The organism is Halopseudomonas xinjiangensis, from assembly GCF_900104945.1.
Classification (GTDB): Bacteria; Pseudomonadota; Gammaproteobacteria; order Pseudomonadales; family Pseudomonadaceae; genus Halopseudomonas; species Halopseudomonas xinjiangensis.
Genome location: NZ_LT629736.1, coordinates 2175487 through 2230369 on the forward strand (window position 1 = coordinate 2175487; position 54883 = coordinate 2230369).

At 59.7% G+C, this 54883-nt stretch carries 62 protein-coding genes and 2 tRNA genes (1 of these 64 cut by a window edge); 17 read left to right on the plus strand and 47 right to left on the minus strand.

The window, feature by feature from the left end:
• The 3 genes in view from gspE to gspC are tightly spaced (at most 15 nt apart) and all read right to left on the minus strand, a layout consistent with a single transcriptional unit that may run on beyond the window.
• Positions 1–902, minus strand: partial view of a type II secretion system ATPase GspE gene (gspE, locus tag BLT85_RS09975; RefSeq protein WP_093394021.1) — the 5' portion only. 610 nt of this gene lie to the left of the window's left edge; 902 of the gene's 1512 nt are visible here — the first part of the coding sequence; it begins with the start codon at positions 900–902; its stop codon lies beyond the left edge, outside the window.
• A gap of 9 nt (positions 903–911) precedes the next feature.
• Positions 912–2981, minus strand: a complete 2070-nt coding sequence (gene gspD / locus BLT85_RS09980) for a type II secretion system secretin GspD (RefSeq protein ID WP_197673843.1) — start codon at positions 2979–2981, stop codon at positions 912–914.
• A 15-nt stretch (positions 2982–2996) separates the two neighbouring features.
• On the minus strand, positions 2997–3863 hold the full coding sequence (gene gspC / locus BLT85_RS09985) for a type II secretion system protein GspC (protein ID WP_093394024.1): 867 nt from the start codon (positions 3861–3863) through the stop codon (positions 2997–2999).
• Positions 3864–4272: 409 nt separating this feature from the next.
• Between gspC and BLT85_RS09990 the strand changes: the two genes are divergently transcribed.
• A complete protein-coding gene (locus BLT85_RS09990; protein WP_093394026.1) occupies positions 4273–5730 on the plus strand; it encodes an alpha/beta hydrolase family protein in 1458 nt (485 codons plus the stop codon).
• Between the two features lie 21 nt (positions 5731–5751).
• Here the strand turns inward: BLT85_RS09990 and BLT85_RS09995 are convergent, their stop codons facing one another.
• The 13 genes from BLT85_RS09995 to dapA all read right to left on the minus strand — a co-directional run bounded on the left by BLT85_RS09995 (position 5752) and on the right by dapA (position 18218).
• Positions 5752–6027 (minus strand): hypothetical protein, encoded by a 276-nt coding sequence (locus BLT85_RS09995; RefSeq protein WP_093394028.1) that lies wholly within the window; start codon positions 6025–6027, stop codon positions 5752–5754.
• A gap of 15 nt (positions 6028–6042) precedes the next feature.
• The gene (gene tatA / locus BLT85_RS10000) at positions 6043–6267 is read right to left on the minus strand and encodes a twin-arginine translocase TatA/TatE family subunit (protein WP_093397617.1); all 225 of its coding nucleotides are present in this window, start codon (positions 6265–6267) and stop codon (positions 6043–6045) included.
• Positions 6268–6351: 84 nt separating this feature from the next.
• Positions 6352–8430 (minus strand): PhoX family protein, encoded by a 2079-nt coding sequence (locus tag BLT85_RS10005; RefSeq protein ID WP_093394034.1) that lies wholly within the window; start codon positions 8428–8430, stop codon positions 6352–6354.
• A gap of 113 nt (positions 8431–8543) precedes the next feature.
• Positions 8544–8768, minus strand: coding sequence for a KTSC domain-containing protein (locus BLT85_RS10010; RefSeq protein WP_231701460.1), 225 nt, complete (start codon positions 8766–8768; stop codon positions 8544–8546).
• Positions 8765–10555, minus strand: a complete 1791-nt coding sequence (locus BLT85_RS10015) for an ABC transporter ATP-binding protein (protein ID WP_093394037.1) — start codon at positions 10553–10555, stop codon at positions 8765–8767. Before BLT85_RS10015 ends, BLT85_RS10010 begins: the two co-directional genes overlap by 4 nt.
• Positions 10552–11703 carry a glycoside hydrolase family 1 protein gene (locus BLT85_RS10020; RefSeq protein WP_093394040.1) on the minus strand — a complete coding sequence of 384 codons (1152 nt, stop codon included), beginning with the start codon at positions 11701–11703 and terminating at the stop codon, positions 10552–10554. Before BLT85_RS10020 ends, BLT85_RS10015 begins: the two co-directional genes overlap by 4 nt.
• 14 nt (positions 11704–11717) lie before the next feature.
• Positions 11718–12974, minus strand: a complete 1257-nt coding sequence (gene glf / locus BLT85_RS10025) for a UDP-galactopyranose mutase (RefSeq protein ID WP_093394043.1) — start codon at positions 12972–12974, stop codon at positions 11718–11720.
• On the minus strand, positions 12962–14146 hold the full coding sequence (locus tag BLT85_RS10030) for a glycosyltransferase family 1 protein (RefSeq protein WP_093394046.1): 1185 nt from the start codon (positions 14144–14146) through the stop codon (positions 12962–12964). The genes glf and BLT85_RS10030 overlap by 13 nt, the downstream gene beginning before the upstream one ends.
• 371 nt (positions 14147–14517) lie before the next feature.
• A tRNA-Ser gene (locus tag BLT85_RS10035) sits at positions 14518–14607 on the minus strand.
• A 68-nt stretch (positions 14608–14675) separates the two neighbouring features.
• Complete coding sequence (gene purC / locus BLT85_RS10040) at positions 14676–15389, minus strand: phosphoribosylaminoimidazolesuccinocarboxamide synthase (protein WP_093394048.1); 714 nt, start codon at positions 15387–15389, stop codon at positions 14676–14678.
• Positions 15389–16186: an MBL fold metallo-hydrolase gene (locus tag BLT85_RS10045; protein WP_093394051.1), complete on the minus strand. Its 798-nt coding sequence runs from the start codon at positions 16184–16186 to the stop codon at positions 15389–15391. The genes purC and BLT85_RS10045 overlap by 1 nt, the downstream gene beginning before the upstream one ends.
• 17 nt (positions 16187–16203) lie before the next feature.
• The gene (bamC, locus tag BLT85_RS10050; protein WP_157718166.1) at positions 16204–17307 is read right to left on the minus strand and encodes an outer membrane protein assembly factor BamC; all 1104 of its coding nucleotides are present in this window, start codon (positions 17305–17307) and stop codon (positions 16204–16206) included.
• Positions 17308–17342: 35 nt separating this feature from the next.
• Positions 17343–18218 (minus strand): 4-hydroxy-tetrahydrodipicolinate synthase, encoded by an 876-nt coding sequence (gene dapA / locus BLT85_RS10055; protein ID WP_093394057.1) that lies wholly within the window; start codon positions 18216–18218, stop codon positions 17343–17345.
• Positions 18219–18413: 195 nt separating this feature from the next.
• Between dapA and BLT85_RS10060 the strand changes: the two genes are divergently transcribed.
• Positions 18414–18977, plus strand: a complete 564-nt coding sequence (locus BLT85_RS10060) for a glycine cleavage system protein R (protein WP_231701462.1) — start codon at positions 18414–18416, stop codon at positions 18975–18977.
• A 16-nt stretch (positions 18978–18993) separates the two neighbouring features.
• The gene (locus BLT85_RS10065; protein WP_093394062.1) at positions 18994–19461 is read left to right on the plus strand and encodes a peroxiredoxin; all 468 of its coding nucleotides are present in this window, start codon (positions 18994–18996) and stop codon (positions 19459–19461) included.
• Positions 19462–19482: 21 nt separating this feature from the next.
• On the opposite strand, the gene BLT85_RS10070 is transcribed toward BLT85_RS10065, so the two are convergent.
• Together BLT85_RS10070 and BLT85_RS10075 are read right to left on the minus strand one after the other, a co-directional pair.
• Positions 19483–20571 (minus strand): AI-2E family transporter, encoded by a 1089-nt coding sequence (locus tag BLT85_RS10070; protein WP_093394065.1) that lies wholly within the window; start codon positions 20569–20571, stop codon positions 19483–19485.
• Positions 20572–20820, minus strand: coding sequence for a sulfurtransferase TusA family protein (locus BLT85_RS10075; protein WP_093394068.1), 249 nt, complete (start codon positions 20818–20820; stop codon positions 20572–20574). It lies immediately after the preceding gene.
• 79 nt (positions 20821–20899) lie between these two features.
• Here BLT85_RS10075 and BLT85_RS10080 point away from each other — a divergent pair, with 79 nt between their 5' ends.
• Positions 20900–22360 (plus strand): M48 family metalloprotease, encoded by a 1461-nt coding sequence (locus BLT85_RS10080; RefSeq protein WP_093394071.1) that lies wholly within the window; start codon positions 20900–20902, stop codon positions 22358–22360.
• A 17-nt stretch (positions 22361–22377) separates the two neighbouring features.
• Here BLT85_RS10080 and nadA read toward each other — a convergent pair whose 3' ends face one another.
• Complete coding sequence (gene nadA / locus BLT85_RS10085; RefSeq protein WP_093394073.1) at positions 22378–23436, minus strand: quinolinate synthase NadA; 1059 nt, start codon at positions 23434–23436, stop codon at positions 22378–22380.
• Between the two features lie 177 nt (positions 23437–23613).
• On the opposite strand from nadA, the gene BLT85_RS10090 reads away from it, so the two are divergent.
• The gene (locus BLT85_RS10090; protein ID WP_157718167.1) at positions 23614–24249 is read left to right on the plus strand and encodes a Yip1 family protein; all 636 of its coding nucleotides are present in this window, start codon (positions 23614–23616) and stop codon (positions 24247–24249) included.
• A 43-nt stretch (positions 24250–24292) separates the two neighbouring features.
• Here BLT85_RS10090 and BLT85_RS10095 read toward each other — a convergent pair whose 3' ends face one another.
• Positions 24293–24481, minus strand: a complete 189-nt coding sequence (locus BLT85_RS10095) for a con-10 family general stress protein (RefSeq protein ID WP_093394079.1) — start codon at positions 24479–24481, stop codon at positions 24293–24295.
• Positions 24482–24983: 502 nt separating this feature from the next.
• Here BLT85_RS10095 and BLT85_RS10100 point away from each other — a divergent pair.
• Positions 24984–25592 (plus strand): DUF4142 domain-containing protein, encoded by a 609-nt coding sequence (locus BLT85_RS10100; RefSeq protein ID WP_093394082.1) that lies wholly within the window; start codon positions 24984–24986, stop codon positions 25590–25592.
• A gap of 108 nt (positions 25593–25700) precedes the next feature.
• On the opposite strand, the gene BLT85_RS10105 is transcribed toward BLT85_RS10100, so the two are convergent.
• The 4 genes from BLT85_RS10105 to BLT85_RS10120 all read right to left on the minus strand — a co-directional run bounded on the left by BLT85_RS10105 (position 25701) and on the right by BLT85_RS10120 (position 27351).
• Positions 25701–26162 carry a PA2169 family four-helix-bundle protein gene (locus BLT85_RS10105; protein ID WP_093394084.1) on the minus strand — a complete coding sequence of 154 codons (462 nt, stop codon included), beginning with the start codon at positions 26160–26162 and terminating at the stop codon, positions 25701–25703.
• 48 nt (positions 26163–26210) lie between these two features.
• Entirely contained in the window at positions 26211–26462 is a 252-nt protein-coding gene (locus tag BLT85_RS10110) for a YgaP-like transmembrane domain (protein ID WP_093394086.1), read from the minus strand.
• A 98-nt stretch (positions 26463–26560) separates the two neighbouring features.
• The gene (locus BLT85_RS10115; RefSeq protein ID WP_093394089.1) at positions 26561–26836 is read right to left on the minus strand and encodes a DUF2061 domain-containing protein; all 276 of its coding nucleotides are present in this window, start codon (positions 26834–26836) and stop codon (positions 26561–26563) included.
• Positions 26833–27351, minus strand: coding sequence for a ferritin-like domain-containing protein (locus BLT85_RS10120; protein ID WP_093394092.1), 519 nt, complete (start codon positions 27349–27351; stop codon positions 26833–26835). The genes BLT85_RS10115 and BLT85_RS10120 overlap by 4 nt, the downstream gene beginning before the upstream one ends.
• Before the next feature lie 306 nt (positions 27352–27657).
• On the opposite strand from BLT85_RS10120, the gene BLT85_RS10125 reads away from it, so the two are divergent.
• The 3 genes from BLT85_RS10125 to BLT85_RS10135 all read left to right on the plus strand — a co-directional run bounded on the left by BLT85_RS10125 (position 27658) and on the right by BLT85_RS10135 (position 30101).
• A complete protein-coding gene (locus BLT85_RS10125; protein WP_093394094.1) occupies positions 27658–28830 on the plus strand; it encodes a hypothetical protein in 1173 nt (390 codons plus the stop codon).
• A 9-nt stretch (positions 28831–28839) separates the two neighbouring features.
• Positions 28840–29565 carry a DUF892 family protein gene (locus tag BLT85_RS10130; RefSeq protein WP_093394097.1) on the plus strand — a complete coding sequence of 242 codons (726 nt, stop codon included), beginning with the start codon at positions 28840–28842 and terminating at the stop codon, positions 29563–29565.
• 74 nt (positions 29566–29639) lie between these two features.
• Positions 29640–30101, plus strand: coding sequence for a hemerythrin domain-containing protein (locus tag BLT85_RS10135; protein WP_093394099.1), 462 nt, complete (start codon positions 29640–29642; stop codon positions 30099–30101).
• Positions 30102–30176: 75 nt separating this feature from the next.
• Here BLT85_RS10135 and BLT85_RS10140 read toward each other — a convergent pair.
• The 15 genes from BLT85_RS10140 to aspS form a co-directional block, all read right to left on the minus strand.
• Positions 30177–30252 (minus strand) — tRNA-Lys (locus BLT85_RS10140).
• Between the two features lie 53 nt (positions 30253–30305).
• Positions 30306–31010: a 7-cyano-7-deazaguanine synthase QueC gene (gene queC / locus BLT85_RS10145; RefSeq protein ID WP_093394102.1), complete on the minus strand. Its 705-nt coding sequence runs from the start codon at positions 31008–31010 to the stop codon at positions 30306–30308.
• A complete protein-coding gene (queE, locus tag BLT85_RS10150) occupies positions 30991–31650 on the minus strand; it encodes a 7-carboxy-7-deazaguanine synthase QueE (RefSeq protein WP_093394105.1) in 660 nt (219 codons plus the stop codon). Before queE ends, queC begins: the two co-directional genes overlap by 20 nt.
• 146 nt (positions 31651–31796) lie before the next feature.
• Positions 31797–32600: a tol-pal system protein YbgF gene (ybgF, locus tag BLT85_RS10155; RefSeq protein ID WP_093394108.1), complete on the minus strand. Its 804-nt coding sequence runs from the start codon at positions 32598–32600 to the stop codon at positions 31797–31799.
• A 5-nt stretch (positions 32601–32605) separates the two neighbouring features.
• The gene (pal, locus tag BLT85_RS10160; RefSeq protein ID WP_093394111.1) at positions 32606–33109 is read right to left on the minus strand and encodes a peptidoglycan-associated lipoprotein Pal; all 504 of its coding nucleotides are present in this window, start codon (positions 33107–33109) and stop codon (positions 32606–32608) included.
• A gap of 40 nt (positions 33110–33149) precedes the next feature.
• Entirely contained in the window at positions 33150–34460 is a 1311-nt protein-coding gene (gene tolB, locus BLT85_RS10165) for a Tol-Pal system beta propeller repeat protein TolB (protein WP_407920144.1), read from the minus strand.
• Positions 34460–35509, minus strand: coding sequence for a cell envelope integrity protein TolA (tolA, locus tag BLT85_RS10170; protein ID WP_093394113.1), 1050 nt, complete (start codon positions 35507–35509; stop codon positions 34460–34462). Before tolA ends, tolB begins: the two co-directional genes overlap by 1 nt.
• Entirely contained in the window at positions 35506–35952 is a 447-nt protein-coding gene (gene tolR, locus BLT85_RS10175; RefSeq protein WP_093394116.1) for a protein TolR, read from the minus strand. The genes tolA and tolR overlap by 4 nt, the downstream gene beginning before the upstream one ends.
• Before the next feature lie 12 nt (positions 35953–35964).
• Positions 35965–36636, minus strand: a complete 672-nt coding sequence (tolQ, locus tag BLT85_RS10180) for a protein TolQ (RefSeq protein ID WP_093397626.1) — start codon at positions 36634–36636, stop codon at positions 35965–35967.
• A gap of 4 nt (positions 36637–36640) precedes the next feature.
• Entirely contained in the window at positions 36641–37108 is a 468-nt protein-coding gene (ybgC, locus tag BLT85_RS10185; protein ID WP_093394119.1) for a tol-pal system-associated acyl-CoA thioesterase, read from the minus strand.
• A gap of 75 nt (positions 37109–37183) precedes the next feature.
• Positions 37184–38227, minus strand: a complete 1044-nt coding sequence (gene ruvB, locus BLT85_RS10190; RefSeq protein ID WP_093394122.1) for a Holliday junction branch migration DNA helicase RuvB — start codon at positions 38225–38227, stop codon at positions 37184–37186.
• Positions 38228–38258: 31 nt separating this feature from the next.
• Positions 38259–38864 carry a Holliday junction branch migration protein RuvA gene (gene ruvA / locus BLT85_RS10195; RefSeq protein WP_093394125.1) on the minus strand — a complete coding sequence of 202 codons (606 nt, stop codon included), beginning with the start codon at positions 38862–38864 and terminating at the stop codon, positions 38259–38261.
• Positions 38865–38881: 17 nt separating this feature from the next.
• Positions 38882–39409, minus strand: a complete 528-nt coding sequence (gene ruvC, locus BLT85_RS10200) for a crossover junction endodeoxyribonuclease RuvC (RefSeq protein WP_093394130.1) — start codon at positions 39407–39409, stop codon at positions 38882–38884.
• Positions 39410–39513: 104 nt separating this feature from the next.
• The gene (locus BLT85_RS10205; protein ID WP_093394132.1) at positions 39514–40260 is read right to left on the minus strand and encodes a YebC/PmpR family DNA-binding transcriptional regulator; all 747 of its coding nucleotides are present in this window, start codon (positions 40258–40260) and stop codon (positions 39514–39516) included.
• Positions 40261–40385: 125 nt separating this feature from the next.
• The gene (gene aspS / locus BLT85_RS10210; RefSeq protein WP_093394141.1) at positions 40386–42161 is read right to left on the minus strand and encodes an aspartate--tRNA ligase; all 1776 of its coding nucleotides are present in this window, start codon (positions 42159–42161) and stop codon (positions 40386–40388) included.
• Positions 42162–42377: 216 nt separating this feature from the next.
• Here aspS and BLT85_RS10215 point away from each other — a divergent pair, with 216 nt between their 5' ends.
• Positions 42378–42848 carry a Dps family protein gene (locus BLT85_RS10215; protein WP_093394144.1) on the plus strand — a complete coding sequence of 157 codons (471 nt, stop codon included), beginning with the start codon at positions 42378–42380 and terminating at the stop codon, positions 42846–42848.
• A 66-nt stretch (positions 42849–42914) separates the two neighbouring features.
• On the opposite strand, the gene BLT85_RS10220 is transcribed toward BLT85_RS10215, so the two are convergent.
• Positions 42915–43127 carry a SlyX family protein gene (locus BLT85_RS10220; RefSeq protein ID WP_093394147.1) on the minus strand — a complete coding sequence of 71 codons (213 nt, stop codon included), beginning with the start codon at positions 43125–43127 and terminating at the stop codon, positions 42915–42917.
• Positions 43124–43555: an HIT domain-containing protein gene (locus tag BLT85_RS10225; protein WP_093394150.1), complete on the minus strand. Its 432-nt coding sequence runs from the start codon at positions 43553–43555 to the stop codon at positions 43124–43126. Before BLT85_RS10225 ends, BLT85_RS10220 begins: the two co-directional genes overlap by 4 nt.
• 267 nt (positions 43556–43822) lie before the next feature.
• Between BLT85_RS10225 and BLT85_RS10230 the strand changes: the two genes are divergently transcribed.
• The 4 genes from BLT85_RS10230 to BLT85_RS10245 all read left to right on the plus strand — a co-directional run bounded on the left by BLT85_RS10230 (position 43823) and on the right by BLT85_RS10245 (position 48279).
• The gene (locus BLT85_RS10230) at positions 43823–45091 is read left to right on the plus strand and encodes an OprD family outer membrane porin (protein WP_157718168.1); all 1269 of its coding nucleotides are present in this window, start codon (positions 43823–43825) and stop codon (positions 45089–45091) included.
• 158 nt (positions 45092–45249) lie between these two features.
• On the plus strand, positions 45250–46983 hold the full coding sequence (locus tag BLT85_RS10235; RefSeq protein ID WP_093394157.1) for a proline--tRNA ligase: 1734 nt from the start codon (positions 45250–45252) through the stop codon (positions 46981–46983).
• A complete protein-coding gene (locus tag BLT85_RS10240) occupies positions 46980–47681 on the plus strand; it encodes a hypothetical protein (RefSeq protein ID WP_407920145.1) in 702 nt (233 codons plus the stop codon). The genes BLT85_RS10235 and BLT85_RS10240 overlap by 4 nt, the downstream gene beginning before the upstream one ends.
• A gap of 1 nt (position 47682) precedes the next feature.
• Positions 47683–48279, plus strand: coding sequence for a transglycosylase SLT domain-containing protein (locus BLT85_RS10245; protein ID WP_093394160.1), 597 nt, complete (start codon positions 47683–47685; stop codon positions 48277–48279).
• On the opposite strand, the gene BLT85_RS10250 is transcribed toward BLT85_RS10245, so the two are convergent.
• From BLT85_RS10250 to BLT85_RS10260, 3 genes are read right to left on the minus strand one after another with little or no spacing between them, the layout of a single operon-like run.
• On the minus strand, positions 48280–48552 hold the full coding sequence (locus tag BLT85_RS10250) for an acylphosphatase (protein WP_093394163.1): 273 nt from the start codon (positions 48550–48552) through the stop codon (positions 48280–48282).
• On the minus strand, positions 48549–49004 hold the full coding sequence (locus BLT85_RS10255; RefSeq protein WP_093394166.1) for a TlpA family protein disulfide reductase: 456 nt from the start codon (positions 49002–49004) through the stop codon (positions 48549–48551). The genes BLT85_RS10250 and BLT85_RS10255 overlap by 4 nt, the downstream gene beginning before the upstream one ends.
• Entirely contained in the window at positions 49001–50275 is a 1275-nt protein-coding gene (locus BLT85_RS10260) for a YihY family inner membrane protein (protein WP_093394169.1), read from the minus strand. The genes BLT85_RS10255 and BLT85_RS10260 overlap by 4 nt, the downstream gene beginning before the upstream one ends.
• Positions 50276–50374: 99 nt before the next feature.
• Here BLT85_RS10260 and arsC point away from each other — a divergent pair, with 99 nt between their 5' ends.
• Genes arsC through BLT85_RS10275 form a run of 3 tightly spaced genes read left to right on the plus strand, consistent with a single transcriptional unit; the run spans position 50375 to position 51739 of the window.
• Positions 50375–50728, plus strand: coding sequence for an arsenate reductase (glutaredoxin) (arsC, locus tag BLT85_RS10265; protein WP_093394173.1), 354 nt, complete (start codon positions 50375–50377; stop codon positions 50726–50728).
• Positions 50725–51342, plus strand: a complete 618-nt coding sequence (gene wrbA, locus BLT85_RS10270; RefSeq protein ID WP_093394176.1) for an NAD(P)H:quinone oxidoreductase — start codon at positions 50725–50727, stop codon at positions 51340–51342. The genes arsC and wrbA overlap by 4 nt, the downstream gene beginning before the upstream one ends.
• Complete coding sequence (locus BLT85_RS10275) at positions 51329–51739, plus strand: DUF2069 domain-containing protein (RefSeq protein ID WP_093394178.1); 411 nt, start codon at positions 51329–51331, stop codon at positions 51737–51739. The genes wrbA and BLT85_RS10275 overlap by 14 nt, the downstream gene beginning before the upstream one ends.
• On the opposite strand, the gene hda is transcribed toward BLT85_RS10275, so the two are convergent.
• From hda to BLT85_RS10290, 3 genes are read right to left on the minus strand one after another with little or no spacing between them, the layout of a single operon-like run.
• Complete coding sequence (gene hda, locus BLT85_RS10280; RefSeq protein ID WP_093394180.1) at positions 51740–52450, minus strand: DnaA regulatory inactivator Hda; 711 nt, start codon at positions 52448–52450, stop codon at positions 51740–51742.
• Entirely contained in the window at positions 52450–53553 is a 1104-nt protein-coding gene (locus tag BLT85_RS10285; RefSeq protein ID WP_093394183.1) for an AI-2E family transporter, read from the minus strand. Before BLT85_RS10285 ends, hda begins: the two co-directional genes overlap by 1 nt.
• Before the next feature lie 26 nt (positions 53554–53579).
• The gene (locus BLT85_RS10290) at positions 53580–54800 is read right to left on the minus strand and encodes a DUF2066 domain-containing protein (RefSeq protein WP_157718169.1); all 1221 of its coding nucleotides are present in this window, start codon (positions 54798–54800) and stop codon (positions 53580–53582) included.
• Positions 54801–54883: the final 83 nt, after the last annotated feature.

The following is a 54883-nucleotide window of genomic DNA, read 5'->3' on the forward strand; positions in this document are numbered from 1 at the left end:
CCGTCCAGGTAGTACTCGATGGGATCCTCAACGGTGAGGATATTGCGCGTACGATCGTTCAGGCGCATCAACGCCGAGTAGAGCGTAGTGGTCTTGCCCGAGCCGGTCGGACCGGTCACCAGCACAATGCCGTGCGGGCGACTGATCACCCGCTCCATGGCATCGTAGTGCTCCTGGCACATACCCAGCTGTCGCAACTCGAGGCGGCCGGCCTGCTTGTCGAGCAGACGTAGCACTACCCGCTCTCCGTGACCGGACGGCAGTGTCGAAACACGAACGTCGACAGCTCGCCCTACCAGGCGCAGACCAATCCGGCCGTCCTGCGGCAGACGCTTCTCGGCGATGTCCAGCTTGGCCATGACCTTGATGCGCGAGACGATCACCGGCGCCAGCGCCCGCGGCGGTTCGAGTACCTCGCGCAACACGCCGTCGACGCGCAGACGGATCGATAGTCGATTCTCGAACGGCTCGATATGGATATCCGAGGCGTTTTCCTTCACCGCTTCGGACAGCAACGCGTTGATCAGACGAATGATCGGAGCTTCGTCCTGCGATTCGAGCAGATCTTCGGGCTCGGCAAGCGACTGCGCAACCGACATGAGATCGGCGTCGTCCCCCAGGCCTTCGACAAATTGCATGGCATCGTTGGCGGAGCGCTCGTAACGGTCACGCAGGCGCGCGGCAAAAGCATCGTCGTCCAGCAGCATCGGCCGCAGCGGATGCCCGGCAAGACGGCGCAGCTCGAGCAGGGCCTGCGAGTCGCAATCAGCGCGAACATACACATCCAGCTCACCGCCGTGCAGGTCGCCTGGCAACAGACCGAAGCGCCGTGCGAAACGGTAGCCGGTGTCCGCCTGCGGGCCGGCCTCCGGGATGATGGCGCTGATCTCGCTTTCGCTCATTCCAAAACCTCAGTTGACTGTCGGCGGCACCGGAATCGACGGTTCCACCGGAACCATGCCCTGCATGGCATTTTCGAACGGTGCAGGCAGCGACAACAGGTAGTTCCAGTCCGGCAGGACCGGCATGGTGTTGCTCGGCAGCAGACGGTCGTCGCGCTGGCGTTCGCGGACCTGCTGGTCACGTATATAGGAATACTTTGAGTGAGTCAGGCTTTCCGATACCGCCGTATCGCGGACGATGACCGGCCGCAGGAACACCATCAGGTTACGCTTTTGCAACTCAGCCGTGTCATAGCGAAACAGCCGACCGAGCCCGGGAATATCACCGAGCCCAGGCACCTTGTCGCGGGTCTCGACCATCTGATCGTCAATCAAACCGCCCAGAACGATGAGTTCATTATCATCAACCATGACATGCGTATTGAGGCTGCGCTTGTTGGTGATGATGTCCGCTGCCCCACTGGCTCCAGGGGCGATTTGCGACACCTCCTGGGAAATCTCCAGCCGCACCGCGTTGCCTTCGTTTATCTGCGGGCGGATACGCAGCTTAATACCCACGTCCTCACGCTGAATGGTGTCGAACGCCTGGCCTGAATTTTCCACCGAGCGGCCAACGATGAACGGTACGTTCTGACCAACGACAATTTCGGCCTCTTCGTTATCCAGCGTCAGCAAGCTGGGTGTGGACAGAATGTTGCTTGAACTGTCGCCCTGCAGGGCATTGACCAGCAAGGCAATCTGCGTGCTGCCGATGCTGGCGATACCGCCAAAGCTGCCTCCGTCCGGAAACGATGGGGGGGTGGTGATATCGCCGTCGAGATAGCCCCGCACTGCACCGGCCAGATTGACCAGTCCGCGCCCGTTGCGGTTGAAATTGATGACGCCTACCCCGCCGCTTTCATTACCCACACCCCACTGCACGCCGAGCTCCTTGGCGCGGTCGTACGAGACTTCCGCAATGACCGCCTCGACCAGAACCTGTGCACGGCGGATGTCGAGCTGGCGAATGATCGAAGCCATTTCCCGCGACAGCTCCGCCGGACCATGGACAACCACCGAGTTGGTACTTTCGTGGTGCTGGATACGTACCTGCGATTCGGAAGCGCCGCCCATGCTGGACATACCCGCGTTCGGGTCGCCGGTCGTCGCCGTTTCGCCCTGACGGTTACGCCCTTCGGCGATACCGCGCAACACTTCGGCTACCTGTTCAGCCTTGGCATAGCGGAGGTAATGGACCTGAGTGTCCCCACCCTGACCGGGTACATCCATACGCTGGATCATCTTGCGCAGCGTCGCCCGGCTTTCCGGGTCACCGCGGAGAATGACGCTGTTGGTGCGCTCGTCCGCAATCACCTTGGCGCGCTTGGTGAAGTCTTCAGTTTCGCTACCGCTTTCCAGTCCCTGGGCGATACGTACGACTTCCAGCGCCGAAGCATGCTCGAGCGGAACGATTTCCACACCATCCATGGATTCCTGATCGATCCGTTCGATCAGACCCTGAATGCGCCGCACGTTCGCTGCCGTGTCGGCTATGACCAGCGAGTTGGATTCAGCCGCTGCGGCCAGGTGACCACCCTTGGGGACCAGCGGACGCAGGATGCGCACCAGCTGACCGGCGCTGATGTGCCGCACCGGAATGACATGGGTGATCATTTCATCGCCCCGGGTCTCGGCGCTCAGCGACGGGACTTCGTTCTCCTTCGCCTGGACCTCCGGGACGATGCGCACCACGCCACCGCTGCCGGTGACTGCCGCGAAGCCGTACGACTTCAGAACAGCCAGGAACAGGTCATATAGTTCGCCGCGTCGGATCGGCTGACCGGAGACCACGTTCACCTCGCCCCGTACACGTGGGTCGACGATGAAATTTATTCCGGTCTCCTCGCTGACGATTTCGATCAGGCCATTGATGTCAGCCTGGCGCAGGTTCAGCACCAGTTCTTCGTTGGGGTCTCCAGCCGGAACCACCAATGGTTGGGCAGCGTCGCTCTGACCACTGCCCGACTGAGCCATGGCAGACGCGCTCAGCAAGCTCAGACTCAATGCCACTGACAGGGTGAGACGGCGTTTAGCAAACAAGATCGGCATCGTGTCCTAGTCCATCATTATCGTTATGTTCATCGGTTCGCCGTTTCGCTCAAGCGAGACGGACACGGAGCTAGCACTACCCAACTCCTGAAGAATATCGCGGTAGTCATTGATCTCGGATACCGGCGTCCCCTCGACGGCGATGATCACGTCGCCCGGCTGTAGCCCGGCGGCCTCGAACTCGCGTTCGTTGCGCGCGGGATTCACCTCAAGACCGTACATCTGGCCATCCTGCAGGACCGGACTGGCTGTGATGACTTCCATGAAGCGGGCCGGGTCCTGCATCCAGGCGTCACGATCGATACGGGCCAGGCCGCCGTCCGCTGCCAAACTGGCACTGGAGTCGGTTTGCGGGAGACTGGCCGCGGGGCGCTGGCGGCTTCGCGAGCCCCCTTCAGCCTGGGCGCGCTTGAGCCGCAACGTTTCCAGCTTGCCGTCGCGCGCCAGAATGACCCGATCCTGCAGGACCTGATCAAGCCGGACATTACCCGGAAGCGCGGCGCCAACCCGGTAGAGTTTCTCCGCCTGCCCCTGGGGCGCCAGAATCGCCCCGCTACGCGAAGGGTCCGGATTGGTGAACACGCCCTTGAGTTCCCAGCGTAAATTGGTTTCCGGCGCATCGACAACCGCCGGCCCGGCAGTTTGTGCCTCACCCAGGACGGACAGCGCAGCAAGTTCACGGAAACCGCCCGCATCGCGAGCGGTGGACTCTTCGGGGACAGCTATCGCTGCTACATCGCTGGCCGGCAGCAAGCTCGCAGGCTCGACCAGAACCCATACGAGACGGCCGAGCACGACCGCGGCCAAGCCGATCAGTACGAGCGTGATGACGCGCAAAACGGGATCTAGGGGTAAACGGGCAACCAAAGGCATGCGCTCTCCAGGGCAAACCAGCCCGAACAAGCGAGGCCGGAGTCAGGCGACAAAGGCTACTGACCTTTCTTTGCAAAATTATTGTTATACGCCTGAAACAGGCTGCAACGGAACGTGATTGTCACGAATTTGCCATACCCCGACAACCCCCTGAACGGGTTAAACCGGCTCTGCGTAGGGGAAAGGCACGCTACTCGTCGGAACGAGCCCCGCTCAATCACCCGTTTGGGTGGATACGGGGTTACAGCCATAGATCTGAACTATGCCTCACCATCCAGAGTAAAAGCGCTTGTATCTTTCGGCTTTATCAGGGGTTGAATTGTCTCATCATTGAGTCTTTACTCTAGCGCAGCGAAGCCTTGCCCGCGGGTATGCCAACAACAACAACGGCTTCGCACGGAGAACAATAATGAATGCATTGAAGAAGAGCGCCCTGCTCGGTTTGACCATCAGCGCCGTGGCGCTGTCCGGCTGTCTTGGCGGCGATAGCAGCAACGACGTCGATACCCGAACCGACCAGCAGCGGCGTATCGACACTGGCTATTTCGTCGTCGACGAGGAACAACTGGCCTTCACCGCGCTTTCCCCCGACGTACCTGCGTACGCCAACACCAGTCGCTGGACCGGCGTCCTCGACGGAGCCGGCTACCGTGTGGAAGTGCCGGAAAACTGGAACGGCCAACTGGTCATGTGGGCGCACGGCTTTCGCGGCGAAGGTCCGGACCTGACTGTCGACAGCCCACCGATGCGCAAATACCTGCTCGATAATGGCTACGCCTGGGCGGCCTCGACTTACAGCACCAACTACTACGATGTTCGGGCTGGTGTCGAAGATACCAACGCTCTGGCCTTGGCCTTCAATGACATCGCGACTCAAAATGGTCGCAGCCTCGCTGCACCGACCAAGTATTACATAGCCGGCGCCTCCATGGGCGGACATGTCGCCGGTGCCGCAATCGAAGCTGAAACCCAACAGACCGCCAACAACTTCGTGCCCTATGCCGGCGCCAACCCGATGTGCGGTGTGATGGGCGATACGGAGCTGTTCGACTACTTCACAGCCTATAGCCTGTCACTGTTCGAAGTTGCCGGCGTTGGAGCCGATTCGTTCCCTGTTGAAGATTCCGAAGCCCGGCTCGAGGCAGCTCGCGAAGCGCTGTGGGTAGATTATGAGAACAACAAGAATGCTAACGGACTGACGCCTTTGGGTGGGCAGTTCTACGCGATCCTGCAAAACCTCAGTGGCGGACCGCGGCCGATCTATCCGCTGTCCTTTGGCAGCTTCCAGGATCTGCTGCAAGGGTTCGCCGGGTCGGATGGCACCATTACCGGCATTCTGAACGAAAGCGTAGCCGATACCACCAACATCACCTACCGCTTCCAGACGGTCCGGGGCCAACCCTTGACCCCCGCAGAACAGGCCTTCAATAACTCGATCGTCCAGGCGCAACCCACCCCAGGTGCGAATGCGCTACGTGACGATGGCCTGCGCTGGATACCGAAAGTGAACGGCGAGCTCTATGCGGATATCCCGGTTGTTACTGCTCACACACTGGGCGATCTGTTCGTTCCGATCCGCATGCAGCAAGTCTACCGTGAGCGCATGGAGAGCAATGGCTTCGGTGACAATCTGGTACAACGTGCCGTACGCGCGCCAGGCCATTGTGACTTCTCGCTTGCCGAGTGGACTCAAACCTTCGATGCGATGATCCAGTGGGAACAGAATGGTACCAAGCCCGCTGGGGACGATCTGCTCGATCCAGCTGCCATGGCGGATCCAGACTTCGGCTGCGAGTACACCATCGACGGTGTTCCACAGACGACGATGCGCGCTTTCATGCCTGCTTGTAGCATTGCGACGCCGTAAACCACTGCAGGCGAGACCGGTTCAAGTCCCGGTCTCGCTTTGCTTCCCTGTCACGGCGCCCTCCAGGCGCCGTTTTACATTGCTCGGACGCAGCTCGACGATTTTGTCACCGAGCTCGCGCGCCTCCTCCAGAGGCAGATCTTTCTCGATTTCCGCCCTGACACTGGCGAACGTATTGCGTGCCCGCCCCACCACGGCCCCGACAAAACCCATCACCACGATCAGCTTCTTCGGCCCGAGCACAAACAGCATCATCATCACGACGAGTACCCACTCGCCCAGCCCATTCTCGAACATGACCTGACTCCTGCTTCAGGAGTGAGTGTGCTCGCTCGAGCGCCGGCCGGCTTCTGTCGCCGTAACATCTAGCGTCAGCTCGTGACGCGCTTCCTCGCTGTCCTTCACTGCCTTGCGAAAACCACTGAGAGCCCCGCCCAGATCACTACCCACGCTGCGTAACCGTTTGGTTCCAAACAACAACATCACGATCACCAGCACGATCAACAACGAACCGATGCTAACTCCGCCAATACCCATGTTCATCACCTCGAAAAAGGCCGCCATACCTTGACGGCATGGCGGCAATGGGATGGCTCGCCGGTAAGGACGAGCCCAGTTTTTTTAGCTACCTACCACGCCACCGTCGTCCTTCCAAATCACCACGGTCGACGAACGGGGCGGCAACGAGTCATCAAAGTCCGGCCAGCGGCTGACGTAGTTGCCAGCCGCGAACTCGGCCCCCGACGTGCCAGAGCCGGGATGCTGGACGTTGATGAACAAGGTGCGCTGGTCAGGCGTCATGGTGATACCGGTAATCTCGTTCGAGATCGGCCCGACCAGGAAGCGCTTGACGGTTCCGGTGTTCGGATCGGCCACCAGCATCGCGCAGTTGCCAAACGGATCGGTGGCACCGCTGTCCATCTGAATCCAGACGCGGCTGTCTGGGTCGATCCACAGGCCATCCGGCGAGCTCAGGACGTTGTCCGCATCAAGGCGATCGCCTTTCGGATCGTAGCCGATGTTGGTCGCGACACCGCTCTCTCCGCTATCACCGCCTTTGAGGAAGATGTCCCATTCGAACGAGGTGGCTGCATGATTCGCGTCCTGTTCGGCCCAGCGGATGATGTGACCATGCAGGTTCGCTGCGCGCGGGTTGGCGGCGTTAACCTGCTCCTCGGTACGGCGCGAGTTGTTCGTCAGAGTGAAGTACACGTCACCGTTGGCCGGGTCTACCGCGCCCCACTCCGGACGGTCCATCGGCGTAGCGCCAAGGAAGTCTGCAGCGGTGCGGGTGTTGACCAGCACGTCAGCCTGGCTGTAGAAGCCATTGTCCTCGTGCAGCCCGTTCTCACCGTAAACCAGGGGCAACCAGGTACCAGTGCCATCTTCGTTGAAGCGCGCGACGTACAGCGTGCCCTCGTCGAGCAGCGAGCCGTCGGCTGTTGCAGCGTTGTAGGTGCCGGCACTGACGAACTTGTAGATGTACTCGAAGCGCGAGTCGTCGCCTGAGTAGCACACGACCGGCTGGCCTTCGGTCACCGGGGCGAACACCACACCTTCATGGCCAAAACGGCCCAGAGCGGTACGCTTCTTCGGCGTGCTGTCCGGATCGAAAGGATCGATCTCGACCATCCAGCCGAAGCAGTTCGGCTCGTTGCGATAGTCGGTTTCAGCCGATGCGCCGTTCTCGCTCGCATCGAAGCGCACGAAACGATCGGAGCCGTCTGCAGCCAGCTCCCAGCCATACCGGCCATTGGCGCTGGGTACGCCATAGCGGGCGTGCTCGCGTGGAGCGGGGTTTGTCTCGGTAGCGCCATTGCGGAAATAGCCTGCCCAGTTCTCCTCGGCGGCCATGTAGGTGCCCCATGGGGTCGGGCCGCTGCCACAGTTGTTGAGCGTACCGCGCGTTGCAGTACCCTGCGGGCTGTACAGCGTCTTGACGAAGTCGCTGCCGCGAACCGGGCCGGTAAGCTCCATCCGGGTCAGACCGGTGATACGACGGTTGAACGGGCTCTGGACGACTTCCCAGCTGCCATCCTGCGCTTTGGCAATGCGAACGATCGATACGCCGTGTGCATTGATTTCCTTGAGGACTTCATCAACCGGGCGGCCGACCTGAGCGTCGAAAGCCGGAACGCCACCGCTACCCAGCGATTGCCCCGCCGCCGACAAATGCATGAAGCGCGGCTCGATGTACTCGTGGTTCAGCACCAGCAAACCGTCTGTGGAGCTGCCATCAATCGGGTAGAAGTGCATGCCGTCATGATGATTGCCGACCTGGTCGGCCTGGTCTTCACCAGTGCTGGCCAGGCTGAACGCCGGCAAGGCGCCGGAAATGGGCGTGCCCCAGGGAATGATGACTGCGTGGCTGTAGCCTTCCGGCACGACGATCTGGTCAGCCGAGCTGACCGACACCGCCTTGAAACCCAGCAGTTCAGCCGGTGGCTGCTCGACGGGCGGCTGTTCGGTACCTGGGTCAGTCACTGGCTCATCAGAATCGGAGTCGCTCTTGCAACCAGCCAGGCCTACGCCCAGGAAGCCCAGCATAGCGGCGCCCATGCTGCCCTTGAGCACCTGGCGGCGCGCCAGACGGGCTTCGAGTACGCTGGCGAAAATCGGGTTCAGCTGACGCTGACTCAGCGGCTCATCCCCTTCCCCATTGTCGATCATCATCAGGTCTTTGCTGTTATCAACGGACATCCGGACTTTCCTCTGGTGTTTTTTACGGACCAGCACATCTTGGGAATCGCCGATGACAGAAAGAAAACAGCTATGTGAACATTTGATGAGAGCGGAACCGACCGGAGACGCTGTTAGTCGACTCGTTGATAATCGAAACCGAACGCCTTGAACTGTTGATTGAACCAGGCGCCGGCTGATTCAGCCTCGAGCAGTTCGATGACCACCTCCGCCGGGACGTCGAAATAGCGATAGCGACCGTCGCCACGAAACCGCACTTCCAGCACGCAGTCATCAGGATCATAGTCCAGCGATTCGATGCTTTCGGAATCCAGCTCGACGTGATGCACCACGCTCATGGACTCGATTGCAGGCCACCGAAGCCTTCGGACTGCATGCGCCAGAGTGCATTGAACTCCCCGCCCCGCTCGCGCAGCTCCTGGGGTGATCCGTCCTCGATCAGGCAGCCCTGGCGCAACACCAAAATGCGATCGAACGAGGAAAGAGTCGACAGCCTGTGTGCGACCGCAACGACTGTACGGTTCTGCACCAGGTCGTTGAGCGCGACCTGGATCTCTGCCTCTGACTGGGTATCCAGCGCAGAAGTCGCCTCGTCGAGGATCAGGATCGGCGCGTCCTTGAGAAACGCTCTGGCAATGCCCAGCCGCTGTCGCTGTCCGCCCGACAACATGACCCCGCGCTCGCCGACCAGGGTGTCATAGCCCTTGGGCAGGTCCCGGATGAAGGTGTCGCAAAATGCATGGCGTGCAGCCTGAAACACCTCCTCGTCCGAGGCGCCGGGACGGCCGTAGCGAATGTTTTCACGAATGGTGCGGTTGAACAGGGCCGTTTCCTGCGGCACCACGGCGATCTTGTCGCGCAAGCTATCCTGGCTGACGGTGCGAATGTCCTGCCCATCGATTCGGATGGCCCCTTCCTGAACGTCGTCCAGTCGTTGTATCAGACTGATCAACGTGGATTTGCCCGCCCCGGAGGCGCCGACGATGCCCACCTTCTGCCCGGCCGGAATATGCAAATTGAAATCATCGAACACCTTTTCGCGCGAAGGATAGCCGAAGCCGACATGTTCGAAGGTGATGTCGCCCTGAGCCAAAGCAAGATGGTTCTTTGGGTCAGCCAGGCCATGCGGTTGAACGATGATGCGAAGCGTATCGTCCATGGCCCCGATCTGCTGGGTGGCGTCGACCAGAGCGAGCGCCAGATCCCGGGATCCGTGCAAGATGCGGAAGGTCAGCGCACTGACCAGTACCACGTCCCCAGCCGTGACCGTGCCGGCCACCCAGAGATTGATGGCCCATATCAGCATCCCGCCCGCCATCAGCGACAGGCAGATATCGTGGATGACTCGTGCCTTTTCCAGATACATCCAGCTGCGCCGCTGCGCCTTTGCTTCGTAACCGATTTCGTCTGCAAGGCGCTGACTTTCCCGGTCTCGCGCGGCGAACGCCTTAATTGTCCAGACGTTCGAGACGGCATCAACCAGTTCCCCGCCAACACGGGCCGCCTGCGCGGCGAACCGCTGATGCTTTCGGCGTCCGCGCACCCCAAAGCCGGTAATCAATACCGCGACTATCGCCACGAACACGATCAGTGCGCCCGACATGGCCCAATGCACCGTGGTCAGCACCACCACCGCACCAATGAAATCGACGATTGGCGGCATGATTTTCCAGGCCAGCCCGCCGTAGATGCCGCCGGCTGCGGCGCCGAGGGCAGAGATACGGTTGCCCAGCGACCCGGCGAAATGCTCGGTGAAGTAGCGCATCGGGTGACCCGTGAGATGCTTGAACAGGTCCACGCGGATATCCACGACGCTCGCCACGACAGTGCGACATCCCAGCCAGCCGCCCAGCCGCCACAGCACGTTCTCGATGACGATCAGGCTGAGAAACAGGCCCAGTGGAAACCAGACTGCGGCGCGTTGGCGATCATCGGCGGCCATTGCGTCCACCAATAGCTTCATACCGTACTGCACAGCTACCGCGCAGGCCGCGGCGCCAACGATAAGCGCCAGCAGCCCACCGAAGTGCCAGGGCCGCAGACAGATGTAACGCCAGAGAAAGGCTATCGGCCGGTTGGGCAGCGGCACGTCATGCTCTGGCGAAACAGGAGCAGGCGCGTTCACTGGGCTAGATCGACCGATTCCGGCTCGAATGCACTGCGGTCGAAGCGGACTCGCTGCAAGTGCAGTTCTTCTGCCAGCCCGCTGTGCACCGGACGGTGGCCGTTATCGTCGGCGAATCCCAGCAAACCCACCGGACAATGCCGTTCGTCTGCCCAGCCCGGGTAGTCCACAATCGGATACAGGCAGATGCCCTCGACCGGCACGCCACGCTGCATGGCGAGTCCGACCTGCTCGCTGACATAGCGCAGCCACTCGCCACGCTGATCGCCCTCGGCGCCGGTTTCGGCAATCAGCATGGGCCGTTCGTAGCGGTGTTGAATCTCGCTGAGAATCCCTTTGAACGGCCGATAATCGGCATGCCCCAGTTCGATCACGCCACCGTTGAGGTACCACTGGTTGTCCGAGTAATAATTGATACCGATGATGTCCAGGTACTCCGGCGCTCCACCCAGCCCGGGCCACAGGTCGCCCTTGAGCATGTCCCAGACCTGGAATTGGGAGAGGCGAAAGTCTTCGGCGGCCTTGCGCGGCCCCGGACGATCGTTGCTGGCAATGACGTGAATGGCTGGCTCTACCTGGACAAAACGTGCCCGCGGCTCGACCGCACGAATCGCATCTATAGCTGCGATGGTGGCACGAATAAGCTGATGCTTGAGTTCGAACCCGCGGCCGCGCGCCATGGGATTGAAATAGGCTTCGTCGCCCCCTGCCCATGACCAGAAGGAGATTTCGTTGAGCGGGGCGAAAAACGGGACGCGACCGGTATTGTCGCGAATCACCTGAGCCGCTGCCGCAGCGTAGCGGGCGAAACGCTCGACGAATTGCGGTCGCCAGATATCGATGTCATCCGGCCAGCCGTAGTGGCAGAGGTCCCAGATAACCTGTATCCCCTGCTGTTCTGCCGCCTGCAGCATCGGCAGAAAGCTCGACCAGTCGTACTGGCCGGGTGCTCGCTCGATAAGATGCCAGCGCAACCCATCCCTTACCGTGGTCACACCGTGCCGCTTCAGCGCCGCATAATCGTGAGCGACCCAGCGATCATGGCCGGTAGCGGCCAGAAGATCGAGCCTCCGGCCATCGCTACGTCGATGATTCGAACACTCGAAGCCGCCCAAAAAGAAGCTGTCGAACAGATTCGGCGTGTACATGCCCTCTCCCCCGGTTACTGTGCCTGCCGCGCAACCTGGCGAGCCTCTTCCGCCCCGGCCCGCTCGCCCTGCGTGTGTGCAGCCCCCTCGATGCGCTTGTAGAGCGCTAACGCCTGGCCTACGACCTGATCCATGTTGTAGTACTTATAGGTCCCGAGCCGACCGAGAAAAGTGACGCCCGGCGTCTCGTCTGCGAGCTTCTGGTAGCGCTTGTATAGTTCAGCGTTTTCCGGCCGTGGGATCGGGTAATAGGGATCCCCCTCGGCAGACGGATATTCGTAGGTGATGCTGGTTCTGGAATGTACCTGACCAGTCAAATGCTTGTATTCGCTGATACGCGTGTAGGGCACATCCTCGGCTGGATAGTTCACTACTGCCACCGGTTGAAAATGCTCCTGCTCCAGGCTCTCGTGCTTGAACTGAAGCGAACGATAGGGCAATTTCCCGAAGCGGTAGTCGAAATATTCGTCGATCGGGCCGGTGAACACCAACTCGCCGAAGTTCACTTCGTTGCGGATCTCGCGGTAGTCGGTATCGGTCAGCACTTTGATATTGGGATGATCCAGCATCCGCTCGAACATCTTGGTATAGCCTTCCCTGGGCATCTGCTGGAAGGTATCGCCGAAGTATCGATCGTCGGTATTGGTGCGTGTAGGAACGCGTGCTGTGACCATCTTGTCGAGCTGTGAAGGATCAAGCCCCCACTGCTTGCGCGTGTAACCCCGGAAGAACTTCTCGTACAGCTCCCGGCCGATCTGGTTGATCACCACATCTTCACTGGTCTGGATGTCATCGACGGGCTCGGCGCGGCTGGCCAGGAAATCGGCTGCCTCCTGCTCGGTCGCCATGTTCAGCCCGTACAGATTGTTCAAGGTGTCACGATTGATGGGGATAGGCAGAAGCTGGCCATCCACCTGAGCCAGCACACGGTGTTCATAGGGCCGCCAATCAGTGAAACGCGACAGGTAATCAACGATTCGCTGCGAATTGGTGTGGAAAATATGCGGGCCGTAGCGGTGAATGAGCACGCCTGCATCGTCGTAGTAATCAAAAGCGTTGCCACCGATATGCGGACGACGGTCGACCACCAGGATAGTCTTGTTCGACCCCGCAGCAAGACGTTCGGCCAGGACACTACCAGCGAACCCAGCGCCAACGATCAGATAATCGAACCGATGGTTGCGCAAGTCCTCGCCCTGCAATGCACTCACCGACGTTCCGCTGCTCCCGGGCGTCCGGTGAGAGTTGGGGCTTCGTGTCACATTGCGCATGAGATCTTCTCCTTCATCAGGGTCCAGGTATGGTCCCAGGACATCTCGCCCAGGATCTGGTCAGCGGTTTCAAGCAGGCGTTCACGGTCAGCTGCATCGTCGAGGGAGGCTTCCACCGCCTCGACGAATGCCTGGGTGGTATCGGCGATACGCACGATGCCGGTGTCGCCATAGGTCCGGACGACATCGCGGATCGGGGTGGAGACCACCGGGCAGCCGCCTGCGAGATATTCGGGTGTCTTGGTCGGGCTGATGAAACGGGTCGACTCGTTCATCGCGAAAGGCATGATCGCCACGTCCCAGCCGCCAAGGTAGGACGGGAGTTCGTCGTACGTCTTGGCGCCGAGGTAATGAATGTTGTTGCGACGCGGAAGGTCGGCAGGATCGATCTTGACCACCGGACCGACCAAAACGAATTGCCAATCCGGCCGCAGCTCCGCCACCGAACCGACCAGTTCGATATCGAACCGCTCATCGATGACGCCGTAGAAGCCCAGGCGCGGACGCCCGATGGCGGCTTGATCTTCAGGATCGGCGCGGCGATCACGTGCCGAGGCAAAATGCTCGACATCTACGCTGCTCGGAAACGGGTGCGCATTGTCGTGCAGCTCCCGCTTGGCTTCCCACAGACTGTATCCCCCGGTAAACACCAGGTCGGCGCGCTCGAGCAACTGCTTTTCGCGCTCGATCAGCTCGGGAGGCGCTCCGCGAAACGCTGACAATTCGTCCATGCAATCGTAGATGACGACCCGGGGCTTGAGATGTTCGGCATAGGACAAGGCCATTGGCGTGTAGAACCACAGCAGCAGGTCCTTCACTTCGAGGCGGTCCAGATAACCGTCAACCAACCCTTTTTGCACGCGTTCTGCCGCTTCGCCGGTACAGCCGTCTGGAAGGCGGGGGATCAGAACCTGCACGTCGTTCTCGGCAGGTCTGACTTCCAGCCAGGGTTGGTCAGCTTCGGTGGCAATGGGCTCTTCCAGGAACAGGACGTTGAAGTCGCGAGCGAAGCGGGTCATCAAATGTTGAGGACGCTGGTAAACAAAGCTCCAGCGCAAATGTGAAAGGCACAGCAGCGTGGGCACCTTCGGGTCGAAGACAACTTCCGCAGGTGTGGCTTCGGCGTCGCGCGACTTGCCGATGTCGTATTGGTAGGGACCAGCCCAGCTCATCAGAGAACCTCGGTGTACGGCTAGTCGTGGCCCGAGGTCCTTTTCAGCACACGCTAGCTAGCGTCAAGCGCAGCCTTGCGCAGCGGTTTAGTGCGGCACACTGGCGCACCCTGCGGAGAATTGACGATGAAGGCATGCCTGAGTTCCCGGCATCCGATGAGCGTCCAGCGCTGCGGTAGGGGCAGAAAGAAGATTTAACCCTCAACGAGCGGTAAGGGGCAGATCGCGCTCATCAAAGTGGATATGGGGTATTTTGCCGCATGAGGTGGAAGGATCGGCGGAGAGCTGAGGGGGAGTCGTCTTTGGAAGTACTGTTTCACACTGTGTCGACGCACAAAAAAGCCCAGCATTCGCTGGGCTTTTTTGTTTATTGGCGGAGAGACAGGGATTCGAACCCTGGGAACAGTTGCCTGTTCAACGGATTTCGAATCCGTCCCGTTCGACCACTCCGGCATCTCTCCAAGTCGGCGCGCATCATAGCAGCAAGCAGGATGCGACGAAAGTGTTTCAGGACTGTTCCGGCCCCCTGCTAAGGCAGCTCGACCCCCAACCGGTGGGCGACTTCTTCGTAGGCTTCGATGACCCCGCCGAGCCCCTGGCGGAACCGGTCCTTGTCCATTTTCTTGCGGGTTTCCTTATCCCACAGACGGCAGCCGTCGGGGCTGAATTCGTCGCCCAGCACAATCTCTCCCTTGAACAGGCCGAACTCGAGCTTGAAGTCCACCAGCAACAGCCCGGCCTGATCGAACAACTCGTTCAGTATGCGGTTGACCTGCAAGGTCAGCTCGCGCATCCGGCCAAGCTGCTCGGCGGTGGCCCAGCCGAAGGTGACTACGTGCGAATCATTGATGAACGGGTCGCCCATCGCGTCATTCTTGAGGAACAGCTCGAACGTCGGCGGATTCAGCGTGCACCCTTCCTCGATACCCAGTCGGCGCACCAGGCTGCCCGCGGCGTAATTGCGCACCACGCATTCGACCGGGATCATCTCCAGCTTCCTGACCAGACACTCGGTGTCCGACAGCAAGGTGTCGAACTGAGTCGGGACGCCAGCGGCCTCGAGCTTCTGCATGATGAAGGCATTGAAGCGGTTGTTCACCATGCCCTTGCGGTCGAGCTGCTCGATCTTCTTGCCGTCGAAGGCGGAAGTATCGTTGCGAAACAGCAGAATCAGGCGGTCCGGGTCGTCGGTGGTATACACCGACTTGGCCTTGCCACGGTACAGTTCTGTGCGTTTTTCCATCATCGGCTCCCGGTGTCCGCGAAATGGTAAGTAGGTAAAGCGCTGATGTCCTGCCAGGGCAGACCCTGGTCCTGCACGGCCAGTAACAACTGGCCGTCCCAATCCTGCAAAGTACTAGCTAGCTCGCCAAGCGCCAGGTCGGGACGATTGTTCTTCTCGCTGATGTGGGCGATGGTCACGTGACGTAGCTTGCTGCGATCGACAGCGGCCAGCATGGCCGCTGCCTGCTGGTTGCTCAAATGCCCGAGCGCCCCGCCAACCCGCGCTTGCAGACGCGGCGGGTACGGACCGTTTGCCAGCATATGCGGATCGTAGTTGGCCTCGAGGAACAATGCGTCCAACTGCCTGTAACGCTGGATGATCCACGGCGTAATGGTGCCCGTATCGGTCAACACGCCCAGCCGACAGTCACCATCATCGAATATGAACTGACACGGCTCGCGCGCGTCATGCGGCACGGCGACCGGGGTCACCTCTATCTCGCCTATGCTGAAACAACGGTCCAGCTCGATGGGCTGGAACGCCAGGTCCGCATTGCGCATGCCGTGAAAGGTGCCGGGGGTCATGAATACGGGCAGCCCGTAGCGGCGCGCGAGCCGTTCGACGCCCTGCACATGGTCGGAATGCTCGTGGGTGACCAGAATCGCTGTCAGCTGCCTGGCACTCAGCCCCAGGGCCGCCAGCCGCTGTTCAGTAGTGCGCAAGCTGAATCCGCAATCGACCAGCAGCCTGGTTCGGCCCGACTCGACGAGCGTGGCGTTGCCGCGGCTTCCGCTTCCCAGAGAACAATAGCGCACCGCCGCGACCGCCCTCCTCAGCTCAGGTTGTCGCGAATGCGCGTCAACAGGTCACGAGACAACTCAGCGTCAGCGGCAGTCTCGATGCCCTGGTCCACGGTGACCTGAATTTCGTCGCCGATTTCGGTCAGGCGCACCTGGATCCGCGGCTCTGACTGCTCATCATCGGTCTGGTCGCGGCGGAACAGCCGTGAGAAGAAACCCCGGCTCTCTCGCTCGCTGACCGTTTGCGACAGATCGACGTAATAGACGCCAGCGCTACGGTTTAGATCGCTGACCACGACTTCGGAGCGCTCAAGCGCGTTACCCACAGCAGCCCAGGCACGGTTGAAGTCGACTGACATGCGCAGCACCGGATTACCGGCGCCGTCGCGTACCAGCTCGCTGCGTTGCGCGATGGGAATGCGCGAAGCGGCCAGCGAGGCGACATCGCTATCACCGCTCTGATTGAGATAGGTCTCCAGTTCCGCAAGCGCTGCGCTTTCCACCTTCGGATCATGCGAGCGTTCCGGCCATTCCGATAAATCGCCCCCTTCGCTCCGCGCCATCTGCAGGACATGCACTTCGCTGGTACCTGAGCGTACGCCAGGTTCAATGCGGATACGCAGCCGCTGCTCCTGACCGTCGGTGCGGCGACCTTCGCTCACAGCGGGAATCAGTCGGCGTACGAGCGGATTGGCATTCTGTCGCTCGAACGAGAGCCACTCGGTCTCGATCTCGCCCAGGTCAGCGGCTTCACGCGCCGGCTCGATCTGGTAGTCGGTGAGAAACTGTTGAGTCAGTGCCCAGGTCTCGGCGGGAGAACGCTGCGCCTGGAGCCAACGGCGTGAGCCATCCTGCTGCACGGAGAAGTCCTGGCCACCCGCGCTTACCTGCATTGGTTGCGGACGAGGCGTTTCAAACTTGCCGGACCGCGCCTCCACTTGCCCCGGTACGGGCAGCAGATCGCCTATCGGTTTGCTATCGACGCCGTCGGGAATATCCATCCGAGGCTCGACCGTTGCCAACTGATAGTCGGAGCCGCGATCACGAAAGTAACCGTCTTCACCAAAAACATAACCGCAGCCACCAAGACTGGCAGCCATTACGCCTATTGCCAGCGGACCCAACACTGCCTTCATCTTGTTTTCCTTGCTCGATACGTGGCGTAGTTCATTCATAGCAGGCCGCATTGACGCAGCGCTTCGCGGACGGGTTCATGGCAGCGCGCGCTCAAGGGAGTGAGTGGCAGGCGCAAGCCCTCCCCGACCAGACCCATTTCGTGCAGGGCCCATTTGACCGGAATCGGGTTCGATTCGATGAACAGCATCTTGTGTAATACCATCAGCTTTTCATTGAGCTGCCGCGCAGTATCGGCGTCGCCGGCCAACGCAGCGGCGCAAAGCTCATGCATTTCCCGCGGCGCCACGTTGGCGGTCACCGAGATGTTGCCCTTGCCGCCCAAAAGGATGAGCTCGGCAGCGGTGGCATCATCACCCGAGTAAACGCTGATGCGGTCGGCCACGCGGTCGATCAGTTCCCGTGCACGCTGAAGGTCTCCGGTCGCTTCCTTGATCCCGACGATGTTCGGGATCCCTGCCAGGCGGTCAACCGTTTCGGGGAGCATGTCGCAAGCGGTACGGCCGGGGACGTTATAAAGGATCTGGGGAATCGCGACGGCTTCGGCTATATACCGATGGTGCTGATACAAACCTTCCTGCGTCGGCTTGTTGTAATACGGGGTGACCAGCAGACAGGCATCGGCCCGCACACTTCGCGCCGCTTCGGTGAGCTCGACCGCCTCACGGGTGGAGTTGGCGCCCGTGCCGGCGATCACCGGGATACGCCCGGCAACCTGCTCGACCACGCGGCGGATCGCTTCCTTGTGCTCGGTCATGTCGAGCGTCGCGGACTCGCCGGTGGTGCCCACCGCAACGATGCCGTCGGTACCTTGTTCAAGATGGAAATCGATCAGGCGCTCGAGCGCTACCCAGTCCAGGCCGCCTCGGGAATCCATGGGTGTAACCAGCGCCACCAGGCTGCCTGAAATCATGCAACTGCTCCACTTGAAACGTTAATCGGCAATGGTACTTTCGCGCCGCCAGCAGCACAAGGAGCGGACCCGGCAAAGCCGGTAAATAGCGGGCTCCGAAGCGGAGGTTGAACCGCCGACCCGTGACGGGGGACAATAGGCGCCAACAGCCGGCGAAGCGACGCTTTCACCGGCATCCGAACGCCATTTCCGAGGATGATCATGTCGCAACCTGCCGGCCAGAAGGACCAATTCCTGGTGATCACCGCCATGGGCCAGGAAACTACGGCGCTTGCCACCCTGCTCACACGGCTGTGCATGGAACAACGTTGCCTGATCGTCAGCAGCCGGATGAGTCGCCATGGCACCTCTACCGCCCTGGTACTGCAAGTCAGTGGCAACTGGGATGCACTGGCCCGGCTGGAGAGCCTGCTGCCTGCGCTGGCACGCCGCGAGCACTTCACGCTGTCGATGAGCCGCAGCCAGAGCCTGGACGAAAGACCTCAGGCGCTGCCGTACAACGTATTCGTGACAGCAGCCCAGAGACCGGAGCTGATTGCCGAGCTATGCCTGTTCTTCCAGCAACTGGGCATCGACATCGAAGAGATGTTCAGCTTCACCTACCAGGCGCAGCACACCGGCACCCCCATGCTCAACCTGACGCTCACCATCGCCATTCCAGGCAAGATGCAGCTGAGCTGGCTGCGCGAGCAGTTCCTGGACTTCTGCGACGAGCTCAACCTGGACGCAGTCATCGAACCCTGGCGCCCCCTCCACTGATCACGAGACGCAAGACATGAGCATCGAACTGGGCAGCACCGTACCGAATTTTACCGCGCAGGCTACCAGCGGGCAGACGATCAACCTTGCCGAGCTGGCCGGGAAGCAGGTCGTCCTGTACTTCTACCCGAAAGACAACACGCCCGGTTGCACCACCGAGGGGCAGGCGTTTCGAGACCTGTACAGGGAGTTCGAGGACGCGGGCGCGCTGGTATTCGGGGTATCAAAGGATAGCCTTCGTACCCATGAGAACTTCAAGCAGAAGCAGGCGTTTCCGTTCGAGCTGATCAGCGATAGCGATGAGAGCCTGTGTCGCCTGTTCGACGTGATTCGACTGAAGCAGATGTACGGGAAGCAATACGAAGGTATCGAGCGCAGCACTTTCGTGATCGACGCTCAGGGCGTGCTGCGGCATGAATGGCGCAAGGTCAAGGTTCCGGGTCATGTCGACCAGGTACTCGAGGCGGTTCGAGCGTTAGCCTGAACCGCCCTGCCCGAGGCGAGATCAGCTGGCTTCGATTTCCTGCGGGATTTCGATGTCAGCCTCCACGCCTCGCGGCCATGCATAGAGCACTGCCTTGAATAGCGTCGCCAGCGGAATAGCGAAAAATACCCCCCAGAAGCCCCACAGGCCACCGAAAATCAGCACAGCGGCAATGATCGCCACAGGATGCAGATTCACAGCTTCCGAGAACAGGATCGGCACCAGCACATTCCCATCCAGAGCCTGAATCACCGCGTACACAATCATCAGCACCATGAACTCGTTGCCCAGCCCCCACTGGAAGATCCCGATGAGCGCGACGGGAATGGTCGCTACGGTCGCGCCGATATAGGGCACCAGTACCGAAATTCCCACGATGACCGCAAGCAGCGCAGCATAGTTGACCTTGAGAACCGCAAAACAGATATAACTCACGGTCCCGACGATGACGATTTCGAGCACCTTCCCGCGTATGTAGTTGGCGATTTGCTGGTTCATCTCGGTGGCGATGTTGTTCATCAGCCGGCGCTCGCGGGGCAGTCTCGCCTTGAGCCATTCGGATATCTGTTGGTTATCCATGAGGAAGAAAAACACCAGGATGGGCACCAGAATCAGGTAAACCAGAATGGTCAGAAGCATCGGAACGCTGGCCAGGCTCTGTGACAGCAACCATTGCCCGAACAGGCCGAGCTCCCCGCTCGCAGTTTGAATCACCCTCTCGACCTGATCCTCGGAAACAAACGTCGGATAGCGCTCGGGCAGGTGCATGAGCAGCGCCCGCCATTCGATGAACATGCGCGGCAGTTCGTTGAACAGCGTGAACATCTGTTTCCAGACCAGTGGAATGATCACTCCGATCAGCGCCCCCAGCGCACCGAGAAACAGCAGGAATACGATCCATACCGACAACTTGTGCGGAACCTGCCACTGCCGAAGCCGGGTGACCAGACCTTGCAGGAGGTAGGCCAGGACAAGGCCGGTCAGGAGCGGTGCGATTCGGTCGCCGAAACTGATGACGATGGCGAAACCGAGCAAAAGCAGGACAGCCAGAACGACTGCTTCTTCGTCAGAGAAATATCGGTGAATCCAGTTCTGAAAAATTCGTAGCATTTAGTTTTTACGCAGCCAGTAATGATATTCACCTGCCGCCTGCTCGGAGCGGAGCAAGGCATGGCCCGACAACTCGGCAAAACGTTGAAAGTCCCGCTCTGACCCCGCATCGGTCGCGCTGACCTTCAACACCTGCCCGGACCGCATCGCATTGAGCGCAAGCTTGGTCTTCAGCAACGGCATCGGGCATGCCAGGCCGCGCGCATCGAGGTACTCGTCGACCTGCGCAATTTCTGTTTCAACTACCATTTGCAGACTCCTGAAAGGTGCCTCAGTATAACCCTGCCGCTCTCGGGGCGGATATCCGTATTGCATAGGTCAAGACCCCATGCTAGGCAAGAAAGCCGTGCTGGCAGCCACGCTCAAGCTGCTTTTGGTACCGGCGCTTTTCACCCTGTCGCCACCCGGGTTCAGCGCCGAATCGGACCTGCCCTCGCTTGGCGACACCAGTTCGTCATTCATGTCGCAGGAACAGGAATATCAGCTCGGCCGGGCCTGGCTGTCGATGCTGCGCGGCGCGGTCAAAACACTGGATGATCCGATTCTCAAGGACTTCGTCGAGCAGCGAGTGCTCAAGCTTGCCGAGACCAGCCAGCTCGCGGATAAACGTCTCACCTTTGTAGCCATCGACAGCCCCCAGCTGAATGCGTTCGCCGCGCCGGGCGGCGTGATCGGCGTCAATGGCGGTCTCTTTCTGCATGCACAGAGCGAGGCAGAGTTCGCTTCGGTAATGGCGCACGAACTTGCGCACTTGTCGCAGCGACACTTCGCCCGGAATCTGGAAGCCCAACAGCGGATGCGCATCCCTGTCATGACCGCTATGCTCGCCAGTGTGATTCTCGCCGCGGCTGGCGGAGGCGACGCGGGCTTCGCCGCGATGGCCTCGACGCAGGCAGCCGCGATCCAGGAACAACGCCGTTTCTCCCGTCAGAACGAACTGGAAGCTGATCGGCTTGGCCTTCTCAATCTTCAGCAGGCAGGTTATGACCCGCAGGCCATGCCTGCCATGTTCGAGCGCCTGGCGCGGCTCAGCCAGTTCGACCGCAACCCGCCGGAGTTTCTGCTCACCCACCCGGTAAGCCAGACGCGGATCGCCGATTCCAAGAACCGCGCCGCGCAAATCAGCGCCGATGGCACGCGCGACAGCGTCAACTACCAGATGATCCGGGCGCGCGTCCAACTGCACTACGAACAGAGTCCCGGGCTCGCGGCGCGCCGTTTCCGGACGTTACTCGACGAACATTCCGGCGATCACGCGGCGGCGCGCTACGGACTCGCCTTGGCATTGACCCGGGGCGGTCAGCTGGACGAAGCTGGCGAGGCACTGCAGCCGCTTCTCGCCGAGCGCAGTAAGAACATCGCGATAAACCTTGCGCAGGTAGAGCTGGACGTGGCTCGCGGACGCTACGCTTCGGCACTCGAGCGCATCGAAGAACTGCTCAGAGTCAACCCGGAGAACTACCCGTTACTCGAAGCCAAGGCAGATACTCTTTTGCGTGCACGGCGGTATGAGGAATCACAAGCCGTTTATGACGCACTGGCTCGCCAGCGGCCGGAGGACGCCGATGTCTGGTACATGGTTGCTGAAGTGCGCGGTCTTGCCGGCGACATTCTCGGCGTACATACCGCACGGGCCGAATACTTCATGCTCGCCGGCGACCTCGATCAGGCCGCTCAACAGCTGGAGCTGGCGGCGAAGCGTGCCGAAGGTAATTTCGTGAAGAGCTCAAGAATCGCCGCGCGCCAGGAAGAGCTGGCGCGCAAGCGGAAGCTGCTGGAAAGCCTGTAACCCGGCCCGCCAGCGCATCAGGCGTTGCCGGCTACCGCCAGATTCGCATTCCGGGTAAACGACAACATACGGTCCAACGGCTTGACAGCGCGTGGGATAAGCTCCGGCGGAACGATGATCTCGTCGGTACCTTGCTCCAGCGCTTGCAGCACCCTCGGCAAGGTATTCATGGCCATCCACGGGCAGTGAGCGCAACTGCGGCATGTTGCGCCGTTGCCAGCGGTAGGCGCTTCGATGAGCCGTCGATCCGGCGCAGCCTGCTGCATCTTGTAGAAAATCCCGCGGTCGGTCGCGACGATGAAGGTTGGATTGGGCAGCGTCTGCGTCGCACGAATGAGCTGGCTGGTCGAGCCGACCACGTCCGCCAGTTCGACAACCGATGCTGGCGATTCCGGATGCACCAGCACCGCGGCATCGGGATACACCTCCTTGAGATCCAGCAGCGATTTGGCCTTGAACTCTTCGTGGACGATGCACGATCCCTGCCATAAGAGCATGTCTGCACCGGTCTGCTTCTGGATATAGCCACCCAGATGCTGATCCGGTGCCCAGATGATCTTTTCGCCGCGGTCCATCAGATGCTCGACGATGCCAAGGGCGCAGCTCGACGTGACGACCCAGTCGGCGCGAGCCTTCACGGCTGCCGACGTATTGGCATAGACGACGACGGTACGGTCAGGGTGCTGATCGCAGAACGCTGAGAATTCGTCGATTGGGCAGCCGATATCCAGCGAGCAGGTCGCTTCCTGGGTTGGCATGAGGATGCGCTTTTCCGGGCTCAGGATCTTCGCAGTTTCGCCCATGAAGCGCACTCCGGCGACGATGAGCGTCGAGGCCGGATGCTCCTTGCCGAAACGCGCCATTTCCAGCGAATCGGACACGCACCCGCCGGTCTCCTCGGCCAGCGCCTGGATCATCGGATCAGTGTAATAGTGAGCGACGAGCGCCGCGTCCCGCTCCTTGAGACTCGCGGCGATGCGGGCGCAATAGTCGGCCTGCTCTGCTTCGCTCAGCACCGGCGGCTGCTTTGCCGCCAGATGGGCCTGTACAAGTACACGCTCGGGAATCTGAGACATTGATCGAACCATAGAGGGGGATGAGCGCGCATTGTATCACGACGCGCAGCGCATCAATCGCCAGCGCCCCTCTCGCGACAACCCGACGCGGATGCCTACATGAACTTACCTTCCGTCGGGCCAGTCAAGAGAGGTATGGCGAACTTCTCATTTCGCAACGGACCCAAGGAGCTTGAGATGCTAAAAGACGTGCCTGGAGTGCTGTTTTCCCCCGCAACTGGATGGAGCCGGCTGCGCGATCATGCTGATGCGCATCCTTGGAGCTTTGTCCCGGTTCTGCTGTTGTTCAGTCTGATTCCTGCCATCTGTATTTACATTGGCACGGCCCATGTGGGCTGGGAGCTGTTCGGAAGCCAGGACACTCATCTGCTGACGAACTCCAGTGCTCTCACGCTAGCTATTCTGGTTTATGTAGGCTTTGTTTTCGGCGTTGGAGTCATGGGACTCATCACCCGGTGGGTGCTATTTCGGACGCCAGGCCGCCCGACGCTTGCCAGAGGGATGGCATTCATTACTTTCGTATCGCTTCCGCTGATGCTCGGGGGAATCGTTGGGGCGTTTCCGTATCGACTGCTGATCGTCGGGGGCGCTTTCGTCACCACCGCGTGGGCCATTGTTCTTTTGTTCAAGGGGTTGCCCGCTTTCATGCACCTCAAGCGCACCGACGAAACTCGCTTCTATGCCGCCTGCATCGTAGCGGTCGGCTTCCTGGTGGTAGTGAGCAACGCGTTCATCTTTCAACATATGTGGAGAGCTGCGCAAACCGATGCAAGCTACATCGGCAGTCAGGAAGCGGAGCAGGGACTGGAGTAAACCGGGAACCTGTAGCGGAAGCGTCCTGCTTCCGCTATTTCATTCACTGACCAGACTGACTACCGCTACGTCCGCTCTGACTGTTTTGACCGCCCTTGCGGCCGGCTTCAGACGCGCGCTCGGGATCATTCTTGAAGTTGCCTCCACTCTGCTGCCCACCTTTGCGCCCCGCCTCTGCCGCACGCTCCCGATCTTCTGCGAAGTTACCTTTACCACCTTGATGTTGAGCCATGTTCAAAATCCTCTGATGTTCAGGTTGTCGAGCGCAACGGAAGCGCTCACATGTTTTGAAGCGTATATGCAGTGAAACGTTCGCGGACGATTTAGAGATATTCCGACTGAAAAAATGCGGCGCAATAACTAACTCTGCGCACTGGCGACAAACAACAATCATTGACGAATCAATATCATATCAACGAGACATTGCAATCGACGTCGTTGCAAGTCCGCCGGTCGGAGAACGATCTTCCAGTCGTGTCCGATTTCGCAATTTCGCATCTCGAACTTTTAACCCCAGGGCCACTCAAAATAACTGAGTGGGTGACTCTGCTCGCACAGCCTGAAGAAGGCGAAGGAACTTCTTTCGCCTATGCCTTACCCAGGCACTCTTCCATGGCTTTGTACTCGTTCAGCACGATTACACCCAAGAGTCGAACAGACAGAGACCACCGAGCGTATCGAAATGGCGCCGACCTCAAGTCTGAAAACGCTCATTACCAGATAAGGAATGAATTATGAAGACAGCACATATGTTCAAAACCGGAGCACTTGCCGTCGCAATGTCTTTCGCCGCCAGCTCGGCCTGGGCAATGGAAGCAGAAGAATTCGTAGACAGCGCTGCTGAAAAGGGCTTCGCTGAAATTGAGACCTCCAAACTGGCGCTTGAGCGGGGTCAGGCTGAAGAAGTGAACCAGTTCGCCCAGAAGATGATTGAAGATCATCGTTCTACCAATGAAGAGCTGAAGGAGATGGCTCAGAAGAAAAACATCGAGTTTCCTGATGACGCCACGCTGATGGATCGCGGCAAGGCGATGATTCTCCAGTTGCGCGAAGGTGAGAATTTCGACCAGGCTTATGCCAATAATCAGGTCGTAGCGCACGAGCAGACCATCGAGATCTACGAACAGGCATCACAGGAGCTGCAAGACGAAGAGCTCAAGAAGTGGGCTTCCGATCAGCTGGGCATGCTGCGAGATCACTACGGCGAAGCCAAGCAGTTGCAGACCCAGACCGGCGCAGAAGACGGGGGCAACAACAACTCCGGAAACGGCGGTAGCGGTTCGAACACTGGCATGAACAACACCAGCGGTGGTTCTGGCCAGGGCAACACCGGCGGCAACTAATCCGCTGTAGAAGAAAAAGGGCGCTTCGGCGCCCTTTTTCATGGCTAATTTTCAGCCAAAGAAAAAGGCAGCCAAGCTGCCCTTTTCTCTCGCGGAACGACTATGCCGTCAGCTCTTGGCACGCTCGGAATCGCGCAACGCCTTGACCTGATCATGGTTACGCAGCACGCCGTCATACTGGCGCTGAACCACAGCACGGATCTCCGGTGGCAAATCCTTTTCAAGCGCTTGCTTGTAGTTCTTCTTGGCCACGTCTTCGCCGCGCTCGCATTCGCTCAACACCGCTTCGTCACTTTTGCCAGTGACGGCTGCCTTGATGTCGACCCAGCGACGATGCATATCGCCACTCATGCTGGTGCTATCTTCCGGATCACCCCCGAGCTGGACAACGATCGCCTGCAACTCTGCAGCGGCCTTCGCACACTCTTGAGCCCGCGAGGTGAAGAGGCTCTTCAGGTCCTGGCGTTGGATGTCTTCGGCGCAATCCTTGAACCCGGCTTCGCCGTCCTTGCTCGTTTCGATGAGATTGTTCAGCGTAGAGATGACGTCTTTAACGTTGTCTGCAGCCATTGGTTATTCTCCTGGTCTGGTGGAAGTCGTACGTCGCGCAGGCGCTGTTCAGGCCTTGCGCTGTTGCAGCTTTTGCTTCATTTCGCAATGGCCGGTCGAACCGCGCATAAGCGCTGCCGCACCCATCGCCATGCTGGCGAGGCCGAAAATCCCACCTCGACGCATACCACGGAAAACCAACAGAGCCCCGCCGGCAAGCGAAGCAGCACGCTCCATTCCCTGCACGTTGTTCGGGCCGTTGACCACGGACTTGATTTTGTCGAGCGGATTGCCGCCCTGGGAAGACTGTACTTGATTCATATGTGTACCTCTTGTTCGTCGGATTGAAAACTCGACGGCTCCTTCGTCTACTCAAGTGACAGGTCACTTAAGTAGAGGTTCAGGAGTCGACAGTTGGATCACCGTTCCTTCTGTTGCAGCAGGTTGCCGTGACCGTAACCTTTAGCTGGAGAGGGACTGGAGCCGAAACGCTGCCAAAGCCGCTCGTGGAAAAAATAGGCGACGGTGTTGCACGCAGGCTCGATCAGCGCAATCAAGCCACCTGTGATGACGCTACCGGTGAGCCAATAAGCCACGGCAAAGGCGACAGTGAAGTGCACGACCGCGAAGCTCAATGTCTTCGCCAGTGTCCTTCGGGTATGACGGGCCAAATGGGCCGTCAGCCATGCTTTCATCGCTTGGCGACCGCGTCCGGGTCTGCGTCCCTGGCAAGGAATGCGTGTACGACTTCAGGCAGATGGTCTCTCAACCATTGCGCCATAGCGACCTCCTGCTCGAGGATCCGTTCGCAAGCTTGCTGGGTTTCGACGTCACCGACGTCCTTGGCTGCCGCGATGAGTACCGTATAGGACGCGATCTCGAGATTCTCGAACACGTAGCCCATGGCTGCACCCTTGACCACTTCGTCGGACATGATGCTGCCGCCAATACCCTGACCGAATGCCATTAGCTTTCCGCCGAGATCCTTGACCGTAGAAGGACTGGCATCGAAGCGTGCAAGGCATTTTTCCAGCAACTGGCGCTGACCCTGCGTTTCGGTAATGTGTTCCTCAATGCGTGCTCGCAACTGCGGATAGTGTTCGAGACGCTCAGACTGCGCTTTCAACATAGTCTCAGCCTGCTGCTCCATCGCGTGAGCGTCACGCAACCAGTCGACAAGGTTCTTCACTTTCGAATCATTGATATTCATTGGCGACTCTCCAGATATCGGGATTCCTCATCCTTATTAGGAAACATTCCATGAAGTTTAGTTCACCGAGTCAGCGATAGTTCGCATTAGTGGTGATTTGATATCAATACAGTATCGTCATGCGCTATTGCCGACCGTTTAGCGGAAGCTATCGAGCTAATTTATTTTATATATAAAAAAACTCTGAACCATCTCTCAACATTACCCTTCTATCTGTGAGTGGATTGCGTGCCGCATTCGGCAGTTGCGCATCGCAGACTTCTACCTAGCTTTGATCATATATTGCCTATGCCTGAGGAGGCATCCATGCACGGATTATCCGGAATTTTAGATAACCAGGGCGTCCCGCTGGAGAAGCAGACGTTCACTTGGAAAGATATCTCCAGCAAACCGATCAGCAAGCTGGACGACGATGCGTTCACCCGAGTACGTGTCATTCTGATGAACGGCATCGAGCAGGATGCGTTGCGACTGAAGCACTTCGGTGCGATGTTCAACAAGGAGCTTCAGCTGCCTTTGGCACAGGTGCGGCGTGTAGAACAGCATCAGATGACCAGTATCAACTGGCTGCTTTCATCTGATCATTCGCCGCTGGAGACCACGGTGGCCTATGAGCAGGTCGCGATCGAAGTGACCGCCGCCGTGGCGCAAACCGAGCCAGATCCTTACCAGGCCCAGACGTATCGATACGGGCTGCTGGAAGATTTTGACCACCTTTATCGTTACTCAGCCATGCTTGACCGGCTCGAAGGCAAGGATGCGAACAACATCCTGCAGGGCTACACCGACATCGTTCCCGGTAGGCCGACTTCTGAGCATCACCGCGCACCCGAGAGCGATCTGAGGGACAACTACCACAAGGAAGAAGCAGCCCTGATCACCAAGATTCACGCAGCGATGATCACCGCCGCCGAATTCCAGACCCACGATTACTACATGAATATCGGCCCGCTATTCGCCGATCCGGTGGCTCGTCAACTGTATGCGGAGATCGCATCGGTCGAAGAGCAGCACGTCACTCAGTACGGCTCGCTCAAAGACCCAAGCGAATCATTCCTCGAAAAATGGATGATTCACGAGGCCATGGAGGTCTACAACTACAAAAGTTGTGCCGAACAGGAAGACAACCCGCGCATCAAGGCCATGTGGGAGCGTTTCCTGGACTACGAGCTCGGCCACTTGAATCTTGTATGCGATCTGTTCAAGCGAATGGAGCGCCGCGACCCAGCGGAAATTCTCGGCGGGACGCTTCCTGACATGGTTCAGTTCAAGAGCCAGCGCGACTTTGTGCGCAAGGTGCTCGCGGAAGAGGTCGATATGCGCGCTTCCGGCACTCAATACGTCGGGAAGATCGATGAAAGCCCGCTGTCTCTGGAATACCGTAACCAGATGAACTCCGAGGGCATCCCCGCCGACATCGCGTCGGCTGGCTATGCCTGGTATCCGGGTACCGAACTCGCACGCAACAAGGCTAAGTAGGAGACCGTCATGACTAACGCTGGATCGAAAATGGGGCACAACCTCACGGGCGCCCAGATGTCACCCAAGGACACCGAACGGCAGCTTGATGCACTGAAGCACTTTCCGCCGGACGTGCCAGGCAACGCTTCCCAGCTCCTGATCGCACGCAAGGAAGTCACTGGCAACGCCGGCCGCATTGGCTCGGTGCCGGTGCCGGGCTCTGCGAAAGGCATGCTCAAGAGCACCTTTGAAAAGCTGATGGGTAAAAACCCTGAAGTACTGATCAACAAGCTTGGTGAGCGATTGGCGTACGAGCGCACCGGGGTGCGGTTGTACGAGGCAACGCTGGCCAAGGTTCAGGGCGCGGAGAAGGTCGACCAAGGCTTGGTGACCACCCTCCAGCAGATTCGCAACGACGAGGAAGAACACTTCCAGTTGCTGGTTTCTGCTCTGGAGAAGCTCGGCGCCGACCCAACTGCAATGACTCCCGACGCTGACGTGTCCGGGGTTATTGCGCTCGGCGTAATGCAGGTCCTGACTGACCCGCGTACCGATATTCCCCAGTCACTGAACGCGTTGCTGACTGTTGAGCTGGCGGATAACGCCGCTTGGGAGCTGTTGATCGAGCTCGCGGAACAGGCTCACCAGAAAGATATAGCCGCAAATTTCAAGAAGGCCTTGGCCCAGGAAGAAAGGCACCTGGCGACGATCAAGGGGCTCTTGCGCGATCACCTAAAAAGCGCCCTGTCCTGATCGATCAACACGGAACCGTGACGATGCCTGCTTTAGCCAGTCTGAAGCAGGTTTACGTGATGAGGAGAAGAAAAATGAACGCGACAGAACTACTTATCCAAGACCACGAAAAACTCAAGAAACTGCTTACCGAGATCACCGACACGACTGACAGGGCAGTGAAGAAGCGGACCGAACTGCTTGCTCAGATCGAAGCGGAGCTGCACGCCCACACGCAGATCGAAGAAGAGGATTTCTATCCGGCCTACAAGGAAGCGGGGGGCAAAGACGAAGCCAAGACCTATCACGAAGCAAAGGAAGAGCACCGTGCGGTAGAAGCACTGGTACTTCCAGACCTCAAGAAAACCGACGTGGGTACTGTTGAGTTTTCCGGGCGGATCAAGGTTTTGAAGGAGCTGCTGGAACACCACATCGAGGAAGAGGAAAGCGACATGTTCCCCGAAGCGGAGAAGATTCTGAGCAAAGAGCAGCTGGCCGAGCTCGGCGAACGCATGGAAAAGAAAAAGAAGCAGCTACTAGCAGCGACCAAGCACTGACCGCCGCTTGATTGATATGGAGGGGTGGCGCCTGCTGCCCCTTCGTCGCGAAAGGCTAACGCGTCGAAGGGAAGATGGTGGGTCGTGTAGGATTCGAACCTACGACCAATTGGTTAAAAGCCAACTGCTCTACCAACTGAGCTAACGACCCGGAACGCGCGCTATAGTACTGATTTTGCGGAGGAATTCAACAACTTTTTTCCGCTACGCGTATCGCGTAGGGTCGACCACCCCAGCTGCCGCAAATCCCGCCGAGCGCAGGCGGCAGCTATCGCAGCGACCGCAGGCGCGACCCTGGTCGTCAGCTTGGTAGCAGGAAACCGTGAGGCTGTAATCGACCCCCCGAGCGAGCCCGGCCTGGATAATCTCGCCCTTGCTCATTTGCTGCAGAGGCGCACGGATCGTAAAACCCTCTCCTTCGACGCCTTCGCGCGTGGCCAGATTGGCGACCCGCTCGAACGCCTCGATGAATTCCGGGCGACAATCCGGGTAACCAGAGTAATCCACCGCGTTGACCCCGATGAAGATGTCCGCCGCTCCAAGCACCTCCGCCCAACCCAACGCCAGCGACAGAAACACGGTGTTGCGGGCCGGCACGTAAGTCACCGGAATACCGGCTTGTTCGGATTCAGGCACTGCAATGCCTGGATCGGTCAGCGCCGATCCTCCCATGCCATCGAGATTCAGGCCGATGACCTTATGATCCGCGGCCCCTGCGGCACGGGCGATGATGGCCGCAGCATCCAGTTCGACGCGATGCCGCTGGCCATAGTCGAAACTCATCGTGTAACAGACATAGCCTTCGGCCTGAGCCATGGCGAGTATAGTGGCCGAGTCTAGGCCGCCGGAAAGCAACACGACCGCCTTGCGTTCATCTGGATACGTCATATCAGTGTCCCGGCTCGTCATTCCACAGGTATTTGTGCAGTTGCATCTGAAAGCGGACCGGGAGATTGTCTGCGACGATCCATTCTGCCAATTGGCGAGCCTCGACCTGACCATGGCTTGGCGAGAACAGAACCTCCCCTACCCTGCCCGGCAGTTGGAACCGATCGGTTTGAAATCTCGCCCAATCGTAATCGTCGCGACTGCAGATCACGAACTTGACCTGATCATTCAACCCCAGATGCTCGACATTGGTGTAGAGGTTACGGTGCGCTTCGCCGGAGTCCGGCGTTTTGAGGTCCATCACGCGACTGATGCGCGTATCGACTCCGGATACATCCAGAGCACCGCTGGTTTCCAGCGAAACCTCGTAACCTGCGTCGCAAAGCTGCTGCAAAAGCGTCAGACAGTTGGGCTGAGCCAACGGCTCGCCCCCGGTGACGCATATGTACCGCGGGGAGAAAGACCGAACCTTGTCGAGGATTGCGTCGAGGGACATCACCTCGCCACCGCTGAAGGCGTACGCGGTATCGCAGTAATTGCAGCGTAACGGGCAGCCGGTGAGCCGTACGAAGACGGTCGGCAAGCCGAGCGTGCGGCTTTCGCCCTGGATAGAATAAAAAATCTCCGTGAGCCGGAGAGTCGGATTCGATTGGTCTGGCATCGCATGATCCCGGGCTGGACTGCTAAACAGGCAGAGGCCCTCAAAGCCCGCAAGAGGCAACAACGCATCGAAATGCGCGATCGCAGCGGGCTACGGTTTAGAAGGCGCCTAGTTTAGCCGAGGCGGGATAAAAAAACAGGGCGGATCTAGCCGAGCGATTCGAGGTCCCGGCGCGCAAGTTGCGCAGCAGAGGTGTTCGGATGCTTGGATAGCACTTCCTGATACAGATCACGGGCCTTTTGTGAATTGCCCAGACGCCGCTCGACGTCGGCGAGCTTGTACAGCGCATCAGCCTCCTTGCGGTGGCCGGGGTAACGAGCCGGGACCTGAGCAAAAGCCTTGCCGGCAGATTGAAGATCGGACTGAGCCAGGTAGACTTCGCCGAGCCAATATTGCGCGTTCCCGGCATACTCACTGTTTGGGTAGCGACGAACGAAAGCGCTGAACGCCATGGCGGCCTTTTCGAAATCCCGCTGCTTGACCAGGTCAAACGCAGCTTCGTACATCAGCTTCTCTCGAGCCGGGTCGGCCGGAGCTGCTGAATCGCCAACCGGAGCCGGCAGCGGAGCCCGTGCATCGATGGCGCCATCGCCATTCGACGTCTCGGGAGCCGTGGGTGATTGAGTCTGCCCACTACCGCTCGACAAAGCGGAGAGGCGACGGTCGATATCCTGATACTGATCGAGCTGGTTCTGCTCCATCTGCTTGATGCGATGTTCCTGCTCTTCAACCAGACCACGCAACATCGAAACTTCCTGCTGCAACTGGTAGAGCTGCTGCATGAGCTGGCCCTCTAACGAGAGGCCAGCTGCAGACTGCGAGGACGCAGGGGCCGACGACTGGCCGCTCTGGTAACCACCCGAGCTGCCGTCATACACCGGAACCTGAGCTGCAACCGAGAGCGGCAACAGCGCCAGACCAAGTAGATAACCCCTGTGTCCCTTTTTCATGCTTATTACTTACGCAGTTCTACGCGACGGTTCTGAGCCCAGGACTCTTCGTCCGAACCCATAGCAGCCGGCTTCTCTTCACCGTAGGAAACCAGTTCCAGCTGAGCAGGAGAAACGCCCTGCAGAACCAGGTAACGTTGAACGGCAGCGGCACGACGCTCGCCCAGAGCCATGTTGTATTCACGGCTACCGCGCTCGTCGGTGTGACCTTCCAGAACGACGTTGTTGTTGCCAGACTTCAGATCACGAGCATGAACGTCGAGAGCGCGCATGGCTTCCGGCTTCAGTTCGGAGCTGTCCAGCTCGAAGTAGAAGGTGGTGATGGCGCGCAGAGCAGCTTCTTCGCTGTTCATGTCGCTGCCGGAGGAGGTCGGGGCGCTGCTGGTGTAACCGGCGTTCGGATCGACAGCGCCAGTACCTGCGGCGTCACCACCTTTGGAGGAACAACCCACAACTACGCCGAAAGCTACAACCAGAGCTGCAAACTTGCCGAACTTGATAACTTGCATCTTAAAACTCCTGAAAACCCCATGGTTTGGTGTTGGCACCCTAAGGCAGGTATGGGGACCATGATGGTACGCGCAGGTCGCTGAACTGAGTCGGGATTGCCGACCGTGCACGACCATTGGTAGAGACCAGCATGAGGACGCCCCGTCCCTGTTGACGGGTAGCATAAATTAACATAGTGCCGTTGGGCGCGACAGTGGGTGACTCGTCCAACGACGTTTCTGTTAATACCTTCAAATTGCCGCGCTTGAGATCCTGCGCAGCAATACGGAAGTTCTGGTAGCCATCCTGGCGATGGACCATGACCATGGTCTGGCCATCGGCTGACAGCTTGGCATTGGCGTTGTAGTTGCCGACGAAGGTCAGCCGCTCGGTTCCGCCCGTGTTGATGTTCTGCTTGTAAATCTGCGGGCGCCCGCCCCGGTCCGACGTGAACACGATCGTCTCGTTGTCCATCCAGGTGGGTTCGGTGTCGATCGCGAAATGATTGGTGACCCGACGCATTTCCTTGGTCGAGAGATTCATCACGTATATCTCCGGGTTGCCATCGCGTGAGAGCACGAATGCCAGCCGATTTCCGTCCGGTGACCAGGCGGGTGCGCCGTTGAGCCCCTGGAAACTGGTTATGCGTTCACGCCGACCGGTTTGCACATAGTGTACGAAAATCTCGGGGCGTCTGGATTCGAACGATACATAGGCGATTCGCTGTCCGTCCGGCGCGTACGTCGGGCTCAGGATCGGCTCGCGCGACTGCAGCAAGGTCACCGCGCGGGCGCCATCGTAATCCGAGCGCTGCAAGGTGTAGCGAGTATTGTCGACCGAGAAGCGCTCCGCGGCGACGTACAGCAGCTTGGTGTTGAACGCACCGCGGATGCCGGTCAGCTCTTCAAAAACCTGGTCGCTGACATGGTGTGCAAGATCACGCAGCTGGCTACGCGAACCGCTGACTGTTTTGGACATCAGCAATTCTTCGCGGGCGACACCGTACAGGTGAAAGGCAATCTCGTAGCGATCGGCCGCGGCATCATGCGTAACCCGACCGGCCACGACGTAATCGACCCCCAGTACTTTCCAGTCACGAGGAAAGATCTCCTCGGCCCGTGTCGGGTAACTGAGCATATTCTGCCGATCGAACGGCGCGAACATACCGCTGTGGTAAAGGTCGGCGCTGGTGACCTGTGCGAGATCTTCCGGCAGTGGCGTGCTACCGCTCCAGCCGAAGGGGACGACGGCGATGGGAGTGGCCCGATCGGTACCGCGAGTGATCTCGATTACGTTCTGCGCCTGCGCAAAAGCGGCAAAGCAGAGCATAACCAGTGCGATGAACAGTCCGCCGAGTTTCTTTGAAGTCATCAAAACGATAAGTCCTCTGGTCTGAATCGCAAAAGCTTGTTCCGATATTCACGATCGAAGGTGGCCGGGTTTTCCCGAGACAGTTGCTGCATCTCTGGAATCCGACCCACGTTTTTGACAGCCTGCACCGCAGACTGGTCGAAGCCGGCATCGCCACTCGAACGGGTGACCACAACATCAGTGATCTGGCCAGTAGGCAGCATGCTGATCCGAACTTCCACTACCATCCCGTTTCGAGCCGTTGGCGGCCGACGCCATTGCTCGCTGACATAGCGGCGAATCACATCGTCGTAACTGGCCGCGACCTCGTCACCAATCTGATCTGCCTGTGCGCGCTGATACTGCGTTTCTTCCGCCAGCAATTCGGACAACGCCTTGGCGCGAGCCTGTTCCTGTTCGCGCTTTTCGCGGGCGATCCGATCCGCTTCGGCTTCTTTCTTGGCTTGCTCGGCTGCCTTGCGCTTGGCATCTTCGGCCGCCTTCTTCTTGGCTTCCTCCGCGGCTTTACGCTTGGCTTCTTCCGCAGCCTTGTTCTTCGCCGCTTCGGCAGCCGCAGCCTTTTTCTTGGCCTCTTCCTCAGCACGCTTGCGAGCGATATCGGCCTGACGCTTGGCTTCGGCTTCAGCTTTTTCCTTGGCAGTCTTTTCCGCCTCGGCTCTTGCCGCTGCCACCTGCTTTTGCCGCTCGGCCTGTGCTGCGGCGGCCGCTTCCTGGCGCGCCTTTTCCGCTGCAGCGCGGCTGGCAGCTTCCTGTGCTTCCTGCTGTTCTGCCTTCTTGCGCTCGAGCTCTTCAGCCTCGTGAGTCGGCGCAGCAGTTCGTTCCGCCTCACCGGCTATACGCTGGTTTGTTTGTGTGGTCGCCGGGCTTTTCGAGTTTAGCTGAACGAGTCGGGCCTGCACGATCGGCTTGGCCGGCTCGAACTCCGGTGCAGAGGAAAACGAAACGAACAGCAGCGCCGCTACCGCCGCGTGAAGCGCGACGGCTTTTATGGCCGGGGCTGCGTACCGTCCGGACCCGCTTTCGCGCGGCTGATCTTCGCGTGTGTTCACGGCGCCTCGGTAATCAGCCCGACATTGGGCACGCCAGCCTGCTGCAACCCGGCCATCGCCGAGACCACCACACCGTAATTGGCCGCCTGGTCACCGCGGATGTACACCTGGGTGTCAGGTCGGGCGCGAATGATCTTGCTCACGCCCTCGATCATCTGCTCGAGCGAGACCGCGGTGTCACTCTGGGTTTCAGTGTCGACGCTCTCGCCAAGGTTCCAGTAATAGGTCCCGTCAGCCAGCACCGACAACGTCAGCACCTGCTGATTGCTATCCGAAGGCAGCACCTCGCTGGATACCTGAGGCAGGTCTACCTTGACCCCCTGATTCAGCATCGGTGCGGTGACCATGAAAATCACCAGAAGTACGAGCATGACGTCGATATAAGGTACGACGTTCATCTCGGCTACCGGCTTGCGTTTGTGGCGTCTGCCTCGAACCTGCATGGAATCTCCCGATTACTCTTCGCTGGCATGCACGCGACGGTGCAGGATGCTAGAAAACTCGTCGGCGAAGGTGTAATAGCGGCCGATCAACATTTCCGATCGGGCAGAGAAGCGGTTGTAAGCGATGACCGCAGGGATCGCCGCGAAAAGGCCAATCGCCGTTGCGATCAGCGCTTCGGCGATGCCCGGGGCGACCGTGGCGAGTGTTGCCTGCTGCACGGTGGCCAGGCCGCGGAAGGAGTTCATGATCCCCCATACGGTACCGAAGAGACCGATGTAAGGACTGGTCGAACCGACCGTCGCGAGGAACGACAGGTTGTTGTCGAGCTTTTCCTCTTCACGGGAAATGGCGACGCGCATCGAACGTTGCACGGCATCCATGACAGCCTCCGGATCGACGCCAGGCTGCTGACGCATCCGTGAGAACTCCTTGAAGCCGGCGCGGAAGATCTGTTCCATCCCCGAATCCGCGTTCGGCGTGCCGGTCACCTGACGATAGAGCTTGGAAAGGTCTATGCCTGACCAGAAACGCTCTTCAAAGTCATCCAGTGAACTTTTCGCGGCACGCAGCGCGGTGGTGCGCTGGAAGATGATGATCCATGAGGCGACAGACGCGGCGATGAGGGTCAGCATGACCAGCTGCACCAGCACGCTGGCGCTGGATACCAGGTGCCACATCGACATTTGATCAGCTTGCACTATCTACCACTCCTTGCTCGGTCTTACGTGTTTCCTGTCCGTTGGCGGCAAAAGCCTCAGCCAACGCAGCGGGTATGGGTCTGGGCTTGTAACGGTCGCCGCTGACACAGGCCACCAGTACCTCGCCCTCGCACAGCAGCGTGCCATCGGCACGGTGTATCCGCTGAGCGAAGCGGACGCTCGCTCGCTTGAGTGCCGAGACCGCCGCGCTTATCACTAGTTCATCATCCAGCCTTGCGGGCGCGTGATAGCGAGCCGCAACCGAATGCACGACAAAGATGATGTTTTCGCGTTGTAAAACGCTTTGGTCAAACCCGAGGGAGCGGACCAGTTCGGTTCGCGCGCGCTCCATGAATTTGAGGTAATTGACGTAGTAGACGATGCCACCGGCATCGGTATCTTCAAAATAGACACGGGCTCTCAGCGCGAATGGCGGCCCAGGACTGTCAGCGCGCATAATGTAGAGCCAAGCTGGTCGTTTGCATAGTGGGTTGTCTCGCCAAAACGAAAATATTTTCCATCTGCCCGGGGATCAGCCGTCCCCGAACAGATCCGGTGTATTGCGTTCCATGCGTGCAGGCAGATCGAGACCGAAGTACAGATAGGCGTGGCGCGTCACGACGCGCCCACGCGGCGTGCGCATGACGAAGCCTTGCTGAATGAGATACGGCTCCAGCACGTCCTCGATGGTGTGGCGTTCTTCGCTGATCGCCGCAGCCAGACTATCGACACCTACGGGCCCGCCGTCGAACTTGTCGATCATGGTCAATAGCAGTCGGCGGTCCATGTGGTCTAGCCCTTGCTCATCCACATCCAGCAGATTGAGCGCCTGGTCGGCCACCTCCCGGGAGATGGCGCCCTGGGTGCGGACTTCGGCAAAATCCCTTACGCGGCGCAACAGTCGGTTGGCGATGCGCGGAGTCCCACGCGAGCGCCGGGCAATCTCGCGCGCACCGGCCGATTCCAGTTGCAGACCGAGGATGGCGGCCGAACGCGACACGATCGTAGACAGATCATCGACGCCATAGAATTCCAGCCGCTGGACAATGCCGAAGCGATCGCGCAGCGGGTTGGTCAACATGCCGGCCCGCGTGGTCGCGCCGACCAGCGTGAACGGCGGCAGGTCCAGCTTTATCGAGCGAGCCGCCGGGCCTTCACCGATCATGATATCCAGCTGATAGTCTTCCATCGCCGGATACAGGATCTCTTCCACCACGGGCGACAGCCGATGTATCTCGTCAACGAAAAGCACGTCCCCGGCTTCCAGGTTGGTCAGCATCGCCGCGAGATCGCCTGCGCGCTCGAGCACCGGACCGGACGTACTCTTGATCTTCACGCCCATTTCCTGAGCGATGATGTTTGCAAGCGTCGTCTTGCCCAGGCCAGGCGGGCCGAAAATCAACACATGGTCCAGGGCTTCGCCGCGCCCTTTGGCAGCCTTGATAAACAGCTCCATCTGCTCGCGCACGGTTGGCTGCCCGATGTAATCGGCAAGCCGGAACGGCCGTATGGCTCGATCAATCACTTCTTCCTGCTGCCGCGGCGAGGCGGCGATCAGGCGGTCTTCTTCCAACATGTCATGTCCGTGCGCGTTACGCTGTAAATGCTTACACCATGCCTTTCAGTGCCCGACGAATCAACTCTTCGCTGCTAAGCCCGGGCTCCTCTATCGCGGCCACTGCCTTACTCGCTTCCTGGGGCTTGTAACCCAGCGAGATCAACGCACTGACCGCGTCACTGGACTGCGATGCCGGCTGCGTCGCCTGCCTGCCCGGACCGAGCGGTTTCAGCGGACCTGGCAGGGTTTCCCACGCCTTGAAACGATCCTTGAGCTCGACCAGCAACCGTTCCGCGGTCTTCTTCCCTACGCCGGGAACCTTCACCAGGGCGGAGGTATCCTGCGCCTGCACGGCCCGGACCAGCTCGTCCACATCCAGGCCCGACATGAGCGCGAGCGCCAGCTTGGGTCCTACCCCGTTGAGCTTGATCAACTCGCGAAACAGCTCCCGCTCACGCTTGTGCGAAAAACCGTAGAGCAGCTGCGCATCCTCGCGCACCACCATATGTGTATGCAGCACCGCTCGCTCCCCAACCGCGGGGAGCTCGTAAAAGGTACTCATTGGCGCATCGAGCTCGTAGGCCACGCCCTGCACGTCGAGGAGGATAAAGGGAGGTTGTTTTTCCAGCACGACGCCGGTGAGTCTACCGATCACATTTCAGTTCCTATTCATCAGCGCCGCCGCACACGCCCGGCACGGAGCCCAATCAGCCCGCCACCCAGTTGCGCATGCAGCGCGGCCGAATGAGCGTGGCATAGGGCGATTGCCAGAGCGTCGGCGGCGTCCGCCTGAGGCGTGCCGGATAGCCCGAGCAGTTGAGTGACCATGTGCTGGACCTGCGTCTTGTCCGCCGCGCCCGTTCCGACTACCGACTGCTTGACCTGCCGGGCGGTGTATTCGCGCACTTCCAGTCCACAATTAACCGCCGCGACTATCGCAGCGCCACGGGCTTGCCCCAATTTGAGCGCCGAATCTGGATTGCGCGCGAGAAATACCTGCTCGATGCTGAGAATCGTGGGCCGATGGTGTTCGATCAACTCAGTCAGGCACTCGAAGATGCGTTTCAGCCGCTCCGGAAACGGACCATCTCCCAAACGGATACAACCAGAAGTGACGTAGCAGCACTGTCCGGCCTCCTCCTTCACGATCCCGAAGCCGGTAATGCGCGAACCGGGGTCCACCCCGAGTATCAATGCCATGTGTTCTACGTCCTAGCCGTGGGAAACGCGCGGGTGTATCTGGGCGACACGATGCCGGAAATGAAAATGGGAGGCAATGCCTCCCATCGTCCGGCGCGAACGGATTATCCCAGCTGATCCATGACCTCGTCGGAAATTTCCGCATTGCTGTAGACGTTCTGCACGTCATCAAGGTCTTCGAGCATATCGATCAGCCGTATCACCTTGTCCGCTGTATCCACATCAAGCGCCGTGGTAGTCGAAGGAATCATCGAGACCTCTGCCGACTGGGCGGTGAAGCCTGCGGCATCTAGCGCATCCTTGACTGCCCCGAAATCCTCGAACGCGGTGTACACATCGACCGAGCCATCGTCGTTGCTGACGATATCTTCCGCGCCCGCTTCGAGCGCCGCCTCCATCAGACCGTCTTCGTCTACGTCCGGGAAATAACTGATCTGGCCGCGACGAGTGAACAGATACGCAACCGAGCCATCTGTTCCCAGGTTACCGCCGCACTTGTTGAAGGCGTGACGAACCTCGCCCACCGTCCGGTTGCGGTTGTCCGTCATGGCTTCAACCAGAATCGCTACACCGCCGGCGCCATAGCCCTCGTAGGTCAGCTCTTCCATGTTGTCGGCATCGTTGCTGCCAGCGCCGCGGGCAATGGCGCGATCGATGGTGTCGCGGGTCATGTTCGCACCCAACGCCTTGTCGACCGCCGAGCGCAGACGCGGATTATCTGCCGGTACCGGCCCGCCGAGGCGCGCCGAGATGGTCAGCTCGCGGATCAACTTGGTGAAGACCTTGCCCCGCTTGGCGTCCTGCGCAGCCTTGCGATGCTTGATGTTGGCCCATTTGGAATGACCGGCCATGAGATTCTCCGGATTGTTTTCTTTTGTGCTGCGAGATCGGTGCTTAGCGCAGCAAGTCGTGCGACTGCGCCGGACACCTCACAACGCTCAGCGTGTAGTTGCTGAGCGCTGTAAAAAACCCTGGTTTACTCCGCCTTCGGCTGCTCGCGCAGGCGAATATGCAGTTCGCGCAACGCCTTGTTGTCCACCGCACCCGGCGCCTGCGTCATGACGTCGGCAGCGCTCTGCGTTTTCGGGAAGGCAATCACTTCGCGGATCGAGCTGGCACCGGTCATCAGCATAACCAGTCGATCCAGACCGAAAGCCAGACCACCATGCGGCGGCGCGCCGTACTTCAACGCATCGAGCAGGAAGCCGAACTTCTCCTGCTGCTCGTCGGGGCTGATACCAAGAATATCGAACACCGCCTGCTGCATATCCTTGCGGTGAATACGGATCGAACCACCGCCCAGTTCGGTGCCGTTGAGGACCATGTCATAGGCGCGCGAGAGCGCGGTCGCCGGGTTCGCCTTGAGTTCTTCCGGCGAGCATTTCGGCGCAGTGAACGGGTGGTGCAGAGCCGACAGCGAACCGTCGTCGTTTTCTTCGAACATCGGGAAGTCGACCACCCACAGCGGTGCCCACTCGCAGGTCAGCAACTTGAGATCGTGACCGAGACGGATGCGCAACGCGCCCAGAGCGTCGCTGACGACCTTGGCCTTGTCGGCGCCGAAGAACACGATGTCGCCGTCGACCGCACCGACGCGATCCAGGATGACTTCCAGGTTCTGCTCGGGAATGAACTTGACGATCGGCGACTGCAGACCTTCAACGCCCTTCGCACGCTCGTTGACCTTGATGTAGGCCAGGCCCTTCGCGCCGTAGTTGCCGACGAACTTGGTGTAGTCGTCGATCTGGCTGCGCGGCATGCTGGCGGCGCCTGGCACGCGCAACGCCGCAACGCGACCCTTCGGATCCTTGGCCGGACCGCTGAATACCTTGAATTCTACTTCGGACAGCTGATCGGCCACGTCGACCAGCTCCAGCGGATTACGCAAATCCGGCTTGTCCGAGCCAAAACGGCGCATCGCCTCTTCGAAGGTCATGTGCGGGAAGTCGCCCAGCTCCAGATCGAGCACCTCCTTGAACAAACCGCGAATCATGCCTTCGGTTAACCCGATGATGTCGGTCTCGTCGAGGAAACTGGTCTCGATGTCGATCTGGGTGAATTCAGGCTGGCGATCGGCGCGCAGGTCTTCGTCGCGGAAACACTTGGCGATCTGGTAGTAGCGATCGAAGCCGGCCACCATCAACAACTGCTTGAACAGCTGTGGCGACTGCGGCAGGGCGAAAAAGCTGCCGGGATGTGTGCGGCTAGGCACCAGATAATCTCGGGCGCCTTCGGGGGTAGCGCGGGTCAGAATCGGGGTTTCGACGTCGAGGAAGCCGTTCTCGTCGAGATAGCGGCGAATGCTGCTGGTAATGCGCGAGCGCAGCTTCAGTTTTGCCGCCATTTCCGGGCGACGCAGGTCGATGAAGCGATAGCGCAACCGGGTTTCTTCACCCACGTCGGAATATTCGTCCAGGGGGAACGGCGGCGTTTCCGCCTGGTTCAGCACTTCCAGCTCATAGCCCAGCACCTCGATGGCGCCGGACGCCATGTTCGGGTTGACCGCGCCAGCGGGGCGCGGACGCACCTTGCCCCGCACCTTGACGACGTATTCGCTGCGTACCCGGTCAGCCAGAGCGAAGGTGTCTTCGCGATCCGGATCGAACACCACCTGGGCAAGGCCTTCACGATCGCGAATATCGAGGAAAATCACGCCACCATGGTCGCGACGGCGATGGACCCAGCCGCAAAGAGTGATTTCCTGATCCGCCAGCGATTCGTTCAGCTGGCCGCAATAGTGGGTACGCATCATGGTGTGCTGTTCCTGTGTTCGACGATTCGGCGCGGGAGCTGCCTGACGGCCGCTTAGCGCTCGGATAAAAGCGCAATAATATACCCGAATTTTCGCTTCCGCGGGAAAAGCCGGGCGACGCGGAGGGCCGCGTCCTTTCGTAGCATTGAGGCTTTGCCCGCTATGCTTATACTGATCGATGAAAGACGCAGAACCAGCGGATCAAAAGGAGTGAATATGAAGATCGATATCGGTATCACCGAAGAAGACCGTGGAAAAATCGCTGACGGGCTGTCTCGCCTGCTGGCCGATACCTACACGCTCTATCTGAAGACTCACAATTTCCACTGGAACGTGAAAGGTCCGATGTTCCAGACGCTGCATGTGATGTTCGAGACGCACTACACCGAGCTCGCTCTCGCCGTGGACGACATCGCCGAGCGAATCCGCACGCTGGGCTTTCCGGCCCCGGGTACCTACAAGCAATTTGTCGAACTGAGCTCCATCAAGGAAGACGAAGGCGTGCCAGAAGCGCGCGACATGATCCGTCTATTGGTAGAAGGCCAGGAAGCCTGCGTACGGACGGCGCGCAGCATCTTTCCGATCTGCGACGCGACCAACGACGAGCCAACCGCGGATCTTCTGACCCAGCGCATGCAGGTGCACGAGAAGAATGCATGGATGCTGCGCAGCCTTCTCGAAGGCTGAAAGAAAGGCGCGGGACTGGTGCCCGCGCCTCTCTGGCCCCGCCTTCCGCCATCGGTCCGATAGTCGTCAATAATGCGGGGGGGGCGCGTCTTCGGAATCCATGGGGATCGACGCCGCAATGTCCGCCTGCCGGCGAGCCAGCAATTCCAACGCCCGGTTCAGCTTGTCCAGCTCCAATTGTTGCCGACTGACCATGTCGTTAAGCGTCTGGATGGTGTCATCCTGAAATGCCAATCGCGCTTCCAAGTCGACCAAACGCTGCTCATGCTCGGTGCTCATAGCTCGACCTCCGTAAAATTGAAGTCTTTATCGAATACCGCTCGGAGTGTATCCAGCCGCTGCTGACGAGCTTCGTCGGTATAGTGCACCGCCGGAAACTTGCCCCAGACTGGGGCAGGCCAGGAAATATCTCCACGATAACGAACAATTACGTGCACATGCAGCTGACTGACCATATTACCCAGCGCGGCAATGTTCATCTTGTCGGCACCGAAGGCATCTTTCAAGGCATGGGCGACGGCAGTGGTCTCCGTATGAAGTTGACGTTGATCGCCTTCGCTCAGTTCGAATATTTCAGTGACGTCTTCGCGTCGAGGCACCAGGATTAGCCAGGGGTATTGCGCATCGTTCGTCAGCAGCACCCGCGATAGCGGAAGATCGCCTACTGTTATACAGTCCTGCGCCAATTGGGGATGAAGTTCGAACATGTCTGCCGCTCCGATTGAAAAGGGATGAATGCCGCAAGGATTCCAGCCATACCGAAAAGATGGTTAAGATAGCTGCGCTTCGCCGCAAACGCGGCGGGACGAAACGCGCGGCGGATGCGACAGCTTGTGAGGAGTATGCGACAAATCACTGTTTTCCAAGCTTTTGCTTTTGTATATTGCCATGCGATGTTTTAGAGTCAGGCCGATAATAAAAACAGACGGTAACGATAACAGTAGCCTCAAGCTTTTTTGATGAAGGAGTACACAATGAAAAATGCAGTCAAATGGAGTTCGATCGCGCTTGCGGTTGCCATGGGCAACGGTCTGATCGCGTCGCAAGCTGTAGCGCAAACCGAATCCGAAAATCAGGGCATCGTTGAAGGCGCTACCGCGACCCTCAATAGCCGCACAGTCTACTTCAACCGCGATTTCCGTGATGCTCCCGGCAAGCGCGAAGAAGCGGCTACCGGCCTGCTGCTCGACTTCCAGTCCGGCTTCAGCCAGGGCCCGATCGGCCTGGGCTTCGACATCACTGCTATGGGTGGCCTGAAACTCGATAGCGGTCGGACCCGCACCAACACCGGCCTGCTGCCCGTTGATCCTGACGGCAAAGCTCCTAACGAATATTCCGAAATCCGCGGCGCCGTTAAGGCTAACGTACTGGGCGACACCGTCCTGCGTTATGGCCTGCACTTCCCGGAAAACCCGGTCATCGCCTATGACGACGCTCGCTTGCTGCCGAACCACTATCACGGCTACAGCGTTGCCAACAACTCCATCGAAGGTCTGTTCGTCGAAGCCGGTCGCATGACCGACCGCGGCGAAATGGCGTATTCCGATGAGAACGACGGCGCGTTCGGCGTTGAAGACGGCGACGTGACTTACCTCGGCGGTAGCTACACCTTCAACGACGCACTGGCCGCTAGCCTCTATACCTCCAAGGCCGAAGACGAGTGGAAGCGCCACTTCCTGGGCCTGAGCCACAGCTTCGACATCAACGAAGGTCTGGCGCTGGGTACCGAATTCGCCTTCTACGACACCTCCGACGAAACTCCTGGCGCGGAAACAAACGACAACCAGGCGGGTTCGATCGCCGTTACCCTGGGCGCCGGCAACCACGGCTTCACCGTTGCTTACCAGCAAATGGGCGGTGATGCAGGTTTCAACTATTATGACGGTGCCATCTTCCTGGCCAACTCGATCCAGTACGGTGACTTCAACGCCAAGGACGAGAAGTCCTACCAGGCTCGTTACGATTATGACTTCGCAGGCCTCGGCATTCCCGGCCTGAGCTTCATGACCCGTTACGTGCGTGGCTACGACATCGACACCGATTTCGAAGGCGCCGGCACGTTCATCGCTCGCGACACTCGCTGGGAGCGCAACAGCCACCTGAACTACGAGTTTCAGTCGGGCGCACTGGAAGGCCTGAACGTACTGTGGCGTAACGCTACAATCCGTCAGGACGCCAACATCGGCGGCGGTGACGTCGACGAGAACCGTCTGATCGTTTCCTATTCCTGGGATCTGCTGTAATCCCTAGGTAGCAGAAATAGAAAAAAACCCGGCTCAGGCCGGGTTTTTTTATGCCTGCCAGCTGGTCGCCAGTCACTTCGCGCGCACTGTACGGAGCATCAGCCGGCCCGTACAATACCGGCCAGAATCGCCCTCCGATACCAGGATCCGCTTGCCTCATGCGTACCAGCCAATTTCTCATCTCTACCCTGAAAGAAACGCCTGCCGACGCGTCGGTCATTAGCCACCAGCTGATGCTGCGTGCCGGCATGATCCGCAAGATCGCGTCGGGCCTGTACACCTGGCTGCCAATGGGGTTGCGCGTCCTGCGCAAGGTCGAGCATGTAGTGCGCGAGGAAATGAACAACGCCGGTGCGCTGGAAGTTCTGATGCCGGCGATTCAGCCAGCGGAGCTGTGGCAGGAGTCGGGGCGCTGGGAGCAGTACGGACCGGAACTGCTGCGCCTGAAGGATCGTCATGACCGCGAGTTCTGTGTCGGCCCGACCCATGAGGAAGTGATCACGGAACTGGCGCGCAACGAGATCACCAGCTACAAACAGCTGCCGCTCAATCTCTACCAGATCCAGACCAAATTCCGCGATGAAATCCGTCCGCGCTTCGGCCTGATGCGCGCGCGCGAATTCACCATGAAGGATGCGTATTCCTTTCATCTCGACCAGGCGTCACTGCAGCAGACGTACGATGGCATGTACCAGGCCTACTGCAATGTGTTCGGCAGGCTCGGGCTGGACTACCGTCCCGTGGTGGCAGACAACGGGTCGATTGGCGGCGAAGGTTCGCACGAGTTCCACGTCCTGGCCGACTCCGGCGAGGATGCCATCGTGTTCTCTGACACCGGTCGTTACGCTGCCAATATGGAAAAGGCTACCGCCCTGCTACCGTCCGAGCCGCGTCCCGAGCCAACACAGCAACGAGAGATGATCGACACGCCGAATCAGTTCACCATCGAGGCGGTGAGCGCATTCCTCGATCTGCCAGCTACCCGGACCGTCAAAACGTTGATCGTTCTGGGAGCCACTGAGGAAGGCAAGCCACACCCCCTGGTTGCCCTGGTGCTGCGCGGCGATCATGAACTGAATGAAATCAAGGCCGAGAACCGTCCCGAAGTGCATGCTCCGCTGACCTTCGCTACCGAACAGCAGATTCAGACTGTGATTGGCTGCAAACCCGGCTCGATCGGCCCGGTCGGGCTGCAGATCCCCGTTCTGGTCGACCACAGCGCAGCTGTGCTGGGCGACTTCGTCTGCGGTGCAAACCAGGACGGCAAGCACTTTTCCGGCGTGAACTGGGAGCGCGACGCGCGCCAGGACGCAGTCTGTGATCTACGCAACGTCGTCGAGGGCGATGCCAGCCCGGACGGTGAAGGCCATCTGGTCATCAAGCGCGGCATCGAAGTAGGTCATATTTTTCAGCTCGGCAAGAAGTACAGCCAGGCGATGAACTGCAACGTGCTCAACGAGCAGGGCAAAGCCGTTACCCTCACCATGGGTTGCTACGGTATCGGCGTCTCCCGTGTCGTCGCGGCGGCGATAGAGCAGAATTACGATGATCGCGGAATCCTCTGGCCGGATGCCCTCGCCCCGTTCGACGTGGTGATCGTACCGATGAAGATGGAAGCGTCAGAAGCCGTGCGCGAGAAAACCGAAACACTGTACGGGCAGCTCAAGGGAGCCGGTGTCGAGGTTCTGCTGGATGACCGCGACAAGAAAGTCAGCCCCGGCGTGAAATTCGCCGACATGGACCTGATCGGCATCCCGCACCGCGTGGTCATCAGCGATCGCGGTCTGGCTGACGGGCAACTCGAATACAAGTATCGTCGTGACAGCGAAGCGCAGACCGTTCCCGTCGACGACATGTTTGATTTCCTCATGCAACGGATCGCGCGTACGTGAACACCGCCTCTTCATCCGCAGGCAGGCTATTGACCTGCCTGCTCATGCCCTTGGGCATGCTGTTATCCGCCTGCAGTTCGGAGCCGCCCCAGTCAGTAGCGTCCGAGCGACGCATCGAGCGCCAGCTGATCAATCATGGCCTGACTATCGATGCCGGGGAGTCTCTGGTACTTGGTACGCCGCAACGGGCTATTCGCGTTAGCGAGCAGATGCTCTACCGCGTCACCGAATTTGACGCAGCGGGCAACGCGGTGGACCAGCACGACGACTTTCGCAACTTGCCCTGGGCAGACAAACCGGTACAGGTCACCGCCGGTGATTTCACTACTACGCTGACTACCGATCTGGAAGGTGTCACCCGCCTGAACCTGCTCGACAACGGCTTCGTCGAGCTGGACTACGATCAGCTAAGAGTCATCCAGCTCAGCGCGACGGCAGCCCCCAGCGTACGCGGAGAGCTGAATCTGCTGGTAGGGCGCGATTTACGTTCGAAGCTGGCCGAAGCCGTGGCGCTGATTTACGACGACCTGGAAGAAGCCGAGGTTTCGCAATGGGCGTTTCGGGTCAACCGGCTTGCTGAACTGGAACTGCTGGAAGAGTCGAGCCAGCTCGAAAATATGCTGATCCTGCTCACCACCGGTGACCCGGAGCTGCAGAAGGAATTCGTCGCCGCGCTGGAATCCGCACCGGAACCCTGACATGGCTCACCGTTCACGGCTGGTCAATTGGTTGGTCGTGCTGGCAGTCTTTGCAGGCCCTGCGTCGGCCGCACTTGAACAGCCCGGTTCCCCGCCGCCGGTCGACGCAGAGTTGAAAGCCTACCTCATGCAAACGGTTGCCCAGGCCGACAGCTTCGAGGACCGTTTCGATGCCGAAGTCTGGCTCATGGACATGTCGACCCGAATGCGGCCCTACCTTCCCAATGAGCGGGAACGGCTGACGTTTCTACGACAAGTCCATAGCGAAGCCCGCAAAGCCGGGCTCAAGCCTGATCTGGTAATCGCCCTGATCCACGTTGAAAGTCTGTTCGACCGCTTCGCCTTGTCCCGCGTCGGGGCTCAGGGAGTCATGCAGATCATGCCCTTCTGGAAGCATGAGCTTGGGCGACCCGAAGACAATCTCATAGACCTGAGCACCAACCTGCGCTATGGCTGCACTATCCTCAAGTACTACCTGGACAAGGAAAAGGGCGATATGCGCCGTGCCCTTGCTCGATACAACGGCAGTCTGGGCAGCCCCAAATACCCCGACAAGGTATTCGAGTACTGGCATCGCTACTGGTACGTCAGGGATTGATCAGCGTCGGACGAAGCCCTTTCCAGGTTGGTCTTCGCACGGCGCAAGATCCAGCTCGTCGACTCGAGCTCCCGCAGGTCCGCTTCGTAGCCACTGCTGCATGGCAGCGATCGCGCTGGGGTCGCCTGCGATCAGTACCTCGACCGAGCCGTCCTCGCAATTGCGCACCCAGCCCGCCAGATCCAGACGCCGGGCCCGGGTGACCGTCGACTGTCTGAAACCGACGCCCTGAACCTTGCCGCGGACGCGTCCTTTGAGACAGAGCGATGTCATGGTTGCTCGCTACGCCCTTCGATCACTGACAACAAGGCTTCCGCCGTCTGGGGACCTTGCAGGGCCGCTGTCTGCTGGCCCCCGGGTGCAAAGAGATAGGTGGTCGGTATAACGGCGGGCTTGGCCAGCCCCATTGCCGCGGCAAACTCATGCTCCAGAACCGGGAAACGAATATTCATCTGGTCACTGACCTCACGCAACTGCTCGCCGGTCAGACCGTCGAAGTTGATGCCGACAACCGCTACATCCGGGCGCTCGATGCTCAGAGCATTCAGCTCCGGAATTTCTTCGCGACAAGGGCCGCACCATTCTGCCCAGTAATTGACCACTAGCCACCGGCTGGTCAGGCTCTGCTGTTCGATTCGCTTGCCATGCTGGTCGGTCCAGTTATCGGGGGCGCATGCGACCATCAGAGCGACGGTTGCCAATAGCACAAGTTTCGTTCTGATCATCGATCTGCTCCGCGCTGGCCAGACGAGGCCGCGTCGACGACGTCGTCTTCACCCTCGCCTAACCAATATTTCAGACTGCCCGACAGGATTCGCTCCCGCTGAGCTTCCAGTTCGGCGGCGGCCGCTACAAAGCGCGGGTACCAGGAGGGGTTGCCTTCAAGCTGATTCGGCAACGTTGCTACGGGAGGCATGGGTTCGGGAAGAATCGCCAAAAGTTCAGCCATATCCATACGGCCAGGGTCCCTGCTGAGTACATAGCCGCCCTGGTGGGTGCGGGTGATCAGACGGCGTGTTTCCAGCCAGCTGGTGAGATCAAGCCAGAGATGTTCATGCACAACCCAGCCGGCCCGGTTCACCTTGTGCAGATCGACGGACTCACCACGGTGCTGCGCATCCAGCAGCATCTTCAGCAACCCAAGCAGATTCACCAGCCATGGGTAGACAGGCCGATTCCAGGCGCTGCCATTGCCCAGATTGGCGACCAGCTCGGCACCGGCGAGGATGATCAACCAACTGATGTAGATCCATAACAGGAACAATGGGAACGCAGCGAACGCGCCGTAGATCAGCTGGTATCCAGGGAATAACGCGACGTACAACGCGAAGCAGGCTTTCGCGCCTTCGAACAGCAGGGCCACCAGTATCCCGCCGACCAAACCGTGGCGCAACGGTACACGGGTGTTGGGCACTGCCACGAACAACAAGGTAAAAGCCGCCATACTCAATAACAGGGGAACCCATCCGAGCATCCAGCGGCCTGCGGAGGCGTACGCACTGCCCTCCCCCATGAAGGCCAGTGACGTCAGGTAAGTACTGACGACGAAGCCGGCACCCAGCAGCAATGGCCCCAGGCTGAGCACCGCCCAATAAAGCAGGAAGCTCGACACGCCCCGGCGGGGTTGCTTGATGCGCCAGATCGCGTTGAACGACTTTTCGATGTTGGTGATCATCAGGAAAGCGGTCACGATAAGGACGGCAACGCCGATCCCGGTGAGCTGCCTGGCCTGATTGGAAAAATCGGAGAGGTACTGCTGAACCGCCACGCCGGTCGCCGGGACGAAATTCTGGAAAATGAAGTTCTCGATCTGGTTGCCCACCTCGGAGAAAGCCGGAATCGCGGCGAGCATGGCATAGCTCACGGTCATCATCGGCACCACCGCGAAAAGCGTGGTATAGGTCAACGCCGCCGCATTCTTCGGACAGTTGTCTTCGAGGAAGCGTTTGGCCAGATAGCGGCAAAAGAACGTAAGCTGCTGCACTTGCGGCGGCATCCAGTCTCCCTGACAGTGTGGGCGGAAAGACTTAGAATAGCCGCCAACAGCGGTAGCGGCCACCCGCCAGCAAACCGAACACAGACGGAGCATGACTCAATGACCACCGTACGGATCTATCACAACCCGCGCTGCTCCAAGTCGCGACAGGCTCTGGCACTACTGGAGGAACGCGGTCTCGAGGTGGAGGTTATCGCCTACATGGAGACGCCGCCGGATAACGCTACGCTCAGCGAACTCCTCAAGCAGCTGGACCTGAGCGCGCGTGACCTGATGCGTCGCAACGAAGATATCTACAAGGAGTTGAATCTCGATAACCCTGAGCTGAGCGAGGCCCAGCTGGTCCAGGCGATGGTCGACTATCCCAAGCTGATCGAACGCCCCATCGTGGTGGCCGACGGCAAGGCTATCGTCGCGCGCCCCCCGGAACGCGTCGAGGAGCTCTTTCAATGAGCGCCTCCTATGTGCTGGTTCTCTATTACAGCCGTCACGGCGCCACGGCGGCCATGGCCCGGTTCATCGCCGAAGGCGTAGAAAAGGCCGGGCTCGAAGCACGTGTCCGGACGGTTCCCGCCGTCTCCGCCGATACGCGCGCGACGGCTCCCGCGGTCCCGGAGAGCGGCGCCGTGTACTGCACCGAGGACGATCTCAAGCAATGCGCGAGCCTGATTCTGGGCAGCCCCACGCGATTCGGCAATATGGCTGCTCCACTCAAGTACTTCATCGATGGCACGAGCAGCCTGTGGCTGTCGGGCGCGCTGGCGAACAAGCCCGCCGCGGTGTTCACCTCCACCGCCAGTCTGCACGGCGGCCAGGAAAGCACGCTGCTTTCCATGCAACTTCCGCTGCTGCACCACGGCATGCTGCTCGTCGGACTGCCCTACACCGAGAGCGCACTGACCGAGACGCGGGGCGGCGGCACACCCTACGGCGCGAGCCACCATGCCGGCGCAGATGGCAGCCGGCCTATCGATCCACACGAAACACAATTGTGCCGCGCGCTTGGTGCGCGTGTAGCGGCAATTACACTGCAGCTTGAAAAAGGAGCCGCTCGTGGCCAAAGCTGACAAGCCGTTGCCGAGCATGGCGTATCTGCAGCCCCGGGTCCGTGTCACCCGGGTGTTGGCCGCGGTCAGCTACGCTGGACTTCTACTCACGCTGTTTGTCTACAACACCTTCATCGCCGATCTGCACGGTGCCAATCCTGTCATCATTCTGGGCGTCCTGCTGATCCCGCTGCTGATCTTTGCGCCGGGCATCGCCATCGGGCACGTGCGCACGCACGCCTGGCTGATGTTCGCCATCAACCTGTATTTCATACATGGGGTTCTAGTGTGTTTTCAGACTGGCAGGCTGGGCTACGGAGCGCTACTGGTGGGCTTCAGCGTGGTCTACTTCATGGCGTCGATGGGCTATGTGCGCTGGTCTTTCCAGGCAGCGAGAGTAGCCGCCGGCGAACGTTGACTACCAGCCCATGACCCGCTTGACGAAAGGAATCGTCAGCCGGTGCTGGGCTTGAAGCGAAGCCTGATCGAGCCGTTCCAGCACCTCGAACAACTCGCCCATCCCCCGCGCGCCTCGACTGAGTATATAGCGGGCCACGTCATCGGAGAGCTGCAGACCCCGCAGCGAGGCGCGAAGCTGCAGCATCTGCTGCTTGTCTTCATCGCTCAGAGAATGCAGCTGAAACACCACTCCCCAGCCAAGCCGTGAGGCTAGGTCCGCCAGTTCGATTCCCAACGCTCGCGGCGCCGCTGTGGCGGCCACTAGCAGCTTTCCGCCATGTTCGTTCAGGCGGTTGTACAGATGAAAAAGAGCCTCTTCCCACGCCCTATCGCCTGCGATCACCTCGAGCTGGTCCAGACAGAGCAGATCGAACTGCTCCATCCCCTCGAAGATGCTCGCATCGTGTGCCAGCACTTCTTCCAGCGGGAGATACATGGCCAGGGACCCGGCAGCAGCGGCCTCGTGACAGGCCGCCTGCAGTAGATGAGAGCGACCGCTTCCCGCGGGCCCCCAGAGATAAATCTGCGACCCGGCACTATCACCTGGCGCGGCCAGAGCACGTACAGCCGCCACCACGCCGGCATTCGGGCCTGCGTGAAAATTGCTGAAGGTCGCCTCGTCGCGGAGCTTGATACCCAGCGGCAGTTGGACAGGCTGGCCGGAACCCATCAGTCAGGCTTCGCCTGGTCGATGTCGGTGATGATGTCTTCGGTGTCCGCCGACTGCATGTACGCTTCCGATGCTTTGTAGTGCCGGTTGGCGTGACGCACCAGCACCATGATGATCGCTGCGACTGGCAGCGCCACCAGGATGCCGACAAACCCGAACAACTGCCCACCGGCCAGCACAGCGAAGATCACCGCAACCGGGTGCAGGCCGATCCGGTCACCCACCAGCCAGGGCGTGAGCACGACGCTTTCCAGCGTCTGCACGACACTGAAGGCGACGACCACCATCACCAGATGAAAGATGTCGCCGAACTGAAAGGCAGCCGCTATGAGCGCCGCGGCGATGCCTACGGCAAAACCGAGATAAGGCACGATGCTAGCCAGACCGGCGACCATGCCGATCAACACCGCCAGGTCCAGCCCGACCAGCCACAAACCCAGCGAGTAGAGAATGCCAAGGCACAACATCACCAGTAACTGACCGCGGATGAATGCGCCCAGCACCATGTCGCATTCCTTGACCAGCGCGACGATGACCGGCTCCCGCTCGCGGGGCAGCAGGTTGCGGCAGCGCTCGATGATGTAGTCGAAATCGCGCAGGAGATAGAACCCCACCACCGGGATCATGAACAGATTGACCAGCCAGGTAATCAAGGCCATGGTCGACCGCGTGGCCTGCGCCAGAATCATGCCGAGGACGCCGCCTGTGCTGCTGAGATTATCGCGGATCGTCTCGCGGACGGTGTCCAGGCGAAAGTCATCCGTCGAGACGCCGGTGCGAGATTCGATCCAGGGCAGCGCGGTGTGGTTCACCCAATCGATCATCGCCGGTATCTGGTCCCGCAACCAACTGATCTGATTGCCCAATAGCGGTACCAGGATACCGATGCATAGGATCAGTATCCCGGTGCCGAGCGCAAAGACCACCAATACCGCCATGACCCGCGACAGCCCGAGCCTTTCCAGGCGATCAGCGAGTGGATCGCCAAGATAGGCGAGCAGCATGCCTATGAGGAAAGGCGACAGGATAGGGCTCAGGAAATACAGCGCAGCCACCAGGGCAGCCAGTCCGACGGCCCAGTACCAACGATAGTCGGCGTTCATCGATGCTCCTTGCAACGACCGGGCGGCTATCGCCAGCGGTAATAGAGGGTATTCGGATCAGGCTCGGGGACGGCTGCCTGCGGTTCACTCGGTTCTGCCGACGGCACCGGATCGGTATCAGCTGTTTCCTGTACAGGGCTGCCGGCGTCCGCCGGGGCTGCCTGCGAATCAGGCGCGTCTGTTTCGCCTGCAGTAGCCGGTTCGTCCGCGATCGGGCCGGCGGGTGCCGCTGTGGTCAAGGGCTGGATGACTGGCTCAGGCTCAGGCGGTTCGGTGCGGCGCATCCGATGCTCGAGGGCGAGCATACGTTCCAACTGAGCTTCATCCTGAGGAAAGGCCAGTTGAAAGGTCACCTGATCTCCATCGACCGCCAGCAGCTGCGGCGCGCTACGCGCGCCCAGCTGTTGAATCATGCGCTGGATGGCAGCGAACTCCGCGAGAGTATCCACTTCATTGACGACCACAGTCCAGCGAGTCAACTCGCTATCGCTGGCGGCCGGAACGGCGTACTGCTCGAAGATCTGCCCCGCCACAGCTTTCATCAGTTCGTCTGCAGCCGTCTCCGGATCGGCCGCCTTGACTTCACCTGAGTACTCTTGCTGGTTGAGCCACAACGTCCAGTTCAGCTGGGCCTCGTCCTCGGTGCTCCTGGCGCCGATCGCAAGCACACCTTCCGGTCCATAACGCTCGCTCGCCGCGGCCAGCACGTCATCGTCGGCCTGACGGATGTCCGCTTCGCTCACGCGGCCGCGGTCCTCGATATCGCCCAGCGGAAAACTCACCGGCACCGCTCGATGTTCCGCGGCGCGGCGCAGGATGTCTGCCCAGCGGCTGCCCTGACTGACCAGTTCGTCGCCCAGCGACTGAGCATCAACCGCCCACACCAGCACGCCGGGTCGATTGCGTCCGAGCATCGCTGATCCGGCATTGGCCAGCACGTCGCGCAGAAGCGCCGGTTCGAATTCCATCGCCACCGTGCCCCGGTCGGTGTTGGCGATCCGCCGCATCAGGCTGCGCGGGTCGCTCAAGGCCCGCGCAAAGGGCGCGGCATTGGGGTCCAGCTGATCGCCGGCTAATCGCCTCAGCATCACCTCAGCGCCTTCGCGGATGATCTCGTCGCGGCTCTGCTCCTCGGTCTGGGGGATCTCCACGCGGTAGAAGCTCTCCACCACGGCAGCCGGTACGCTGGTCGAAGCGAGCGCAGCGGGAAGCAACAAGACAGACAGGAGACGACGCATCACGGGCATGGAGGGTTCCGTTAAGTTGCGCTGCATGGTGCCGGGGGCGGCCTGGAAGCAGCAAACCAGACGCATACATTAAACAAGCGTCA

Bases quoted from the DNA above. Each gene is read 5' to 3' on its own strand.
- glf (WP_093394043.1), bottom strand. From the start codon at position 12,974: ATGCGCAATGTGACACGAAGCCCCAACTCTCACCGGACGCCCGGGAGC.
- BLT85_RS10075 (WP_093394068.1), bottom strand. From the start codon at position 20,820: ATGGTAGTTGAAACAGAAATTGCGCAGGTCGACGAGTACCTCGATGCG.
- hda (WP_093394180.1), bottom strand. From the start codon at position 52,450: ATGGGTTCCGGCCAGCCTGTCCAACTGCCGCTGGGTATCAAGCTCCGC.
- pal (WP_093394111.1), bottom strand. From the start codon at position 33,109: ATGCAAGTTATCAAGTTCGGCAAGTTTGCAGCTCTGGTTGTAGCTTTC.
- BLT85_RS10065 (WP_093394062.1), top strand. From the start codon at position 18,994: ATGAGCATCGAACTGGGCAGCACCGTACCGAATTTTACCGCGCAGGCT.
- BLT85_RS10225 (WP_093394150.1), bottom strand. From the start codon at position 43,555: ATGTTCGAACTTCATCCCCAATTGGCGCAGGACTGTATAACAGTAGGC.
- BLT85_RS10220 (WP_093394147.1), bottom strand. From the start codon at position 43,127: ATGAGCACCGAGCATGAGCAGCGTTTGGTCGACTTGGAAGCGCGATTG.
- nadA (WP_093394073.1), bottom strand. From the start codon at position 23,436: ATGTCTCAGATTCCCGAGCGTGTACTTGTACAGGCCCATCTGGCGGCA.
- tatA (WP_093397617.1), bottom strand. From the start codon at position 6,267: ATGGGTATTGGCGGAGTTAGCATCGGTTCGTTGTTGATCGTGCTGGTG.
- BLT85_RS10090 (WP_157718167.1), top strand. From the start codon at position 23,614: ATGCTAAAAGACGTGCCTGGAGTGCTGTTTTCCCCCGCAACTGGATGG.
- aspS (WP_093394141.1), bottom strand. From the start codon at position 42,161: ATGATGCGTACCCACTATTGCGGCCAGCTGAACGAATCGCTGGCGGAT.
- BLT85_RS10250 (WP_093394163.1), bottom strand. From the start codon at position 48,552: ATGACATCGCTCTGTCTCAAAGGACGCGTCCGCGGCAAGGTTCAGGGC.
- BLT85_RS10245 (WP_093394160.1), top strand. From the start codon at position 47,683: ATGGCTCACCGTTCACGGCTGGTCAATTGGTTGGTCGTGCTGGCAGTC.
- dapA (WP_093394057.1), bottom strand. From the start codon at position 18,218: ATGATTTCAGGCAGCCTGGTGGCGCTGGTTACACCCATGGATTCCCGA.
- wrbA (WP_093394176.1), top strand. From the start codon at position 50,725: ATGAGCGCCTCCTATGTGCTGGTTCTCTATTACAGCCGTCACGGCGCC.
- BLT85_RS10095 (WP_093394079.1), bottom strand. From the start codon at position 24,481: ATGGCTCAACATCAAGGTGGTAAAGGTAACTTCGCAGAAGATCGGGAG.
- BLT85_RS10010 (WP_231701460.1), bottom strand. From the start codon at position 8,768: ATGAGCGTGGTGCATCACGTCGAGCTGGATTCCGAAAGCATCGAATCG.
- queC (WP_093394102.1), bottom strand. From the start codon at position 31,010: ATGACGAGCCGGGACACTGATATGACGTATCCAGATGAACGCAAGGCG.
- purC (WP_093394048.1), bottom strand. From the start codon at position 15,389: ATGGAAAAACGCACAGAACTGTACCGTGGCAAGGCCAAGTCGGTGTAT.
- BLT85_RS10105 (WP_093394084.1), bottom strand. From the start codon at position 26,162: ATGGCTGCAGACAACGTTAAAGACGTCATCTCTACGCTGAACAATCTC.
- BLT85_RS10255 (WP_093394166.1), bottom strand. From the start codon at position 49,004: ATGATCAGAACGAAACTTGTGCTATTGGCAACCGTCGCTCTGATGGTC.
- gspC (WP_093394024.1), bottom strand. From the start codon at position 3,863: ATGCCTTTGGTTGCCCGTTTACCCCTAGATCCCGTTTTGCGCGTCATC.
- tolB (WP_407920144.1), bottom strand. From the start codon at position 34,460: ATGACTTCAAAGAAACTCGGCGGACTGTTCATCGCACTGGTTATGCTC.
- tolR (WP_093394116.1), bottom strand. From the start codon at position 35,952: ATGCAGGTTCGAGGCAGACGCCACAAACGCAAGCCGGTAGCCGAGATG.
- BLT85_RS09995 (WP_093394028.1), bottom strand. From the start codon at position 6,027: ATGTTCGAGAATGGGCTGGGCGAGTGGGTACTCGTCGTGATGATGATG.
- BLT85_RS10215 (WP_093394144.1), top strand. From the start codon at position 42,378: ATGAAGATCGATATCGGTATCACCGAAGAAGACCGTGGAAAAATCGCT.
- BLT85_RS10030 (WP_093394046.1), bottom strand. From the start codon at position 14,146: ATGAGCTGGGCTGGTCCCTACCAATACGACATCGGCAAGTCGCGCGAC.
- BLT85_RS10290 (WP_157718169.1), bottom strand. From the start codon at position 54,800: ATGCCCGTGATGCGTCGTCTCCTGTCTGTCTTGTTGCTTCCCGCTGCG.
- BLT85_RS10230 (WP_157718168.1), top strand. From the start codon at position 43,823: ATGAAAAATGCAGTCAAATGGAGTTCGATCGCGCTTGCGGTTGCCATG.
- ruvC (WP_093394130.1), bottom strand. From the start codon at position 39,409: ATGGCATTGATACTCGGGGTGGACCCCGGTTCGCGCATTACCGGCTTC.
- BLT85_RS10070 (WP_093394065.1), bottom strand. From the start codon at position 20,571: ATGCTACGAATTTTTCAGAACTGGATTCACCGATATTTCTCTGACGAA.
- BLT85_RS10235 (WP_093394157.1), top strand. From the start codon at position 45,250: ATGCGTACCAGCCAATTTCTCATCTCTACCCTGAAAGAAACGCCTGCC.
- BLT85_RS10115 (WP_093394089.1), bottom strand. From the start codon at position 26,836: ATGAAAGCATGGCTGACGGCCCATTTGGCCCGTCATACCCGAAGGACA.
- BLT85_RS10005 (WP_093394034.1), bottom strand. From the start codon at position 8,430: ATGTCCGTTGATAACAGCAAAGACCTGATGATGATCGACAATGGGGAA.
- ybgF (WP_093394108.1), bottom strand. From the start codon at position 32,600: ATGAAAAAGGGACACAGGGGTTATCTACTTGGTCTGGCGCTGTTGCCG.
- BLT85_RS10135 (WP_093394099.1), top strand. From the start codon at position 29,640: ATGAACGCGACAGAACTACTTATCCAAGACCACGAAAAACTCAAGAAA.
- BLT85_RS10020 (WP_093394040.1), bottom strand. From the start codon at position 11,703: ATGTACACGCCGAATCTGTTCGACAGCTTCTTTTTGGGCGGCTTCGAG.
- BLT85_RS10120 (WP_093394092.1), bottom strand. From the start codon at position 27,351: ATGAATATCAATGATTCGAAAGTGAAGAACCTTGTCGACTGGTTGCGT.
- ruvB (WP_093394122.1), bottom strand. From the start codon at position 38,227: ATGTTGGAAGAAGACCGCCTGATCGCCGCCTCGCCGCGGCAGCAGGAA.
- BLT85_RS10285 (WP_093394183.1), bottom strand. From the start codon at position 53,553: ATGAACGCCGACTATCGTTGGTACTGGGCCGTCGGACTGGCTGCCCTG.
- queE (WP_093394105.1), bottom strand. From the start codon at position 31,650: ATGCCAGACCAATCGAATCCGACTCTCCGGCTCACGGAGATTTTTTAT.
- arsC (WP_093394173.1), top strand. From the start codon at position 50,375: ATGACCACCGTACGGATCTATCACAACCCGCGCTGCTCCAAGTCGCGA.
- bamC (WP_157718166.1), bottom strand. From the start codon at position 17,307: ATGAAGGCAGTGTTGGGTCCGCTGGCAATAGGCGTAATGGCTGCCAGT.
- BLT85_RS10110 (WP_093394086.1), bottom strand. From the start codon at position 26,462: ATGAATCAAGTACAGTCTTCCCAGGGCGGCAATCCGCTCGACAAAATC.
- BLT85_RS10100 (WP_093394082.1), top strand. From the start codon at position 24,984: ATGAAGACAGCACATATGTTCAAAACCGGAGCACTTGCCGTCGCAATG.
- tolQ (WP_093397626.1), bottom strand. From the start codon at position 36,636: ATGTCGATGTGGCACCTGGTATCCAGCGCCAGCGTGCTGGTGCAGCTG.
- BLT85_RS10260 (WP_093394169.1), bottom strand. From the start codon at position 50,275: ATGCCGCCGCAAGTGCAGCAGCTTACGTTCTTTTGCCGCTATCTGGCC.
- BLT85_RS10080 (WP_093394071.1), top strand. From the start codon at position 20,900: ATGCTAGGCAAGAAAGCCGTGCTGGCAGCCACGCTCAAGCTGCTTTTG.
- BLT85_RS10125 (WP_093394094.1), top strand. From the start codon at position 27,658: ATGCACGGATTATCCGGAATTTTAGATAACCAGGGCGTCCCGCTGGAG.
- BLT85_RS10130 (WP_093394097.1), top strand. From the start codon at position 28,840: ATGACTAACGCTGGATCGAAAATGGGGCACAACCTCACGGGCGCCCAG.
- BLT85_RS10060 (WP_231701462.1), top strand. From the start codon at position 18,414: ATGATCATGTCGCAACCTGCCGGCCAGAAGGACCAATTCCTGGTGATC.
- BLT85_RS10205 (WP_093394132.1), bottom strand. From the start codon at position 40,260: ATGGCCGGTCATTCCAAATGGGCCAACATCAAGCATCGCAAGGCTGCG.
- ybgC (WP_093394119.1), bottom strand. From the start codon at position 37,108: ATGCGCGCTGACAGTCCTGGGCCGCCATTCGCGCTGAGAGCCCGTGTC.
- BLT85_RS09990 (WP_093394026.1), top strand. From the start codon at position 4,273: ATGAATGCATTGAAGAAGAGCGCCCTGCTCGGTTTGACCATCAGCGCC.